Raw genomic sequence first — 55,686 nt, 5'->3', positions numbered from 1 at the left:
GAAAACGCTGTGTGCCGGTATGTCGGCAAGGAACAGCAAGCAAGGTGGACGACCTATTACTCGGACGAGCAGCTTTGCAGCTTTTGGAAACGATACGTATCACCGCATAAATCGATGTTATCGAAACATCCGTTATATTCTCGACTTCTTTACGGGCTTGGTTTTTATCCAACCATGCTTGGGTATGCGGTCGGGTATTATATCGTTCGCCGCTGCCTTGAACATGGCGCCCGTTTTTCCGAGTTAATGAACATGAATTCTGAACAGATGTTGCGGCTTGCTTCGTTAGAAGACGACAAGAAGTCATGATAGTCATCGAGGGCTCATATATGTAAAACATAAGACGGACAAGTCTAAGAGAAAGAAGAGGAGCCCGATGATTCGCCTATTCGTTTACTTAGTTGGTTTTGGGATTTCGGTCGTTGGCGGGGTGGCAATGCTTGCTTATTTAAACATGATGACACCGGAGCAAGGATGGAGCGGATATTTTGCCTATATTCGCACAAAAGTAGAATGCTATTTACTTCCAATAGGGCTTTTGCTAATGCTAGGAAGCTTATACTTTCCTTATCGAGAAGAGTGATGGATAAAAAAGGATTAAATGGAATAAAATTTGCCCCCTCTGCCTATACTGATGGACAAATAAGTTTTGTTTAGAAGCGAGGGGGTATCGTATGCTGTATTTGCATGATGTTTGGGTCAATTGGTTTGAAGGAGAAGAAAATGGATATAACGTATGCCATTTCCATGAATGGCGAAAAGATGATCAAGTGGAACTGCTCGATCAAGTGCCGCTTCTTAAAGTTTCTTCTGCGCTATTTGACTATATAGAAAACAGTTTATCGGAAATTCCGAAGCCGCTTCTTGAGGACGTATACCAAAAAGCATATTTACGGAAAAATCATGAGCGCATCCAGCTTGATTATTGTTTTGTTATTACAGACGGTTGCGGCATTCTCGCTGTTGATACGATTGGCTATAACATCCCGATTCGGAAAAGCCGCCTTATTCCAAGACAGGAGCAATTAGTATACGAAATGACTGCTGGCCACGAAGAAGAACCATATCCGTTGCCAGTCCATGAAAAAACGTACCATATTTTGTCTCCTTCTCCGGAATGGATGTGCGGGCTTACACGAAAGGAGAGACAACTTAAACAACTGCTGTTTATGGCGCTCGATCAACTCCGTTCGACGAAAAACGTCGCAGAGGTGCGCTACTGGTATACGGAATGGGCGCCGCACAAATATCCTGACATTCAAAAAATGACGTTTGAAGAGGCATGGCAACGTTTATACGAGGAGACAAAATACGGCTGGTCTGATAAACATGTGCAGTTATGCGAAAAATTAATTAAAGGGCAGCCGTTTTTTGAAAAGCTGTGGGAAATGGAGCAAGAGCCAAAAGTGAACTAAGCATCGCGGCTGCTTATGCGCAAAGTCAACGATAAGGCAAGCCGCAGAGGTTAACGGTGGAATTCGTGCATGGATAAAAAAGCAAGCCGTTTTTTCGGCTTGCTTTTATTAACGTCTTCTTCCGAGTCCCATTGCTTGTTCCATTTTTTCAAGCATTTCTGTTGCCACTTTATTTGCTTTTTCCGCCCCTTTGTCGAGCACTTCGTCGAGCGTGCTGCTTTCCAATAAATTGTAATATTTTTCTTGAATCGGGGCAAGGGTATCAATAATCACTTGGGCAAGATCGGCTTTGAATACGCCGTACCCTTTTCCAGCATATTCTTGTTCGAGTTCTTCAATCGATTTATTTGCTAAAATCGAGTAAATGTTAAGAAGGTTGGAGATTCCCGGTTTATTTTCTTTGTCATATCGGATGACTCCTTCTGAATCCGTTACGGCGCTTTTAATTTTCTTTTCCACCGTTTTCGCATCATCAAGAAGCGTAATAAACGACTTTTTGTTTGGATCCGATTTGCTCATTTTTTTCGTCGGATCTGTAAGCGACATAATGCGCGCACCGATTTTTGGAATGCGCGGTTCCGGAATCGTAAAAATCTCCCCGTACCGTTTGTTAAATCGTTCTGCCAAATCGCGCGTCAGTTCGATATGTTGTTTTTGGTCTTCCCCGACAGGCACGATATCGGTTTTATATAAAAGAATATCCGCAGCCATTAACGGCGGATAAGTGAGCAGCCCGGCGCTCACCGCTTCTTTTCCTGCCGATTTATCTTTAAATTGAGTCATTCTTTCTAGTTCGCCAATATAAGAAATGCATTGCAACATCCATCCCGCCTGCGCATGGGCAGGAACTTCTGATTGGATAAACAAAGTAGCCTTATTCGGATCGATGCCGACCGCCAAGTAAAGGGCGGCTAAACTGCGAATGTTTTTTTGCAGTTCCTGCGGATCTTGCGGGACGGTAATCGCGTGTTGATCGACGATGCAAAAGTAGCAGTTGTACTCATCTTGCAATTCCACGAATTGCCGCATTGCCCCGATATAGTTGCCAAGCGTAATGACGCCGCTTGGCTGAATGCCTGAAAAGCTCGTTTTCATAACACCACTCCTTTTTTATCCATTTAAAAAGGCCCTACCCCCTTCAACGTTAGGGACGATAGGACCGCGTTGCCACCCTAGTTATTGCACATGATGTGCAATCACTCTGCCCATGCACGTATGCGCATGGCGCCTTGATAACGCAAGGCAGGCGTCCAAAGCCTACTCTCGTTCAGCCGGATGCTCGAAAGCCCATTCCATATTGCTAGCTGCTTGTTCGCACCAACCACAAGCTCTCTGAAAGCATCGCAATATGTACTCCTCTTTCTCATCGCATGTTCCATATGATTGATTGCTTTATATTATAAAGCAAAGCGATAGTTGCTGCAACTTTACCGTATAGCATATCCGACAGCAATCATCAGGAGAACAAGAGTCAAGCCTGAAAACAAGAGCGGATACGTAATGGCAAACTTTTTAGGATGGATAGGTTGTCCAGCGGATGTGCCTTGTAACTCTGCTAGATAACGCTCCGCTTTCGACCTGCTTTTATGCAGCTTCCGAAAACCATATGCAAAACTGTTGAAGAATCCCTGTTCATACACGAATAAAAACCCGCCGATCATAAGAGGCAAAAGCGAAAGCAGGAACGTAACATTGACAAAGGAAAGAAGCGACCATTCTCCCTGAAATAAAACGATAAAAAAACTGATGGTTAAGATGGCGACAGTAAGCAGAAATGTGCGCATGGTGACTACCTTCACTTTATACCTCCCAAGCAGTTAAATGATCCATACACATTTTATCATAAAGTTAACAGAAGTGAATTTTTTGTACGATAAAATTTTTGAATATTGAATAAATTATATTAGAAAAAACAGATTTATTTTGAAAATCTTATAAATATTTACTTTTAATTCTAAATTTATCGAAAAAAATTATATTGTAATCGCTTTCTTTTATGGATTTATGAAAATTTTTTGTTTACATTTAGTAAAAATTTCGTTAAAATTCAAATTAATTATATTGCCTCTAACTATCTCAAACTAAAGGAGTTTTATTTAGAAAAATAAAAAAATTCTTTTCAAGTATATTAATACTATATATAATATATTACACATATAATACATAATAACTTCTTTAGGCAAAATCTTCTGAAAATGCGATATTTCAGAAGATTTATGATAAACTATTATATTTTCTTAAGGGGGGACTTTTTAGTGAAAAAGAAACTATCATTGTTTCTGGTGCTTCTTTTGGCTGTCACCACGTTTCTAGCAGCCTGCGGAGGCAACAACGACACAGCAAAAGACAAGGACGGCTCCGCAAACAAGCCGGACGAAAAGAAAGAGCAAGTGCTGAATTTGCTTGAAACTCAGGAAATTCCAACGCTTGATCCCGCACTTGCGACAGACGAAGTGTCTTTCATTGTGTTAAACAACGTGATGGAAGGTCTTTACCGTTTAGGTAAAGATAACAAACCGCTTCCAGGGGTGGCGGAAAGTTATGAAGTAAGCCAAGATGGCAAAGTCTACACATTCAAACTCCGCAAAGATGCAAAATGGTCGAACGGCGACCCGGTAACGGCGCATGACTTTGTATTTGCGTGGAGAAGAGTATTAGATCCGAAAACAGCTTCCGAATATGCCTACATTATGTATGACATTAAAAACGCAGAAGAAATCAACCAAGGCAAATTGCCAGTCGACCAGCTTGGCGTAAAAGCGCTAGATGATTATACGCTTCAAGTAGAATTGAAAAATCCAGTTCCATATTTCGTAAGCTTAACGGTATTTAGCTCGTTCATGCCGCAAAATGAAAAATTCGTTAAATCGCAAGGCGAGAAATATGGCTTGGAAGCAAACACGACACTTTACAACGGTCCGTTCGTATTAAGCGAATGGAAGCATGAACAAGGCTGGACATATAAGAAAAATCCGAACTATTGGGATAAAGATAATGTGAAGCTGGAAACAATCAATGTCAAAGTCGTAAAAGATACGGCAACAGCTGTAAACCTTTATGAAACGAAAAAAGTTGACCGTGTTGGTCTAAGTGCAGAGTTTGTTGATAAATACAAAAATGATAAAAACTTCCATACATTCCTTGAACCATCTATTTTCTGGCTGCGCATGAACACGAAAAATGAATTGTTGAAAAACGTCAACGCCCGTAAAGCGATTGCCATGGCGGTTGACAAAGAAGCGCTTGTTAACACGCTTTTAAATAACGGTACAGTTCCTGCAAACTACCTAGTTCCTAAAGATTTTGTTCAAGGTCCAAACGGAAAAGATTTCCGTGAAGAAAACGGTGACTTAATAAAAACAGATGTCAAAGAAGCGAAAAAATTATGGGAACAAGCGAAAAAAGAGCTTGGCAAAGACAAATTCACCATTGAATTGTTAAACTACGACGATGATGTTGCGAAGAAAATCGGCGAATACCTTAAAGAACAGCTTGAAAAGAACTTGCCTGGCCTTACTGTGAATATTAAACAACAACCGTTCAAACAAAAGCTTGAGCTAGAAAGCAACATGCAGTATGATTTATCCTTCTCTGGCTGGGGCCCAGACTATCAAGACCCAATGACATTTATCGATCTTTGGGTGACAAACAGCCCGCACAACCAAACTGGCTGGTCTAACCCAGAATACGACAAGCTTGTTAAAGATGCAAAAACAACGTTGCTAAGCGATCTGCAAGCCCGCTGGGATGCAATGTTGAAAGCGGAAAAACTCTTGTTTGAAGAAGTGCCGATCGCGCCGCTTTATCAGCGTGGTAGAGCGTACTTGCAACGCGAGTATGTAAAAGATATTGTTATTCACCCATTTGGCGGAGATTTCAGCTTTAAATGGGCGTATATCGAATAATAGTTCTGCAATAATTGCGGAGGAGAGTATATGTGAAAAAACATATACTCTCCTTTTGCCTGAAAAGGCGAAAAATGTTGAAAAACAGCAAAGATTCAAATTATTATATTAAAAATATTTATTAGAGGGGGTGCTCCAATGGCGCGATATGTGATGAAACGGATTGTGTATATGGTCATTACGTTATTCATTATCGCAACGGTGACGTTCTTTTTGATGAAATTGCTTCCTGGTTCGCCATTGCAAAACCAAGAAAAATTAACACCAGAACAACGGCAAATTATTTTAGAAAAATATGGCTTAAATGATCCTGTTCCGGTTCAATATGTCCGCTATTTAGGTAATTTATTAAAAGGGGATTTAGGCGTTTCGTTCCAGTATGATAACCGCCCTGTAACGGAGTTAATCGGGGAACGAATCGGACCATCGGCGCAGCTTGGTTTTCAGGCGATTGTATTTGGTACTGTTGTTGGACTGTTGCTTGGTATTTTTGCGGCGATTCGCCATAACACGTGGGGAGATTATACGGCAACCGTTATTTCCGTATTAGGAATCTCCATCCCATCATTTGTGCTCGCCGGGTTTTTGCAATACTTTATCGGCGTAAAATTGCAATGGCTGCCAGTCGCGTTTTGGGAAGGATTTGAATACACGATTCTGCCAACGCTTGCGTTGTCGGTTAGCGTTATCGCCAATATCGCCCGCTTTATGCGCACGGAAATGCTGGAAGTATTAAGCTCTGACTATATTTTAACGGCAAGGGCAAAAGGAATTAGTAATGCAGCGGTAATTGTGAGACATGCGATCCGCAACTCGCTCATTCCGATTATTACGATTCTTGGTCCGATGATCGTTAACTTAATGACGGGGACCCTTGTTATCGAGAACATTTTCGCCGTTCCTGGATTAGGGGAGCAATTTGTCCGTTCGATTTCATTAAACGATTACCCTGTGATTATGGGAACAACATTGTTCTACTCTGCATTGCTTATTTTGGCGATTTTTATCGTTGATATACTATACGGTGTCGTCGATCCACGTATTCGTTTAGCGGGAGGGAATAAATGATGGGTAAATTAAACTATGAAAATCTTTCACCAGATCTTTTTCAACCCGCTTCACCGAACGTTAGCGAACATGAAAAAATTGCTCGCCCAAGTTTGACATTTTGGCAAGATGCATGGATTCGTTTACGGAAGAATAAAGCAGCCATAGTCGGATTAATCATGATTATTATTTTAACGCTCACAGCGATTATCGCCCCGGTGACGAGCAAGCATACGTATAAAGAACAAAATTTAAATCATGCGAAACTGCCGCCGAAAGTTCCGGTCTTAGAGCATATTAGCTGGCTTAATTTAGACGGGAAAGATGCAAACGGGGTTGACGTATATAAAGAGCGGGGCATTAAAGAATACTATTGGTTTGGCACAGACGATTTAGGCCGCGATTTATGGACAAGAACGTGGTACGGAACGCGTATTTCTCTTTACATTGGGTTATTGGCCGCGTTAATCGATCTGTTTATCGGGATCGCCTATGGCGGCATTTCCGGTTATTACGGCGGCCGCATCGATAATATTATGCAGCGGATTATTGAAATATTAAATGGTATTCCGAGTTTAATTATCGTCATCTTGTTTATTTTAATTTTTGAACCTGGGATCATTTCAATTACACTGGCAATGGTCATCACTGGCTGGACGACGATGGCGCGGATCGTCCGCGGGCAAGTGTTAAAATTAAAAAATATGGAATATGTACTTGCAGCCCGTACGTTAGGAGCATCCAATTCCCGATTGATTTTTAAGCATTTAATCCCGAACGTCATCGGTCCAATCATTATAACGACAATGTTTACGATTCCAAGCGCGATTTTCACCGAAGCGTTTTTAAGCTTTATCGGTCTTGGCATTCGTCCGCCTGAAGCATCGCTTGGTTCATTAGTTAGCGATGGATATAAATCGATTCAAACATATCCGCATATAATGATCATTCCAGCGATTGTCATCAGCTTATTAATTTTGAGCTTTAACTTAGTGGCAGACGGGTTGCGTGACGCGTTAGATCCGAAAATGCGCAAATAATGGACGGAAGGAGAGAAGAACATGGAGAAAATATTAGAAGTAAAAGATTTACATATCTCCTTCGACATACATGCAGGCGAGGTGCAGGCGGTCCGAGGTGTTAGTTTTGATTTATACAAAGGGGAGACGCTAGCCATTGTTGGCGAGTCCGGCTCGGGAAAATCGGTAACGTCGAAAGCATTGATGCGGCTGTTGCCAACTCCACCAAGCCGAATTAAACAAGGAGAAATTTTATTTGAAGGAAAGGATTTGGCCAAACTTTCTGATAAAGAAATGCAAAATATCCGTGGCGCAAAGATTTCAATGATTTTCCAAGACCCAATGACTTCGTTAAACCCGACGATGACCATTGGCAAACAAGTTATGGAGGCAATTTTAAAACACCAGGAAATTTCCAAGGAAGAAGCGCGTAAGCGGGCAGTTGAACTATTGCAGCTTGTCGGCATCAAAAATGCCGAGATGCGCATGAAACAATATCCGCACCAGTTCTCCGGCGGAATGCGCCAGCGTGTCGTGATTGCGATCGCTCTTGCTTGCAACCCAAAAATTTTAATTGCTGACGAGCCGACGACAGCGTTGGATGTAACAATTCAAGCACAAATTTTAGAACTAATGAAAGATATTCAAAAGAAACTGGGAATGTCGATTATTTTCATTACACACGACCTTGGTGTCGTGGCTAATATGGCTGACCGCGTGGCAGTCATGTACGCGGGAAAAATTGTTGAAATCGGCACAGTCGATGAGATTTTCTATAATCCGAAGCATCCATATACATGGGGATTGCTTGCTTCGATGCCAAGCCTTGATCATAAAGATATGGAGCTATACTCGATTCCGGGTACGCCGCCGGATTTATTGAATCCGCCGAAAGGCGATGCGTTTGCGCCAAGAAACCCATATGCGCTGAAAATTGACTATGAATTAGAACCGCCAATGTTTAAAGTTTCTGATACGCATTATGCAGCGACATGGCTGTTGCACGAAAATGCGCCAAAAGTAGAGCCGCCGCAAATCGTGCGCGACCGTGTGGCTAAATTTGCGCAGATCGTTGCTCGGAAAGGAGGAGGATCTCGTGGCTAGACAAAAGCTCCTCGAAGTAAAAAATTTAAAACAGTATTTTCAAGTTGGTAGAGGGAAAGTAGTCAAAGCGGTCGATGGAATCACTTTTGATATTTATAAAGGAGAAACGTTCGGACTTGTCGGCGAGTCGGGCTGCGGCAAATCGACGACAGGAAGAACCATTATCCGCTTATATGAAGCAACAGAAGGGGAAGTGCTATTTAACGGGGTTAATGTGCATGGCAAAAAATCAAAAAAAGAATTAAAAGAATTAAACCGCAAAATGCAAATGATCTTCCAAGACCCATATGCATCGCTGAATCCGCGCATGACCGTTGCCGATATTATCGCTGAAGGCATCGATATTCACGGTCTGGCGAAAACGAAAGAAGAACGGATGCAGCGCGTATATGAGTTGCTGGAGACAGTCGGCTTAAACCGTGAGCACGCGAACCGCTACCCGCACGAATTTTCCGGCGGCCAGCGTCAGCGGATCGGGATTGCCCGCGCTTTAGCGGTGGAACCGGAGTTTATTATTGCCGATGAGCCGATTTCCGCGCTTGACGTGTCGATTCAGGCGCAAGTGGTGAATTTAATGAAAAAGCTGCAGCGCGAAAAAGGGTTGACGTATTTGTTTATCGCCCATGATTTGTCGATGGTCAAATATATTAGCGACCGCATTGGCGTGATGTATTTCGGCAAAATGGTCGAGCTTGCCGATGCAGAAGAATTGTACCGTAATCCGATTCATCCATACACAAAAGCGTTATTGTCAGCCATTCCGCTTCCTGATCCGGAAACAGAACGGACGCGGAAACGGATTATTTACGACCCGTCGCAGCATCAGTATAAAGAAGGGGAAGAGCTGGAATTCCGCGAAATTACCCCGGGCCATTTCGTATTATGCTCAGAGGCGGAATATAAAACATATCAATCAATGTATAAATAAAACGATCTCCGCTTAAGAGATCGTTTTATTTTTGCCGCCGACGAGGTTCCAGCCGCTCTGTATATGTTTTGATTCATTAACGTGTTCTTTTCGTTTCGAACCGCCGAAAATTTTTTCGCCGATGCCGTTCGCGATGACCCCCATTAATGCAGTAATGCCAACGATCAGTCCGAAAACGATAATATAATCAATAAAGTATTGCGCCATAAACGCTCTCCCCCCATAACAATCGTTCCAATTTTATTGTAGATGATTTTTCTGTTTCTTGGAAGAAACGGTGAAAATTAAATGAAGAAAATCGGCGACTTTTTTGAAAAACTATACCTTTATTTGTGTATTTATTGTATAATGTATTATGTTAGAGTTATTTCAAATTACCATGTTTTGCAGCTAGAGTGTTATGGCTAGTTCGTCCAGTTTGATATAGAAGGCAAGGCGATCCTTGTTGAAAGGGAGTGAGAGTATGGTGAAATTGTATACTTCACCAAGTTGCACGTCATGCCGAAAAGCGAAAGCATGGCTTGAAAAACATAATATTCCTTACGTAGAGCGCAATATTTTCTCCGAACCGTTAACGATTGAGGAGATAAAAGAAATTTTGCGCATGACGGAAACAGGAACTGATGAGATTATTTCAACAAGATCAAAAGTTTTCCAAAAGTTAAACATCAATCTCGAGTCGTTGCCGTTGCAAGATTTATACGAACTCATTCAAAAACATCCTGGCATTTTGCGCAGACCGATTATTATTGATGAAAAACGGCTGCAAGTCGGTTACAATGAAGACGAAATTCGCCGTTTCCTGCCGCGAAAAGTGCGGGCATATCAACTTCGTCAAGCGCAACGTCTCGTTAACGAATAAGGAGAACAGGCTTCTGCATGGTTTTCCATGTAGAAGTTTGTTCTCATTTTTTAGTAGTGTGCAATAACAGTTACGTCCAGCGATGTGCTTTTCGCCGGTTGATCATGAACCCTAATAAGGTAATAAATGATGCCATCATAAACGGGAACGTCGATTTCCACGTAGCGACGTTATTATACAAACGGTATATTTGCTGTTCCTCGATGATCATTTTTCCCGCAGTATAGGCTAACAGAGCCCCGCCAATATAAATGAGGAAAGAATAACGTTCCATCGCGTAAAGAATTAGCTTGCTGCCTAAAATGATGATGGGAACGGAAAAGAGAAATCCGAACACAACGAGAGAAATGTGTCCATGTGCGGCCCCAGCGATCGCAATCACATTGTCCAACCCCATTGCAACATCGGCTATTACCATTGTCTGTACCGCTTTCCAAAGCGATGTTCCCGATGGAATCGATGTAGCCGCTTCTTCTTTTCGGATCAGCAGCTTTAAGGAAATCCAAAGCAACACGCAGCCGCCGGCTAACTGTAAAAAAGGAATTTTCAATAACGTCACAACCGCCGCTGTTAAGAGAATGCGGATGAAAATAGCCAACGTTGTGCCGAGGATAATCGCGATGTTCCGTTTTTGTTCAGGCAGTTTGCGGCTCGCTAAGGCGATGACAACGGCGTTATCTCCGCCAAGAAGGATATCAATGCCGATAATAAGAAGAATCGATGTCACATATTCGCCGACCATGCGTGTCCCTCGTTTCTTTTGTTTTCACCACCATTATAGTAGGGCATGTTTCATTTCATAACCAATTTTTAAAAACGTGTTTTTTTTATTTCCCTTCTTTCGCTTTTTATCATAAAATAAAAGTACAAGACATAATCTTGTATTTAAATAGAATTTTTTGGGGGTAAAAATCCCTTCAACTTCATTCTTTTTTAGGAAGGGAGAGTCCGCGCTATGGAAATAGAGCGAATTAATGAACATACGGTAAAATTTTATATTTCTTATGTTGATATAGAGGAGCGCGGTTTTGACCGGGAAGAAATTTGGTATAACCGCGAGCGCAGCGAAGAATTGTTTTGGGAAATGATGGATGAGGTTCATAGCGAAGGCGATTTTTCGCTTGAGGGGCCTCTTTGGATTCAAGTGCAGGCGTTGGATAAAGGACTAGAAGTGCTTGTCACAAAAGCGCAGCTATCGAAGGATGGAAGCAAGCTGGAACTACCGCTTCCGGACGAAAAATTGCGCGATTTTCCAGTTGATGAAAAAATGGAAGAACTGCTTGACCATCATTTCCATATTGTACGCAATGATGAATCGTTTGCCAATAGCGATAAGGAAATCCTTCAGTTTACGATTTGCTTTAAAGATATTGAAGATTTGATTTCTCTTGCCCATCGCGCTAACTTTACAGGGCTTGTCAACCGCCTTTTCCAATTTGAAGGCCGTTATTACTTGTTCGTTCAATTTAGCGAGGAAGATTATACGGAATATGAAATGGACAACATTTTGAGTTTGCTTTTAGAGTATGGCACGGATTCGCAAGTGACGATTTATCGTTTAGAGGAATATGGAAAAGAAATTATTCGCGACAACGCTTTAGAAACGCTTAAAGAACATTTTCCGATGAAATAAGCGCCGATTTCATCCGCTGAAATCGGCGTTTTCTGCGAATCTGTGGAAAAGTCTAGAGAACTAGAGAATAGGTAAGGTGAACATCATTGCGGAACACATTAAGAGTTATTATTTTTGCCCTAGTTGTAGCGGCTTTTTTATTTTTGACAAACGATTATTGGGAAGGAAAGCTGCTCGGCGCTCTTAGCGTTTTAATTTCTTGTTCCGTTATTTTTATTGCGTTTGTCATTTCCCTTGAAAATCGAAGACCCGCGCATACGCTCACGTGGCTTGTTGTACTCGGCAGCTTTCCGGTGCTTGGATTTTTCTTTTATTTGATGTTTGGGAGAAATTATCGAAAGCAGAGGCTTTTCCAAAAGAAGGCAATGCTCGATGAACAAACATTTTTAAAGTTTCAAACGCAGCGTGAATGGGATGTGGAACAGCTGGCGATTGAAGAACATCAACGACCGCTGCTTCAGCTTGCTCATCGCATCGGAAAAAGCCCTGTTTCTCTTGCGACGGAAACAAAGGTATTGACGAATGGTCAAGAAACGTTTTCCACTATTTTTGCAGAACTAAAAAAAGCGACGCATCATATTCATTTAGAATATTACATTGTTCGCCATGACGAAGTTGGTCAGCAGCTGAAAGCGATTTTAATGGAAAAGGCGAAACAAGGAGTGCATGTCCGCTTTCTTTATGATGCGGTAGGGAGCTGGAAACTATCTAAAACGTATATTCAAGAATTGCGCGATGCCGGAGTGGAAATGATTCCATTTTCTCCAGTCCGTTTGCCATTTTTAAGCAATAAAATCAACTTCCGTAACCATCGGAAAATTATTGTTATTGACGGAACGGTTGGCTTTGTCGGAGGATTGAATATCGGCGATGAATATTTAGGAAAAGATAAATATTTCGGTTTTTGGCGCGATACGCATTTATGGATCCGTGGTGAGGCCGTCCGCACGTTGCAGCTTATTTTTTTGCAAGATTGGTATTATATGACCGGAAAAACGCTATTGACGCCAGAATATTTATCCCCGCAGCTCGTTCATTATGACGGACAAGGGGGAGTTCAGTTAATTGCGGGCGGTCCTGATCAAAAATGGGAAGTCATTAAGCATTTATATTTTGCGATGATTACGTCCGCACAGCGGTCGATCTGGATCGCTTCACCGTATTTCGTGCCTGATGAAGATATTTTAACGGCGCTAAAGGTCGCTGCTTTAAGCGGGATTGATGTTCGTATTTTGGCGCCAAAGCGGCCGGATAAAAAAATCGTCTTTTACGCTTCACGGTCCTATTTTCCGGAGCTGTTAGAAGCCGGTGTGAAAATTTATGAATATTCGAAAGGATTTTTGCATAGCAAAATCATGATCGTCGATGGGGAATTGGCGTCGATCGGCACAGCAAATATGGATATGCGCAGCTTTCATCTTAATTTTGAAGTAAACGCCTTTTTATATCATACGGATAGCACAAAAAAATTGGTTGCGGATTTCCTTGAAGATTTAAAAGACTCCAGTCAAATTGATGATGAAACATTTCGGCGCCGTCCGCTATCCATTCGTGTTGTGGAGTCTGTATCAAGGTTGTTGTCCCCTTTATTATGATATTCGCCCGGAAACTGCGCCGGGCGTTTATCATTTTTAGTGATGGAACATAAAAAAGGAAAACAGGTTGTTTTTGCCGAATTAAATAAAAAAGTGGCAAAGGAGGTGCCCGTTTTGCTTGTCGCGCTGTTGCGAAATGGAAAAGTTGTTTCGCTTGCCGAGGCTTGGACAAAGGAAGAACTAGTTCGATTAAAAAAGAGCGAAGCGTTTTTTTGTCCTGCCTGTAAGCGGGAAGTTGTATTAAAGCTTGGCAATCACCGCATTCCGCATTTTGCACATAAAAAAGATGCCGCATGCCCATACGAGCATGAGCCGGAATCAGCACGCCATTTAACAGGAAAATTAGATTTATTTTCTTGGCTTCAGCGCCAGAACATACAGGCAAAATTGGAGCCGTATTTGTCATCAGTCCGGCAGCGTCCAGACATCCTTGTTGCGCATCGCCGTTTCATATATGCGATAGAATATCAATGCTCTGCCGTCGGTGAACAGTTGTTTCAAAAACGCAACGATTTTTATCGCGCAAAAGGGATTCGCCCGATTTGGATCCTTGGAGCGCACCATCTGCGCTATCGGAACATGCACCATATTACATTGCCCCGCTTTCAATGGATGTTTGCCCACTGTTTCCCACTTGTCCCTCGCCCGCTTCTTTTCTACTATTGTTCGGAAACAAAACGTCTTATTCGCCTCGTTCACTTAGTCCCGTTCTCGATTCGCCACACATTTGCCATTCCCGTTGTGCAGCCGTTGCATTCAGTTTCTTTCACCGATTTGCTGTCCTTTCCGGTTGTTTCGCTACCCGCCTCGTTTTGGCATGATTGGCTTAACTATAAAAAACGATGGCGCCTTACTTTTACGTTATATCCCAATAAGATCACAAGGCTGATTTGTTCCGATTTTTACCGGTGGGGCATTATTCCTTCCCTTTTTCCGACCGAAGCGGGCTGGCCGCTGCCGCACGGCTATTTGTTTGAAACGCCGCCATTTATTTGGCAAACATATGTGTTGATTCCGTTTATACGGTCAGAAAGCAAGCTTGTCTCCATCGATTCCATTTATCGTTTTATTGATGAAAGGATGGATGCAGGACGGCTTGCCGTTCGCCAGCTGCCGCTTGCTATGGGACAACGATATACGCAGGCGGTTTACGAGTATTTGCAATTGCTGACGAAGCTAGGCTATTTTCAGTGGGAAAGCCGCAAACGCCTTCGTTTAGTAAAACAGTTTACTTTTCCAAAGACGATGGATGAAGTCATCCAGCAGGATCAGCAAATGATGGAGCAAATGAAAGAGAGCCCGTTGCTTTCCCATTATATAAACGAATTGGAACTGGGCAAAAATATGTAGGAAAGTGATTTATTTTTCGGAAATATGATTTATGATATAATTTTCCAAAGGAGGTTTGTGAAATGGAAGAAAAGAAAACAAAAAAATCATTGCCGTCACGAAGCGAAATTCCTGTCGAAGAAACGTGGCGTTTAGAAGATATTTTCCCAACGGATGAAGCATGGGAGCAAGAATTTCAAGAAGTGAAAAAAATGATCCCGAAATTATCGGATTATCAAGGGAGATTGGGAGAATCGGCAGATACGCTATACGAAGCGCTGCAATACCAAGATGAGATATCGATGCGTCTCGGCAAGCTATATACATATGCGCATATGCGCTATGACCAAGATACGACAAACGCCTTTTATCAAGGGCTGAACGATCGAGCAACGAGCCTTTACAGCGAAGCGTCCAGCGCGATGGCGTTTATCGTTCCGGAAATTTTGGCGATCGATGAGGCGAAATTGCGTTCGTTTTTAGAAGAGAAAAAAGAATTAAAACTGTATGAACACGCTTTAGACGAAATTAACCGCCAGCGCCCGCATGTGCTGTCCGCCAAAGAAGAAGCGATCCTTGCCCAAGCGGCGGAAGTCATGCAAGCGCCTTCGACTACATTTGGCATGCTGAACAACGCCGATTTAACGTTCCCGACGATTATCGATGAAAATGGAGAAGAAGTCGAAGTGACGCACGGCCGTTTTATTCGCTTTTTGGAAAGCACGGACCGCCGCGTGCGACGCGATGCGTTCAAGGCGGTATATGAGACGTACGAAAAGTATAAAAATACGTTTGCCAGCACGCTCGCCGGTGCGGTGAAAAAAGACAACTTTTTCGCGCGCGTCCGCCGCTATAAATCGGCGCGGGAAGCGGCGTTAAGCAGCAATAACATTCCCGAAAGTGTATACGATAATTTGATTGAAACAATTCATGAGCATTTGCCGCTATTGCATCGCTACGTTCGTTTGCGCAAAAAAGCGCTTGGACTTGACGAACTTCATATGTATGATTTATACACTCCGCTTGTGCAAGATGTAAAAATGGAAGTAACGTATGAAGAAGCGAAAGAATACATGTTAAAAGGGCTCGCTCCGCTCGGTGACGAATATATTCGCATCATCAAAGAAGGCCTTGAAAACCGCTGGGTCGACGTGCGCGAAAACAAGGGAAAACGAAGCGGCGCCTATTCATCAGGAGCATATGGCACCAATCCGTATATTTTGCTGAACTGGCAAGATAACATCAATAATTTGTTTACATTAGTCCATGAATTCGGCCATTCTGTGCATAGCTATTACACACGGAAAACGCAGCCGTATCCGTACGGAGATTATTCCATTTTTGTCGCTGAAGTCGCCTCGACGTGCAATGAAGCGCTATTAAGCGATTATTTATTAAAAACGATTGATGATGAGAAAAAACGGTTATATTTGCTTAACCATTATTTAGAGGGGTTCCGCGGAACGGTCTTCCGCCAAACGATGTTTGCCGAGTTTGAACATATGATCCATATCAAGGCGCAGGAAGGAGAGGCGCTCACAGCTGATTCGTTGACTTCGATGTATTACGAATTAAACAAAAAATATTTTGGGGATGATATTGTTGTCGATAAGGAAATTGGATTAGAATGGGCGCGTATTCCGCATTTTTACTACAATTATTATGTTTATCAATACGCAACAGGCTTCAGCGCGGCGACCGCATTAAGCAGACAAATATTAGAAGAAGGGGAGCCGGCCGTGAAGCGCTATATCGAGTTTTTAAAAGCGGGAAGCTCCGATTATCCAATTGAGGTGTTGAAAAAAGCGGGGGTGGATATGACGAGCGCGGAACCGATCCGCCAGGCTTGCCAAGTATTCGCGGAAAAACTAGAAGAAATGGAACGGATGTTGTCGTAAACGCAAAAGCGAATGTGGCGTTATTGCCACATTCGCTTTTGATAAAATCCTTTAAATTGATTGCGGCTGTTCCAAGTTGCTAAAAAACCAAAGATGGAAAAAAATAAAAGCGGCATCGTAATCAGCGGTGGAATAAGATGCATAAGGCCAAACAAATTTAAGCAAAAGGCAATGAGCACAATGAATCCCCAAATGAACAACGTGATTCGTTTCATTTTTTTCCCCTTTCTGTAGAACCTAATTTTATTATATGAATATCAAAGCGGATTTCTTCCATATTTATGACAATAATGTGAACAAAAGCACAAAGTGGTTGCCAAAACTTGAGACCGTTTGTTAAGATAATAACGTGAATGAAATCACAAAAACTTTATACCCCTTTGTTTGACCGTGAAAAATTTCTCCCATCCCCTTTGTTGTCTTGACAACAAGGAAAAGCCCGGCTTTTTGCCGGGCTTTTCCTTGTTCTTTATTCTTTAGAGATATAGCGCCAAAACGTTCCGTGTTTTACCGGTACCTTTTCCACTTTTTGCTTCAACTGCAGTTTTTTCATTTCTTTTTCCGCCTCGTTTACGGTCATATTATAAACAACTGCGATTTCTTTTGTGGCGACGAATTTAAAATGGCTTAAAAATGACTCGAGCGGGGGAGGAGGGGATGGTTCGGGTTGGAAGCCAAGCATTTCATAAATAAGTTCGACGTAAATCTCGTAAGGATAGCATCCGGAAATTTTAATTCCTTCATCTTCGATGTTCTCGTTAAAAAAGACGAGCGTTGGAATTTCGTTTACATCCATCTCTGACGTAATTTTTAAATCGCATTGAAACGCTTTTGACGCGCTTGGCGACCGCAAATCGCGAACAAATTCATCGACGTCCAGCCCGACGCGCGTTGCACAATCGATCAACACGGAAATATCGGACACATTTTGCTTTTCCAAAAACAATAATTCTTGCAATTGGCGCAAGAAACGAATCCCTGCGCGCTTGCCTTGCAATTCTGCCGCTTTAATAGCGATCGATGGGGCGAATGGGCTAGAAATTGGATTTTCCAGCCATAGGCTCCCATCGCAAGACATTCCCGAACGGCTTGCCGTCCGCTCCCACACTTTAGCGATCGTTTCCGGCTTATGGCGTTTCCGCATATGAAGCGTCGCCAGCTTTCCGCTTAACACGTGCTTCAATGTAAAGAAGCGTCCGTACTCAATCACTAGTTTTTTGATGATTGGTTCAAGCCCCCAGCATTCCGGGCATATTGGATCGATAAACAAATAAATTTCCAACGGCTTTGTCTCGTTGTTGCGCGGCTGGGAAGCGTGCCACCAATCCGGGGCAGCTTTCCCAGCTAATTTGTCATTCAAGGGAATACTCCTTTCTTTCAAAATTGTCAGGGGTGTTGACCATATGATGGGCAGTTAAAACGAGACGGTGATAAAATTGTTCGCGCGCCGGTCCAGACAAACCGATTTCATCCATCGCCGCGCGCATACAGGAGAGCCATGCCTCGGCGCGAGTTGGCGTAATTTCAAAACGCAAATGGCGCGCTCGCAACATCGGATGCCCGTGCTCCTGCGTGTAAAGCGGCGGCCCTCCTAAATATTGCGTTAAAAATTGCTTTTGTTTTCTCGCCGTTTCTGTTAAATCGTCCGGAAAAATCGGGCTTAAATCAGGATGTTTGGCAACGCGTTTATAGAAAGCTTCCACAAGCCGTGCAACCGTCTTTTCTCCACCGATCGCCTCGTAAAGTGTTTGCCATTGTTCAGCCATTGTGAATGCTCCTTTGAGTAAAATGTTTGTGTACGATGATTTTACTGCTATTTTAACAATGAAGCTTATTTATCTCAAACAAAGTGACTCGAACAAAAGGAGCAATTATATGGAGTAATATGTGTTAAGCACTTTTTCCACATATGCCCTTGTTTCGGAAAATGGCGGAATTCCTCCATAGCGATCGACGTTTCCAGGGCCAGCGTTATACGCGGCAAGCGCAAGCGAGACATTGCCGTTATAGCGGTCAAGCAACATTCGCAAATATTTTGTACCGCCTTCGATGTTTTGCGCCGGGTCAAACCGGTCTTGTACCCCTAGCATTTTTGCGGTGCTTGGCATTAACTGCATCAGTCCAGCTGCGCCGGCGCGGCTTTGCGCCTTCGGATTAAAATTAGACTCGTGGCGGATGACGGCGCGGATCAGTTGCGGATCAACATCGTATTTTTCCGCCGCCTGAGCGATCAACGCATCGATGCTTTCATCCGCATTTTTTAAAGAAGGCGCTTTTCCTGCTGCTGGCGGCGCCGGAGCTTTTAGTTTTTTTTGCATTGGTGGCATTGGCTGCTGTTGTTCCAAAAACTCCCCGAGCAGTTGCGCAAATGACCATGTGTTCGTGCTGCTTTGATTCGCGGTGTTCGGGCGGCTCGGCGAGAAAGTTTGCAACGCTTGAAGTTCGAGCAATAGTTTTAGTGTAGAAACGTCCATTATTGTTCCTCCTCTCCGTATTTTTTCGCGTACAAGCGCTGAATTTTATTGGCAGTTGGCCGAATCGGGATATGCAGCGAAGAAAGGAGCTGGAAAAATCGCTGTTTTCCTCTTTCTGCATCTTCTGTTTCATACTCTAATTCGTAATCGTCGGTTTGCAAGTAGTGGCTATGGTCGAGAAATAGTGTGCCGCCTTCGTAAGACCATTGCGCACGGTCGGTTGCCAACGTGCCGAAATGTCGCAGCTGTTCGGGCGGAACGCCGATTTCTCGAAGGATTTGCGCAATAGAGCCTTGGACAACGGCTGTACCGTTTAAGAGAGCGTCCGCTTCTTCTTTTGTCAGCCGTTCATGTGTCTCAAGCAAAGTTCCTTGCGCCGTCGTTTGCTTCAACGTTAATGTATAGATGCCGTTTTTTGCGCGAATTCGCAACGCCGCCCGTTTTTCTTTCAGCAAAAACTGCGGCGTGTCAAAATAATGATTTTCTTGATGCTCAAAAGCATTGTCGGCAATATGAAATGTTTGACGAACTCTGTCAAATTCTTCTTTCGTCAATAAATTTTTAAATTCGATTTCTATTTCTTGATTCATGTTTGCTCCCCTTTTGTGTTCTCTTTAATTTTATTATCGGACGTTTATTGCTGAATATCAATTACTTATTATGCATAGGGTGGTTATGGTAAAATAAAAAAGAACTGCTTAATGTGGAAGGAGATTTGGCATGCGAAAGAAATTAATGGTGGAAAAAATAGAAAAACGAAACGAGCGATTATGGCTGATCAGCGATCATCCTTCATTTTCGTTGGAACATGCAAAACCAAAAAATCATATGCTTGTTGATTCAGATAATATCGCGTTTATTTATATATTGGAAACGGAGGAAGATTTTATTTACGTTGCGATTCCATACGAGCTTTGGCCTGATATGAAACGAGTATTAACGGAAGACATTCCGATCTTTTTGCAAAGCGGAACGGTGGAACTGGAATTGACAAATTTCAAGGAAGAGTTGGCGTATTTAATTGAAAATATTGATGGAAACGCCAATTACGGTGAACAAATGGAACAGGCGGTAAAAGAAATTTTTCTTACATAACATTGGTGGTGGTATCATGGTCAAACATTGGGATTTGTTTTTGGCGCCATACAAACAGGCGGTAGAAGAACTAAAAGTGAAATTGAAAGGAATGCGCGCTCAGTTTGAAATGCTGGGGGTGCATTCGCCGATTGAATTTGTTACCGGAAGAGTAAAGCCGGTGGCAAGCATTCTCGATAAAGCGCAAAAGAAAAATATCCCGCTTGACAAATTGGAAGAACAAATGCAAGATATCGCGGGGCTCCGCATGATGTGCCAATTTGTCGATGATATTAAAACGGTAGTAGAGCTGCTTCGCAAACGGAATGATTTTGAAATTGTCGAAGAACGGGATTACATCACCCAAAAAAAAGAGAGTGGCTATCGCTCTTATCATATGGTGATCCGCTATCCGGTGCAAACGATTTGCGGAGAAAAGAAAATTTTAGCAGAAATTCAAATCCGGACGCTCGCCATGAATTTTTGGGCAACAATTGAACATTCGTTAAACTATAAATATAGCGGCCGCTTTCCCGAAGATATTAAAGTAAGGTTGCAGCGCGCTGCGGAAGCGGCGTACCGTTTGGATGAAGAAATGTCAAAAATCCGCTTCGAAATTCAAGAAGCACAAGCAGCTTTTTCGCGAAAACAGGATGCAAAAGGGGAATAACGATGAAAGAAAAACAAGCGCCGATGAAATTTGCCGTTACGTCCAAAGGAGATGAGACATCGAATATACTTACGCAAAAAATTAAAACATATTTGCTTGATTTTGATTTACAGTATGATGAAGAAGAACCTGATCTTGTTATTTCCGTCGGCGGCGACGGCACACTGCTTTATGCGTTCCATCGCTATTGCCGCCGCTTGGATAAAACGGCGTTTGTCGGTGTTCATACCGGTCATTTAGGATTTTACGCCGACTGGGTACCGGAAGAAATCGAAAAATTAGTCATCGCCATTGCGAAAACACCATACCAAGTCGTGGAATATCCGTTATTGGAAGTGACCATTCGCTACATCAACGGGGAGCGTGAAACGAAATATCTTGCTTTAAATGAATGCACGGTGAAAAGCGTCAGCGGCACGCTTGTGATCGATGTGGAAATTCGCGGCGATCTATTTGAAACGTTCCGCGGCGACGGGTTATGCATCTCTACGCCGACAGGAAGCACGGCTTATAACAAGGCGTTGGGCGGTGCGATATTGCATCCGTCGCTTGAAGCGATCCAAGTTACCGAGATGGCGTCGATTAACAACCGGGTATTCCGCACGATCGGATCACCGCTCGTTCTTCCCGCCCATCATACATGCATATTAAAACCGGTAAACAATGTCGATTTTCAAATTACGATTGACCATTTATCACTACTGCATAAAGATGTGAAATCGATTCAGTGCCGTGTCGCCAATGAGAAAATTCGTTTTGCACGCTTTCGGCCGTTTCCGTTTTGGAAGCGGGTGCGCGATTCATTTATCGCCGATTGACAAACAAGCACATAAAGGCAGGTAGACAATGTTGTCGCAGTTTACGCTCACTTGGATTGTTACAAAACAAGACGAAGGCAAACTTATTCGCGAGTTTTTAAAAGAAAACGGGATTTCAAAAACGGCATTGATCGATATTAAATTTCATGGCGGAGCGATTTATGTCAATGATCAGCCGGTGACGGTCCGCCATCGCCTTGGCGAAGGGGAGACGCTGCGCGTCGTATTTCCTCCGGAACTGCCAAGCGAAGGAATGGCACCGGAAGCGATTCCTTTAGATATCGTGTATGAAGATGAGCATGTCATCGTCGTCAATAAGCCGCCGTTTATGGCGACGATTCCATCGCGCGAGCATCCAGGCGGCACGCTCGCCAACGCGCTGCTATATCATTACGAAAAGCAGCAATTAACATCGACGATTCATGTTGTGACAAGGCTTGACCGCGATACTTCCGGGCTTGTGCTGATCGCCAAGCACCGCCATATTCATCATCTTTTATCCACATTGCAAAAACAAGGCAAAGTGGCAAGGCGGTATGAAGCGATCTGCCACGGACGCGTCAGCAAGGACGAAGGAACGATTGATGCGCCGATCGCCCGGAAAAGCGACAGCATTATTGCGCGGGAAGTTCGCGAAGACGGGCAGCGTGCTGTTACGCACTTTCGCGTGCTGCAACGGTTCCGTGATTATACGCACTTATCCTTGCAGCTTGAGACAGGCCGCACCCACCAAATTCGCGTTCATCTGGCACATATCGGCCATCCGCTTGCCGGGGATGAATTGTATGGTGGGAGCCGGAATGCGATTGACCGCCAGGCGCTGCACAGCAAGGAGCTTTCATTTTTCCATCCATTGAAGAAACAGCAATATACGTTTTCTTGCCCGCTTCCCGATGATATGCAGCGGCTGATCGAGCGGCTTCGTTCGTAGGAGACAGGGATTGGCGCTAGTCAAACGTTCGGAATTTTTCCGGTACATATGGCATGGAAGAAGGGACAGAAACGGTCTCCATTTCCGGATAGCGAAAAGCGGTCAGCGCGCCGCCAAATACGCAGCCGGTGTCAATGTTGATCGTATGATTGATCATTCTTGGCTGTTTTACGGGAGTATGGCCGTATACAATCCATGCTTCTCCATTGTAATGTTTTGCCCAGTCCCGCCTGACGGGCGTTCCGTCCGGATTTGTTTTTCCCGTAATATCGCCGTAAAGCACGAACGTTTGCACTTTTTTGCCGGTTCGCCCAATGTAATCTTGGCGGATGCCGGCATGGGCGATAATAAGGCGGCCATTGTCCAGCTGGGCGTATAGCGGTGCCGTTTCATACAGTTTTATAAATTTTTGGCGAATCATATCCTGCCGGCCCGGCGGCAATGCGCGATACTCTGCCACTGTTGTTTCAAGGCCATGCGTAATTTGCACGTTTCTTCCTAAAAAAAAGCGGTACAGTTTATTGCAATGATTGCCGGGAACGTAATAAGCGGACTGGCGCTCGACAAGGGAACAGACAACTTCCACTGTTTGCAATGATTGTGGGCCGCGGTCGGTTAAATCGCCGACAAAGCCGAGTTTCCTTCCGTCTGGATGAACGGGGATTGCCCTGTCCCATTCATATCCAAGCTGTTTAGTTAGTTTTACAAACTCCGCGTAGCATCCGTGAATATCGCCGATGATGTCGATTTTCATCATTTTTGTTCTCCTTTCGCATTTTCCGGGAATCTTCACTCCTTCTGCATTAAAACAACATGAGGAGACAGTGAGCCCCCCTCATCCGACAGTGAAGAAGTTTGCGGAAATGGCAATGATTATTATAAAATAAAAAGCCGCTGATCATGCGGCTTTTTATTCGTCCGAAGAAAACATAAATTTTTTCGTGCGCGAATGCACGTTAAGCACAAGGCCGATCGCCAGCATGTACGTGGCAAGCGAACTTCCTCCGTAACTAATAAATGGAAGAGGAAGACCAGTGATTGGCAACAGGCCGATCGTCATGCCGATGTTTTGAAACACTTGGAACGTAATCATGCCGATGACGCCGGCGCACAAATAGCTTCCGTATAAATCGTTGCTCTCCAAGGCGATATGCACCATGCGATATACGAGTAAGAAAAAGAGGGAAATGACGATGCTGGCGCCGATAAAGCCAAATTGTTCGGAGATGACGCCGAAAATAAAGTCGGTGTGCGCCTCCGGAAGATATACTTGCAAATTGCCAAAGCCTTTCCCATACAATTCTCCGGAACCGATGGCAAGCAGAGAGCGGATGAGCTGGAACCCTTGTTCATTGGAATACTCATAAGGAGCAAGCCATCCATAAAAACGATTTAACTGATAGTCTTCTAAAATATATTTGTGGAAAAAGTTAGGGAATTGAAAAAAAATAAATACGAGAATAGCGAGAATCATCAATACGGAAAACACAATCCCAAAAATAATGCGCCAGCGGATGCCCGAAACAAGCACAAGCGAACCGGTAATGGCGACAAACACCATCGACATTCCTAAATCAGGCTGCTTCGCAAGCAAAATAAGCGGCGGCAGCACGGTTAGCGCGATTTTGCCAAGCAGCCTGAAATCATCTTTCATCGTTGGTTCCGGATATTTTTCACGATGGTTAACGATAATGCGGCTAAGGACGATAATCATAAAAATTTTCATCAGTTCTGATGGCTGAAAATTCCCACCTGGGAGTTTGTACCAGCTAGTTGCCCCTTTATTTGTCACCGTGCCCGGGACGTTCAACTCCAGACCGAGAAGCAGCAGCATGCCAAATCCATATAAATACCACGCGATTTGAAAAAACCGGTCATAATCGATAATCATCGTTAACGCGATCACGACAGCTCCGATCGCGTACCATTGCAGTTGCTTATAGGCAAAATTGACATGTTGCAATTTTTCCGGCAGCGTCGCCTCGGCGCTATGAATTGCGATCGCGCTGACAATTGCCATTAAAAACAAAATAAACAATAAATTATAATCAAGTTTTGATTGCGATAGCCGATCTTGTCCCATATTTGACCCTCTCCGTCATAATAAAAGCGTGCCATATACCATATTAACGAATTACGACATTTTTGCAAAGAGGTTTGATTCATTTACTTTCTGTAAGACTTATCATATAATAAAATTAACACTAGGTACTAATAACAAATATTAATTTTATCGATATGGGAGGATGACAAATGAATTTATCGCTAAAAGGACGTACATATGTCGTGATGGGTGTGGCGAATAAGCGCAGCATCGCTTGGGGAATTGCGAGATCTTTGCATGCGGCGGGGGCGCGCCTTGTTTTTACATACGCCGGCGAGCGTTTTGAAAAAGAGGTTCGTTCCCTTGTTGATACGTTGGAAGATGAACGCTCTCTGCTTTTGCCATGCGATGTGACGAAAGATGAGGAAATTATCCAATGTTTCCAACAAATTAAGGAGCAAGTCGGCGTCATTCATGGGATTGCCCACTGCATTGCGTTTGCGAACAGAGAAGATTTAAGCGGGGAATATATGAAAGTAAGCCGTGAAGGATTTTTGCTCGCCCATAACATCAGTGCTTATTCATTAACCGCGGTCGCTAGGGAAGCGAAAGAACTGATGACTGAAGGCGGAAGCATCGTAACATTAACTTATCTTGGCGGTGAGCGCGTCGTACAAAATTATAACATTATGGGAGTGGCAAAAGCGTCGTTGGATGCCAGCGTCAAATATTTAGCAAACGATTTAGGAAAATACGGCATCCGCGTCAACGCGATTTCGGCCGGGCCGATTCGCACGCTGTCAGCAAAAGGAATTAGCGATTTTAACTCGATTTTAAAACAAATTGAAGAACGCGCTCCGCTTCGTCGCACAACGACGCAAGAAGAAGTCGGCGATACGGCGCTGTTTTTATTTAGCGACTTATCTCGCGGCATTACGGGCGAAATTATCCATGTCGATTCTGGATATCATATTTTAGGATATTAATAAAAAGTTAACGTTGCGGCACGCTCGTCCTGTAGCAAAAAGCGCTTTTAAAATATGGTTCTTACGTTCTTTTAGTGAAAAAGGCAAAATAATTGAGATTAGAAGCCCAAAACTTCTTATTTTTGGGCCGATTTTCTCAATTAGTCACTACTTATCATCGAGATTGCGTAAGAACCAAACAATAATGAATAAGCTGTTCCTTACTGATGGAAGGAGCAGCTTGTTTTTTTGACAAACTTCTGGGCAATTCTTGTGATAAACGGCATACATATAATAAAGCAACAGATGAAAGAGGAGGTGATGATCGATGGAACGGCGTGACATGGTAGAAAATGAGCCGCTTCTTTATATCGTGCAGCCAAAGCTGGACCGTGTGGTTGCTTACATGCAACGAACGTTTCAAAGCAGAGCGGCCGTCGGGCAAAGAACGAGGAGCGAAGAACTTGCCGAAAAAAATCTTGATCAACAGCAGGAAAAGCAGTTTCAACAGATGTCGCTAGAAGAACAGCTGTCATTTTTGGCCAATCTCCCAGCGCATCTTTCCAATATCAAATGCAAGCTCATCAGTACGAACGGAGAAAGAGAAGGAATCATTCGCCAATATGATGGAATGGAAATAGTCATGGATACCGCTTTCGGGGAGGCTGTAATCCCTAGAAAGGAGGTTGTTTCCCTTGCATTGATCGGGCTTTTGGAGGAGGGAGAAGAAGAACGACGTGACCGCTACTGAGCTTTTTCTTTTTATTTTAAGTACGTTTCGCCTAACGAGATTAGTCATGTACGATTCGATTACCGCATTTTTGCGAAAGCCGTTTCACGAAATTGTCGAAGAAACGCTGCCGGATGGAACGGTCCAATCTTTTTTGCGCGTAAAGGGAAACGGGTTACGCCGCTGGATCGGGGAGCTGCTCAGCTGCTATTGGTGCACGGGGGTTTGGTGTGCTGCTGTTCTTTATATCGGCAATATGCTCTATCCCATTATTTTTTATCCGCTTCTTGTGATATTGGCAATTGCTGGGGGAGCTTCTTTTATGGAGTGGGCAATGGAAAAATTTGATTCATAACACTGGGAGACTGATGATGGATGCAGGAAATACGAAAAGTAGCCGCAACGAACGAAAATGTTTGTCGAGCTTGCGTGTTTTTCGTTCCGCTTTTACTTGAGAAAAGCTTTCGGCAGCTGCTATATAAACGTGACAAAAAAGAAGAAACACATTCTGTCCGCGCCACATAAACTAATAGTACATCAAATAGCATGGAGGTTAAAGATGATGAAAAAACCGATTCGATCGCTTCAGCCCATTAAAGTAACGAGGGCGCTTTCTCCCAAAACGGCTCCCGTGAAGCGGGCGGGGGGATGCGGCTGCGGCAGAACGATAAAAAGAAATAATGGGTGAACTGTGAAAAATGCCTATACTTCCATCCGTCTAGTTGCATAGTCTAACAATGCAACTAGGCGACAGGAAGGGAGGAATGGGCGTGTCCAATCGTAAAAAGCCTCGTGTTATTCATGTCGATAAACTAATTGTTCATGCGGACGATGTGGTGATTATCCCAAAAAGGCGCGTTCGCGATTCGTGGCTGTTTCCGCACCGCACAGACGCAGAAATAGTTGAGGACGCTCATGGCGAAGCACCGCGTGATGATGACGAAAAAGAAAGAAAACCTTTTTCTTGGATTTAATGAAATGGCGGGGGAATATAAGTGGAACGTTTTAAAAACTACGGTCTTTGGCTTGCTGTCGGTTCTTTTGCCTTCTTGACATTGCAAACATTTGGCGTTGATATCGATTTAGGGAAGTACGAGCGACTGTACGAAGCATTTTTAAGCATTCTTGTCATGGCCGGGATTATTAATAACCCATCGATTGGCCGCGGTTACTCTGACAAAATAAATCGTAAAGAAAAATAAGCATAAGCAAAAGACTGTCCGTTTCAATGGACAGTCTTTTTTTTTGTAAAAAATGACAATTATATTTTTCCGAAAAAAATCCATTCTAACAATTGTAATCGATATTACCACAAGGGGGAATAAGGATGACTGTCGCAACTCAAGTAAAACAAGCATTAGCAGGCTTAAAAGCAGCTCAGGCAAGCTTTGAAACGTTCGCGCTGCAAACGGAAAACCAAGCAGCGAAACAACTTTATCAACAAGCAGCGCAACAAACGCAAGCGATCGTTGATTTAGTAAACTCTCGCGCGCAAGAAATTGAAAACGAAGAACCGCAATATAAACAGCAATAAAAGCAAAAGAAGTTCTTTAGAAATCAGGAGACAGCGATACGAGAACAAAGTTTTGCAAAACGATGATGGGGAAGGTTGGTGTATGCCAACCTTTTTCCAACGAAAATACATATATGGATGGGTTGATGAACATGAGAAAATGGTTGTTTGCAACAATCGTTATTTGCATATGGATGGGCGGCTGCGCGAAAGAACAGGGAGTGAAGCAACAGTCGCTGCAAGGATCCGGCTTTATGAAAACAAATACAAATGGGGAGATACAACGGAATAATATCAATCAGCAAACAGCAGAGCGAGCGGTTGCGCGCATTAAGGAAAGAGACGATATAAAAGACGCCGTTGCCGTGAACACAAGCGAAAAACTGCTTGTTGCATATCAAATCAAGCATATGCATCGCTTTTACCGCAAACAAATCGAAAAAGAAATTGACCAACAATTAATACGCTTATTTCCCAATTATCAAATTGTTTCATCAAGCGATTTAAAAATATTTTGGAAGACAGAAGAATTGCGTGGAAAATTGGGAAAGAAAAACTGGAATGAGCAGAAAGTCGATGAGCAAATTGAAAAGATCAGACAATTAAGCAAAGAGCGCACATAAGGGGTGGCATGATGGCAAACGAGAAACGGAAAAAACTTACTCCCACACAACAAGAATATCATTTATTCGAGAAAGAACGGGAAACGAAACGTCCTGTCGTGAAAAACTGTATTCGCGCATTTTTTGTCGGTGGGGTCATTTGTACGATTGGACAAGCGATATCGTATTTTTACATGTACTTTTTTGATTTTACGGAACAAACGGTGGGCAATCCTACCGTAGCGACGATGATATTTCTTTCGATGATTTTCACCGGGCTTGGGGTGTATGACCGGATTGCGCAATTTGCCGGGGCGGGAAGCGCCGTTCCTGTTACAGGCTTTGGAAATGCGGTGATTTCAGCAGCGATTGAGCATCGGACGGAAGGATTTGTGCTTGGGGTTGGCTCGAACATGTTCAAGCTGGCAGGATCGGTTATTTTATTCGGCACGTTTGCCGCCTTTGTCGTTGCACTAATAAAAACGATCGCAACGCAGTGGGGTGGTTTATAATGCTGAAAGGGCATCGGACATGGGTGTTTGAAAACAAACCGACGATTTTGTCAACAGCGACTGTCGGAGGGCCGTTCGAAGCAAACGGCCGCATCGCCGATGATTTTGATTTGCTTCATGAGGATTTGTGGCTCGGTGAGCAGTCGTATGAAAAGGCGCACAAGGTGCTGCTCGAAGAAGCGATGTTCAAAGCGATGGAAAAAGTCGGTCTAGGAAAAGAAAAAGTGCAGTTGATCATTGCGGGCGATTTAATTAATCAAATGACGCCGACAAACTTTGCGGCACGAACGATCGGCGCTCCGTATTTAGGGGTGTTTGGCGCCTGCTCCACTTCGATGGAAGGATTGGCATTAAGCGCTTTTATTGTGAATTACGGCGGGGCAGACTATATATTGACTGGGGCGGCGAGCCATAACGCGGCGGTGGAGAAGCAATTCCGCTATCCAACGGAATACGGGGGGCAAAAGCCGCCAACCGCCCAATGGACAGTAACGGGGGCGGGAGTGGCCCTCATCAGCTCTTATGGTGATGGACCGCACATCACGTCGGCAACGATCGGCCGGGTTGTCGATATGGGATTGAGCGACCCGTTCAACATGGGAGGAGCGATGGCGCCGGCAGCAGTCGATACGATCGAAGCGCATTTGCGCGATATGCAAATTGACGCTTCTTATTATGACTTAATCGTCACCGGCGATTTAGGAAAGATCGGACGGGAAATATCGCTCGATTTACTGCGCCAGCATGGAATGAATATAGAGGAAGAGCGCTATCAAGACTGTGGGTTGATCATTTACCGGGAAGGCCAGCCCGTATTATCCGGCGCAAGCGGCGCTGGCTGTTCCGCCATTGTCGTATACGGGCATTTGCTAAACCGAATGAAGCGGGGGGAGTTAAAAAGAATTCTCGCTGTCGCGACTGGTGCCCTTTTATCGCCGCTGTCGTTCCAGCAAAATGAAACGATTCCTTGCATTGCTCACGCGGTGGCGATTGAGTATGGAGGTGATCGATGATGATCGCGATGTTTTTTTGGGCGTTTGTTGTCGGTGGACTAATTTGCGTTATTGGACAAATTTTGCTGGATGTATTTAAATTGACGCCAGCACATACGTTAACATTGCTCGTTGTCGCCGGCGCGATTTTAGATGGTTTCGGTTTGTACGAGCCGCTCATTGATTTTGCCGGCGCCGGTGCTACCATTCCGATTACAAGCTTTGGAAATTCGCTCGTTCACGGAGCGCTTCAGGAAGCGGAAAAACACGGCATTGTCGGAGTGCTGACAGGAATGTTTGAAGTCACAAGTGCAGGCATTTCGGCGGCAATCGTATTCGGCTTTATCGGCGCACTATTATTCCGGCCAAAAGGATAAAGGAGGAAAAAAGCGATGACCGTTGTTTCACAAGTAAAGCAAAGCTTAGCGAGCTTAAAAAGCATTCATGCCGGACTGCAAGAGCTCGCTCTCATTTCGCAAGACGAACAGGCGCAGCGGACATTTCATGAGGCGATGATGATGACAGAAGAAATTATCGCCGATATCAAAAAGCGCATCGGCAAGCTGGAATGGGAGGAGCCACAATATCACGGAAAGTAAGGAGCATGATCGATGCCTGTATGGTTAGAAGTAGCAATTCGTTCGATTTCCATCATCATTGGCTTGTTTATCATTACGCGAATACTAGGGAAAAAACCGCTATCGAAGCTCTCATTTTTTGAGTATATTGTCGGCATTACTGTCGGCGATATCGCTGGAACAATGTCAATGGATTTGAGCATTAGTCTGGAGGAAGGAATTACAAGTATTTTAATTTGGTCATTGTTCCCGGTACTCACTTCTCGCATTTCACTTCGAAATAAAAAATTTCGTGATTTTGTGGAGGGAAATTCTACCCTTTTCATTAAAAATGGGAAAATATTAGAAGAAAATCTAAAACGGGAAAAATATACAGTTGACGAATTACTCGAACAACTTCGCAAAAAAGACGTGTTTCGCGTAGCAGATGTGGAATTTGCGGTACTCGAGCCGAACGGCGATTTAAACGTGCTGCTGAAACGGGAAAAACAGCCGTTAACCGTCGGAGATGTGTTTCCAAATCCACCGTCAGAGAAAGAACCGCAAACTGTCATTATGGATGGCATGATTTTGGATGAACCGCTTGCGACGATGGGACTAAACCGCGGCTGGCTCAAGCAGCAGCTAGACAAACAAGGGGTAGCGGTCGAAAACGTATTTTTGGCGCAAGTCGATTCTTATGGACAGTTGACGATCGACTTGTATGACGATAAAATCCAAATTCCTGAGCCGCAAGAGAAGAAGCTATTGTTAGCCGCGATCAAAAAAGTACAAGCGGATTTTGAATTATTCGCTCTGCAAACAGAAGCAAAAGAAGCAAAAGCGCTATATGAAGCAAACGCGAAAAAAATGCAAGCATTATTGCAAAAAGTGGCGCCGTTTTTAAAAAACTAAAGGAGGAGTATAACAGTGGAACAAAAACGAATTCGGACGACAGACGAAGAAATTACGATCGAATTGAGAAAAAGCGGCCATCAACGAAGAGCGAATACAACGGATGAAGAAATAGCGATCGAATTTATGCACGGCGGAAACAATGACGTGCGCCAGCCAAAAGATGATGAAGCGATAGGGCATGAATGATGGATCGATGTTTTTCATATGGTGGACGTTGCAAGTTTTGATGAAAAAAGCCGCTTTCTAGCGGCTTTTTTGCTTGAAAAAGCTTATGCGGTTAATGACTGCAAAAATTGTTTTACTTCTTCTGGCGTTTTCGCATTGGCGCTATGAAGATGGGCAATTTTTTCTCCGTTTTGGAAGACGAGCAAGCTTGGGATGCCCATCACTTGGTATTTTTCAGCGAGATCTGGAAAATTGTCGCGGTTCATTTCGAACCAGTCGTATTGTGAATATTCGTTAACGATGTCGTCGATAAACATGTTCATTCTTGCGCAATCTGGGCACCATGTCGTATAAAATTTTACAATTACTGGTTTTTGGCTGGAAATGACCTCTTGAAATTGTTCAGCTGTTTGTAGCTCTTTCAACGGAAATTCCTCCTTGAACGAAGTAGTGTCGCTTATACTTTATCACATTTTGCAGGAAAAAAAGAATTCATATGCCTTGGCACGTTATTTGCTAAATTGCATACATAAAATGGTAAGAAGGGAGGCGGATACGGTGAGCCGGGAGCTAGAAAAAGCGCTGGAAACGTGGGCGAATTCGAAAAAAGAGGGGCATGAACAGTTTATAAAGTTGTTTGAACAGTGGGGAAACAATTTCGATAAACAAATACGGGAAATCGAAAAGTTAAATAACCAATTTTTAAAAGACGTCCAAGGAAACTTAGATGATATAAACAAATGGTTTGCGAAGAAGGAAAAAGAATTTTCGAAGCTGTTTCAATTATTTGGGTAACATATTCCACATATGCCTATACCAGCTACGAATGCAATGAATAAGATAAAGTAACAAAGCGTAAGGAGGTGCACCATTATGGGCTTTGGGTGTTGCGGTTATGGCTATGGAGGTTATGGCGGCTACGGCTATGGCAGTAGCTTTGTGTTGATTGTCGTGTTGTTTATTTTATTAATTATTGTCGGTGCTGCGTTTGTAGGCTAACGTCGTTGACAGGTACGAGCTGTTCTATTCAACGGGCGGCTCGTACTTTTTTCTTTCGGCGCATGCACTTTTTGTTTTTCCTTATCATACGATATAAGGGGAGAAGGAGGATTTGGTGAAAATGGATAATCAGTTTTTCAAAAACATTGAAAAGAAAACGGGAGTTAATATGAAAGACATATTTGAATTAGCAAATTCTTTGCAAAATGCCAATTTTAAAGATGAAAAAACGGTGCGCCATGTGATTCATCGCGTCGCGCAAATCGCCAATCGGAGAGTGCCAAAAGAGCTGGAAGATCAAATCGTCAAAACGATCGTTCAAAGCGGCAAACAGCTCGACTTCAATACGATCGCTGATATGTTGGGCAAAAAGTAAGCAAAAGGGAGCTTTCGAAAAAAAATCGGAGCTCCCTTTTTATTCGCTTCCATCGACGGTGAAAGGAATATGGAATTTGCATGATTGACGATGTGCGTTGCTTTTTTAGGTACAACCGTGCCGTATCAAAGCGTTGCAACAATCGTGCATCGACAGTTGTCACTGCTGGATTCAGTCCCAAAAATGGTATAAAGAGAAACTGAGGCAAAAAGCAGTTTTATTTTCCGATGGCCCGAGTTTACCAGACGGAGAGGGGATTTTACACAATGACGAGGATGAGACTGTCGGCTGCGCGGCGAAAGCATAAAGTAAGCGGGCGGCTTATGATGGAGGGGGATATGTCATACCGGAAATCATGCAAGTGAGGAATTTGACGCAATCATTGGGATTAACAGCGCACGGCAATCATCACGGTCAGCGCAAGAGGTGCAGGAAAATGTGACGAAGGACCGTACCGTCGTTCGATACGGTCTTAAAGAAGCGATTTTACCATCGTTACATGAGGAATTCCAGCATCCATAAACACGTCGGAAACAGTGTCATATCCAAGTTTCTGATAAAACGGCTCCGCATGTGTTTGTGCATTCAGTTTTACTTTTCGGATGCCTTGTTCTTTCGCGAACATCTCGATCGTTTCCATCAGCTGCTTTCCTGCACCGCGGTCGCGATATTGCGGCAAAATGCAAATTCGTTCGATTTTGCCAACACCGTCATCGATCGTGCGGAACCTGCCGGCGCCGACCGGTTTTTCCCCGTCGTACAAAACGAAATGTGTAGCGTCTTGCTCAAATTTGTCGATTTCTTCTTCTTCCGGAACATGCTGCTCCTCGATAAACACAGTTCGCCGGACATGCAATGCATCTTTATATAGAGGGGTATCGCTTTTTCTTCCGATTGCTACGTTCATGTTACTTCTGTTCCTTTCCTCCTAGATGAAATGTTTCATATACCGTCCATGAGCCGTTTTCCAATTGATAAAGAAGATGGAAGCGGTCAACGGTTTCCTCGAAATGAACGTGTTGCATCCGTAGCTGCCCATACACATCGGCATATTCAGCGTTTGGCAAATCGCGGCCGATGGTGATATGAGGGACGAATACATATTCCGGATTGCCGGTAAAGATCCCGCTGTGAAGCCGTTCATGGAGGCGCTGCAACGTTTCATTTGGCTCCACTTTTAAATAAATGACATTGCTTGCTGGGTAAAACGAGCTGAACTTTGTCACCTTTAACGGGATGACGTCTGTTTCCGCGGCGATTTTGTGCAATTCTTTCACCATTTCTTGAATTTGCTTGTCATCGGCTTCAAAAGGTTTTTTTAATGTTAAATGCGGCGGAATGAGGGCGTAATGGCTATCATAGCGCTTTCTATATGAGTTAGCAAAATCTTGTATTCGCTTTGAAGGAAATAAAGCAATGCCATATTTCATAAAAAAATCCCTCCTTATGATCATTGGTACTTCATTATAACAAAATTCCGAAAAGTGTTGTAGTGTGCTTACAAAGCAAGGATGCGCTCAACCGCGAGCGGGACATCAGGCTGCCAATACGTCCATGCATGGCCGCCAGCAAATTCGTTGTATTCGTACAAAAAACCTTTTTGTAAAAACACTTCTTTCGCCTTCCGATTTGGCGTGATAAAGTCGCGCACGTTTCCATCCGTCGTTTTGACCGCCGTTTCGTTTTTGCCGACCGAATGGTAAATTTGCAATAATGATGGGTCGGAAAACTGTCGAATTTTTTCGATGATTCCTTCGTCTATATATGGCGACTGCATCGCGATTTTTCCAAATGTATGCGGATACAATAATCCTGCCATTAGCGATACGGTGCCGCCGAGGGAATCGCCGATGAGCGCGCGTCCTTTTCCGATTTGGTACGTAGGGAACGTTTGATCGAGAAATGGCACGAGCTCATGTGCCAAAAAACGCAAATAGCGGCTGTTTTTCTTTCCATTCGGATGATATTTCTCATAGCGGTCTTTGACATCATGATACGGAATGCCAACGACAATAGTGTGATCAATTTTTCCGCTTTCCATCAGCTGTTCGATGACGCTTTTCATTTTTCCGTACATAAAATAATCTTTTCCATCTTGTGCGATCAAAAGAGAATATTGATGAAACGGAGAAAACGTGCTGGGCAAATAGGCAAGCAGCGTGATTTCCTCGTTCAGTTCATTGCTATAAATCGTATAATCGCGCATTGCCCCTTTTTGTGCTGCCATGATGCATCCTCCATAAAAACAAATTCTTTCTGTTATTGTAGCATATTTTGTTAAACCATGTTAACAAACGCAGCGCGCTAGTATCCGTTTTTGAAAAAATAAACGGTTTTTTGTGAAGAAAATGTAACAAAAATGAGCGGAACGAAAAAAATGCTTGAAAACTTAAAGCAAATAAGGTACATTTTTTAATAATTAGAAAATTGAATAACGAAGATGCATTCTTATCAAGAGAAGTGGAGGGAACTGGCCCTATGAAACTTCAGCAACCAGCCAATCCATTGGCCAGGTGCTAAATCCAGCGAATTGAATCTTTCAATTCGGCAGATAAGAAGAAGCGCTGATGGACGTATGAAAAAGTCTTCTTCTTAGAAGGCTTTTTTTATTTTACGAAAGAAGGAGAGAGAGAAAGATGGAGAAAATCGAAACACTGTTGGCGCAAATCGGGAACCGCAGTGACACGGTGACAGGAACGGTCAACCCGCCCGTCTACTTTTCGACTGCGTACCGGCATGAAGGGATTGGCCAGTCTACAGGATTTGACTACATCCGTACTGGCAATCCGACGCGGAAAATCGTGGAGGAAGCGATCGCGAAGCTGGAAGGCGGCGATCAAGGCTACGCGTTCAGTTCGGGAATGGCCGCGATTCAGACGGTTCTGGCGCTATTTGAAAGCGGGGATGAGTTTCTCGTTTCCGCCGATTTGTATGGGGGGACATATCGTTTATTTGAACGGGGCTGGCGGAAATACGGCTTGTCTTTTCAATATGTAGATTTTCGCGATATACGGTCGGCTGAAAATTTGATTACTGAAAAAACGAAAGCGATTTTTTTAGAGACGCCGACGAACCCGTTAATGCAGGAAGCGGATATCGCGGAAGTGGCGAAGCTCGCGAAAAAACATGGGCTGATTCTCATTGTTGACAACACGTTTTACACGCCAGTTCTGCAGCGCCCGATCGAGCAAGGGGCTGATATCGTTATTCATAGCGCGACAAAATATTTAGGAGGCCACAACGATGTGCTGGCAGGCCTTGTCGTTGCGAAAGGGGAGGAACTTTGTCAGCAGCTCGCGGAATATCACAACGCCATTGGCGCCGTGCTTTCGCCGTTTGATTCATGGCTGCTTATTCGCGGCATGAAGACGTTGGCGCTCCGCATGCGCCAGCACGAAGAAAACGCGAAACGCATCAGCGAATTTTTGGCGGCGCACGAAGATATTACCGACGTCTTATACCCGGGAAGAGGAGGCATGTTATCGTTCCGCTTGCGCGATGAAAAATGGGTGAACCGCTTTTTGCAAAGTTTGCGCATCATCACGTTTGCCGAAAGTTTAGGCGGAGTCGAAAGCTTTATTACGTATCCGGCGACGCAAACGCATGCGGACATTCCGGAAGAAATCCGCATCGCCAACGGCATCTGTAACCGGCTGCTTCGCTTCTCTGTCGGCATCGAGCATGTTGAAGATTTAATCGCCGACTTGTCGCAAGCGCTGAAAAAAATGAAGGAGGTGTAAAGCGATGGAACAACGCTTATCTTTTCAAACAAAACTCCTCCATAACAAATGGAAAATGGATCCGCAAACGGGGGCGGTCAGCGTGCCGATTCAGCACGCTTCCACGTTCCATCAATTCGATTTTGACACATTCGGCAAGTACGATTATAGCCGTTCGGGCAATCCGACGCGCGAAGCGTTGGAAGAGACGATCGCGGCGCTGGAAGGCGGGGTGCGCGGCTTCGCCTTCTCATCTGGAATGGCGGCGATTTCCACCGCTTTTCTCCTTTTGTCCAAAGGCGATCATGTGCTCGTGACGGAAGACGTTTACGGCGGCACATACCGCATGATTACCGAAGTATTGAGCCGCTTTGGCATTGAATATACGTTTGTCGATATGACCGATTTGCGTAAAGTTGAAGCCAATATCCGCCCGAACACAAAAGTCATTTATGTCGAGACGCCATCGAATCCGCTTTTAAAAGTGACGGATATTCGCGGCATCGTGAAGCTAGCAAAAGCCAACGGCTGTTTAACGTTTTTGGATAATACGTTTATGACTCCTGCGCTACAGCGCCCGCTTGATCTTGGCGTCGATGTCGTTCTCCATAGCGCGACGAAATTTTTGGCGGGACATAGCGACGTCGTTGCCGGCCTTGCCGTTGTCAAAGATGAAGAACTTGCCAAACAGCTGTACAAATTGCAAAACGCCTTTGGGGCGGTGCTCGGCGTGCAAGACGCATGGCTCGTGCTGCGGGGGTTAAAGACGTTGCACGTCCGCCTCAAGCAGTCATCGGAATCGGCGCTTGCTATCGCCAACTATTTAGCCGGCCATCCGAAAGTGGAGGAAGTATATTACCCGGGGCTTGCGCATCACCCGGGCCATTCGATTCAGCGCGATCAAGCATCAGGATTTGGCGCGGTGTTATCGTTCCGCCTTGCCGATGAAGAAGCGGTCCGGACGTTTGTGAAACATGTCCGCATTCCTGTATTTGCCGTCAGCTTAGGTGCGGTCGAATCGATTTTATCGTATCCTGCCAAAATGTCGCATGCGGCAATGCCAAAGGAAGAACGGGAGCGGCGCGGCATCACGGACGGCTTGTTGCGCCTCAGCGTCGGGCTTGAAGCCACTGACGATTTAATCGCCGATTTCGAGCAAGCCTTATCCCATGTCAAAGAAACACCCGCGTTTTCTGCCCGTTAAAATAAAAAAGGTATGCGTGAAGGAGATCTCGCGCATACCTTTTCGTTTATGTCGCCAACCGGAATGTTTGCTCAAGGACAAATGATTGTGAAAAATTCCATTACTAGCGCAGTGAGTAAGATGTTGGGAAAATAAAATCGCTTTTTACCGTTTTGTTTTTACACCATTTTGCGGACTTGATCGAATGTTTCCGCTGCTATGCAATCGCAGCAGAGAATGCGGATGACCGAAGGAACAAAACCAGGCATATGGCATATGCGGCGCTGCGTCAGCACGCGGCAAGCGGCGGTTGGCGATTTCCCTTGCCATATGCTATGCATAAGCGTATAACGATTGGCACCATTGCCAGAGAAATTTTTTTTTAAAAAAGTATTTGACAAAGATAAGGCTCATCCATATAATAAAAGATGTGTTCAACAGCATACGATTCCGTAGCTCAGCTGGGAGAGCGCCACCTTGACAGGGTGGAGGTCGCTGGTTCGAGCCCAGTCGGAATCACTAATATAGTTGTATCAAGGGTTCGCTCAACATTCACAACATTAAAAAATGTTGTGGTCGTAGCGAAACTTGCTACAATACGGGTAAACCACTTCACAGAAAATGTGAGGTGGTTTTTTTGTTGCTTAAATTTGCGATTCAAGATTTTTTAGACGATAGGAAATTTAAGAACGTTACTCCTAAAACTATCGAAAGCTACAAAAACATTTTGAAACAATTCCTAGATTTTTGTAATGAAAATGAAATATTAAATGTTCAAGACGTTACCCCGAACACGATCAAGAAATATTTGCTTCATTGTCAAAACAAAGGAAACAAATCAACCACTACAAATACAAAACTACAGCGAATCAGAGCATTTTTCAATTACATGATTGAAATTGAAGTAATTGATAAAAATCCAGCGAAGAAAATTCAACGTGCAAAAGAAGATATTAAAATTGATGTTTTTTCTGACTATCACATAAAGCAAATGCTGAATTATTACAGGAGAATTAAACAAAGAGAAAAAGCGTTCTATGCTTATCGTGATTATGCAATAATTGTAACCTTACTTGGTACAGGTTTAAGATTATCTGAATTATGTTCTTTAAAATGGACAGATGTTGATTTTATCAATCAAACCATTACGGTTTTTGGTAAAAGTCGTAAACGTGAAACAATTCCAATTACCGAAAAGTTAGTTAAAGAATTATCATCCTACAAATTGTATTGTGAACAATATTTCGGTGCTGAAAATTTAAGTGAGTATGTTTTTACGAACAGATACAATAAGAAACTTACACCGAACGCAGTACAGAATGTTTTTAAACGGCTGGCGAAAATTATGAATTTCAAAGATGTACGTCTATCAGCCCATACGTTTCGTCATACATTTTGCCATAAATTGGCAATGTCAGGAATGTCAGCATTTGCCATTCAGAAGCTCATGCGCCACCAAAATATTAACGTCACAATGCGTTACGTTGCAATGTGGGGTAATGATTTAAAGGAACAGAACGAGAAATTTAATCCTTTAAACAATTTAGATATTTAAGGAGCATTCCTGTTAGAAGTTTTCTCGGGGACTTGAATAAAAAAAGCCCTCTTGGTATGATTCGGGGGTGTCAATCTGTGAATTGACCCCTAATTTGAATACCAAGGAGGACTATACATGCATTCTATCTCAAACAAGAAGATTAATCAAGTCACCGAACAAACGCTGGTTGTGGGGATGGATATCGCAAAGAAAAAACATTATGCCTGCTTTGTGGATGAGCGAGGGAGGGTGTTAAAAAAGCCGTTTCCTGTTCTGCAATCGAAAGAAGGATTGGAATGGTTGTACCAGTGCATTGTGGAAGCCATGAAGGAATTTGGAAAAACCGAGGTGATCGTTGGCATCGAGCCAACGGGGCATTATTGGCTCAATCTCGCTTACTTTCTAGACGAGAAGGGAATTCCTCTCGTCATGACAAATCCGATGCACGTGAAGCGATCCAAAGAGTTGGATGACAACCTTCCAACCAAGCATGATGCGAAAGATGCGCTCGTCATTGCCCGATTAGTGAAAGACGGCCGATTCAGCTATCCGCGTATTCTGAAAGGGATGGAGGCGGAGCTGCGGGTGGGAGCGACATTTCGCTCCAAATTGGTGGAAGAACAGGGAGCGATTCGAAATCAAATGATTCGCTGGCTTGATCGATATTTTCCGGAGTTTTCCCAAGTCTTCCCGTCATTTGGGAAAATGGCGCTCGCGGTGCTGGAATATACGCCATTTCCGAGTGATCTAGCAGGAAAAGAGCTAGAAGAGGTTCTCACCCTTTATCGGCAAAGCGAGGGGTTACAATCGCCGCAAAGGCCGAAAGCGAAGAAGCTCATAGAACTGGCCCAACACTCCATTGGCGTAACGGAAGGACAACAGATGGCCCGTATCGAAATTGCCACGCTTGTCCGCCGATATCGCCAGCTGGAAAAAGAGATCGAGGCACTGACAGAGCAGCTGATCGAACTCGTTCAGACCTCCGTCGAATACGAATGGCTGAAGACCGTTCCGGGCTTAGGCGATGCGACCATCGTAGAACTGTTATCAGAGATCGGGAGTTTCTCCCATTATCAGGATCCGCGGCAGCTTATCAAATTAGCGGGCCTGACGCTGCGGGAACATTCCTCCGGCCAACACAAAGGGCAAAAACGGATCTCCAAGCGTGGAAGAAGGCGATTGCGCGCCCTTCTGTTTCGGGTGATGATGCCAATGATCCGTCACAACGAAGCGTTTCGGCAGCTGCACGAATATTACACGACACGTCCTGATAATCCGTTGCGGAAGAAGCAATCCATTGTAGTGTTATGCGGAAAATTACTGAAGGTACTGCATGCGGTGTGTACGAAACGACAGGCGTTTGATGTGAAGAGAATGATTCAGGACATCTTTGGCCTCGAAACGGCTGCTTGATGCCTATAGTTTCGATTCCCTAGACAACAAGGATGACACGGAGAAGCTGGCGCGATATCATCCATTCGACCTTGAGTCCCTAAAGGAGCATAGCCGGCCTCTGCCTGATGACTAGACCGAACGAAGGAATGTAGGCACAAGGATGCCCAGAGACATGGGAGGGTTCGTCATCATCAGCGATGCAGAGATCCAAGGTGCATCCCATACGCTTCCCTCCACTACAACCAAATTTAACCAGTAGTGGCCGCGAAGCGCACCCTGGTTCTGTAAGATATCCACAAAACTGAAAAAGGATGTAAGGGATTTTGTCGAAAAATATTTTTTTGACACCCCTGAGAGGCCGAAAAGCCTTGATATATCAACATTTCTAGAGGGAGGTGAATAAAATTGGTTAGCTTTTGGAATTTAATCGTCAACGAAAATATAAAAATATTTAAGCGAAGTTTATTTTGGATAATGCAACTAGTACTTTTAGTTGCTATTATTATTGCATTCGTTTTTGTTAACTATACCAACGCAAATCACAACTACTTGAATTGGAAGAAGGATCTTATAGCACAAAACAAAATAGATAGTGTTAAACTAAGTAATAATAAGATACCAGAATTGTTAAAGTCCCAAATTGTTCGGGAAATCAAATTGAATAACTACCATCTAAAGCATAATATACCTCCACTTTACGAGAATACAACTTTTGGATTTGTACATTATACTATTAGTATATCATCCTTAATCACTCTTTTTACTATCATTTATGCTTCAAGCATAGTTTCACAGGAATACGCTTGGGGAACACTAAAAAGTTTATTAATAAGACCTTTTCACAGATGGGAATTATTGTTATCTAAGTTTCTGACCATTCTTATAATCTTAGCTATATTTCTTCTTTCTTTGTTCGTCTTTTCCTTTTTAATAGGATGGATAGGATTTGGATTTAATAATGGTTCCTCACATTATGTATATTTAAAGGGAAGTACCATCCGTGAGATGTCAGTATGGAAACATTTTTTAGAGTTTTATGTATCAAAATTCATTGATATAGCAATTATATCCTCATTTGCCTTTATGATGTCAACACTTTTCAAACATAATGCTTTGGCTATTGGGGTAAGTTTATTTATTGAGCTTTCTGGTTCAGTTATTACTAATGTTCTAAGTGTTTTTAATCATTCTTTTGTTAAATATATTTTCTTTGAAAATACTAATCTTTACAAATTCATAGAAGGACCTACGCCAAGTACATCCCTTAGTTTTTCTATTATAATATTACTTGTGTATTTTATTATTTTTATGGGAGTATCTTTATTGGTATTCGAAGGTAGAGATGTTACTTAGTGTTAAAGCCGATGATAAAATGGCTCTTATCTTCTGTTGAAGAATGATTCCACCATTATTCTTTAAGACCGTATGAGGCATACTGTACAAGCTGTAACTTTAAAAAATTAATAGAAGATTACAGAGAATGTCCAGATGTGGGGCGTTGTTTTTATTCCATGAAAATTCTTTAGACGGAGAAATATGTTTGTGGTATAGGTGGGCGAATCAAAAGGAGAGAGGTATATTAATAGATATGTCATATTTTACTTAATATTAATTATGTAAGGTAAGGGTGAACACTACTACCAGTTTTGATGTCTGCGATTACTATTCAACGCATGTTGTAAATACTGATGTTTTTTGTTCCATTTTTATTTACTTAGGTATATGAATAAACGATAGTACACTCATTCAACGTTAGCTTCATCATCCTGTTATAACTGAACTACTCATATTCGTTATAACAGACCACATACCCACTTTCATGCTAACACATTTGCTAACGTAATTATTTTTTTAAGTTAAATTTAATGAACGGAGTTAATTTAATGAACGGAGTTAATTTTCAACAGCTAAAAAAACTTGATAAATCAAACGTCTTTGTATCTAATTTACTCAATAAAATTAGATTATTTTTGGAAAACTCGATTGACAGGGTGGAGGTCGCTGGTTCGAGCCCAGTCGGAATCACTAAAGTGAGAAGCTTGAAATCCTTGCGTATCAAGGGTTTCAAGCTTTTCGTTTTTTATAGCAGGCACTCAAAATAGCGTCCAAATTACGGTTGGTGCCATTTTGGTGCCGAAGCATTTTTAGTTTGATTTTGATAACAGGACATCGATTTGATTAGCCGCTTCCTCTTGCATATTAGGTAATACATGAGAATAAATGTCTAGTGTTGTTTTAATATTACTGTGGCCTAGACGTTCGGATATTACCTTTGCGTGTACACCCTGTGCAAGGAGCATCGTAGCGTGAGTGTGGCGCAGGTCATGGAAGCGAATCTTTGGAACCCCCGCTTCTTTTATCAACCTTTCGAAAGTTCTTTTCAAATTCTCAGGATTTACAGGTGTACCTTTTGATGTACAGATGACAAGATCATAATCCACATAGTCAGGTCCAAGTTGTAGCTTCTCTCTAGCTACTCTAGCCTTATGTTTCCTCAAAACAGCAATGGTTTCATTAGAGAGTTTAATACTACGGACGCTTGAATCTGTTTTAGCACCGCTCAAAAATTTCTTTCCATCTTTACTTAGTGTTTGACGAACATATAATATGCCTTTATCAAAGTCAATGTCTTTCCAGCGCAATCCCAATATTTCGTCCCGCCGCATTCCAGTCGTGATCGCTAAATGAAAAGCGGGATATAGTCGGTCTTGGCTAGCTACCTTAAAGAAAGCTTTAATTTCATCTATATCCCATACGGTCATCTCTTTCTTTTTATCCTTTGGTAACTGGATCTTTTTTGCGGGGTTAGAAGGTAACAGCTCCATGTTCACAGCATAATCAAGCGAGCCTTTTATGATCGTTGAACTCGCGAATCCTTCTTCTTTCAAGTCATTCACATAATTTTGCAGTAACATTGGGGTTAGCTGTGACAGTTGAACATGTCCTAATACTGGAATGATCGATTGTTCATGTAGTTTTCATAAACTTGCGCTGTTTGGATGTTAATACTGTTTTTTTTTCACTTTAAACCATTCGCAAAGATGGTCCTTAAAATAAATGCTAGAAGGCTCGAAATACGTTCCTTTAAATACCTCTGCCTCAATCAGAGCAAGTGCTTTTTCAGCATTTTTCTTCGTCTTAAACCCTCGCTGTTTTTTACGCTTTCTCTTACCAGTGAGCGGATCAACTCCTAATTCTGTTAGTGGCAATTAAGAATTGTAGTGTTTGGCAATTAAGGATATGCATAATTTATTGCATATTCACCGCTTTACATGGAGTGGCGGGTATGATAGGCTTATATGCCTTGCAAAGTCCTGTGGCTTGCCCCCTTTGCCAGAAAGCATGCCCGCAGAGGCTCCATGTCAAGCGACAACAGGTATGAAATTTTATACAGATCATTGAATATTCTTATTTGCCATTTCATGCATTTTTTAATTGTCAAAAACAGTCTAATCCTCCTCTTGATCCGAATCGAGAGTAAAATCGTGGCCGAAAGTAAGAGACAAATGTCAGCGCTCCACGTTAGGACATTTTTCTTCAAAATATCGTGACCTCTATCAGTGTACAAAGATCACGACCAAACAAAGGAAAACCTTTGTGGCTCTAGGGCTGGAGCCTCCTCTGAAGATCCTAGACATTCATCCTCGCTCCTAGATACACGCCAGAAGTATGCCCAATTGCCTCTCAGCCCTTCTGTATCAAGGGCTGGGAGGCGATTTGTTTGCCTAGTCACTGTCGAACTCGGGTTCAGGGTAGAGCCAAGAAATAAAAAAGGTAAGCAAACATATTATACATGACTAATATGGCTTACCTTTATTTTTTTAGCATTTTTTAATTTTAGGTCTTGATAACCGTTGGAAGTTGTAATTGCTAATAATTTTATATATTTTGTTTCTACATCAATTTGCTTATCCATGCCAATACCGATAATATGAGAATAATAGTGATTATTTTGATGAAAAGACCCTTTAGGTCTATTTTTTTATTTTTTATTTGGAAAAACAAAATAAACAAAGAAATAATTAAAAGCAAAATATAAATAATTTCACTCATGAGATTTCCTCCCTATAATAAACAATGTCAGCTTTTCCATCATTTAATACAATTTTCTTGTTCACAAGATACATTAATTCATCAGTGTGACTAATAAACAAACAAATTTTGTCATGAAGTAAATCCAGTAAAATGTTTTGAAAAGCCTCTTTTGCGTTTTGATCCATATTCGATGTAGCTTCATCAAATATCAAGACATCAACATCCTTCATAAATATTCTTGCAAAAGCGATTTGCTGAATTTGTCCTTTGGACAAGTTTTTCCCATTATCAATAATTTTTTTATTTAAATCCAAACCATCCAAAAAGCCATATTCAAGAAGTCTATCTAATCTTCTTTGAAATTCTTCCTCAGACAACACCCGATTTCCAATCCGAATATTTTCCTTTACACTTCCTTCGAATAGATAGATATTTTGCGGAACAATCCCAATTTTGGATCTTAAACTATTTATATCTAACTCTCTCAGTTCATAATCATTAATGGTGATATTCCCAGAATAATTTTTATAAAAACCCAATAAAAGTTTGGCTATAGTAGTTTTACCAGATCCATTTTTTCCGATAAATGCTATCCGATCTCCAGAATATAGATCAAAACAGATATTATTAAGAATACTTTCATTTGATGTATCGTATTTAAATGATACATTTTCAAATTTTACAAACTTGATGCAATCTATTTTTTTACCTGTGCTTTCCTCTATGTTCTCTGTGTTATTAGAGGATAACATGCTGTTAATTCTTGAAATAGCAGCAATAGCAGGTTGTATACTTAACTTAAAACTCTGTAACATAATCAACGGAGAGTATATCATGCCAACATATTGGGTCATGGACACATAATCTCCTATAGTCAGCTTTTTATTGGTTATGAAAAAACCAATTATACCTATAATGAGCGTCTGAACCACCAAAACCATCACGTTTAGCATTTGGGAACTTTTACTGGCAGTTTTGCTTTGATGAATTGTCTTCAATGCTAATTGGTTGACTTCTTTTGTAATAGACTGATTCATGTGTTCTTCCTCGTTTAGTTCTTTTAATGCAATTATCCCCTCTAATGCAGAATGTATTTTGTTATTCGTATTTGCAGTAGCTTCAAGCATTTCTCTAGAGTATCTGTTTAAGGATGTGATAGAAGTGTTAGAAATAATATAAACCACTGGAATGAACGATACACATGCAACGAATATTTCAATGCTTTTGGACAATATGTACATTAAAGCGCCTATCATTGATATTGTGCTGGAAAGAAAGTTAAAAACAGTTGGAGTAAATATCGATGATAAAGAATTCACTTCGTTCAATCTTGATAAGATATAAGCTGTTGATTGTTTATCAAAAAATGATACAGGCATTTTTAATATCTTCTGAATGATTTCGTTCTTGAGGTTGGCTATAATCTTAGCAGATGTTGCAGATATTAAATAATCACTAAAATGATTTAAAACACCTCTTCCAATATATACCCCTATTAGAATAGATGAGTAAACAGCAATGTTAAAAACATTGTTTTTCATAATTCCTTCATCAAAAACCATTTGTGATAATATAGGAATGATGTTGCTAAGGAAAGAGATGAATAGGGTGAGCAATACTAGAATAACAACATTTTTTAAGCTTTTTTTTAAATAGAACTTTAATATTTTCAATTTCCTTCCTCACCTCCATAACCAAGAGGTTACATCGTTAAAAATTTTTCATTCGATATTTTCTTTAAAAGAAAATGGAGCGTGATTACAAGGAAAAGCAATATACCAATAATGGTTCCAATAATCTTGTATTGATGTATATTCGTAAAGGTTAATACATAAAACATCGCTCCAAACATAGAAGTAACTTTTAATATGACAATATTATCAACCAGAAACATGACGACGCATAACACTATTCCAAAGAGCAAGTTAATAAACGGCAATAATAATAAAGACAGCAAGTATTGAGAAGGGATCTGAATCCCCAAGTACAACTGATATCCATAGAATAGAAACGAATACATGCTGCTAAGGATTGTTGCGATAAAAACAGAAAAAAGTACCTTGACAATTAATATCTTCTGTATAGAAAAAATTTGCAACATTTTCTCATATACTCGATTTTGTTTATCTGTTTTAATGGATTCAAAAAGTATTTGTAACAGAAAAATAATCGATGTCGTTCCTAAAATGAGATTAAATTTAATACGAATAGGGATAGAATTTAATCCATAGATGAAGTACAACACTAGAACAAATTCAATTGCTATTAGAAGCAACATCTTTTGCATTTTCTTCTTCAGAAAAAGATATTCTTTCCACAATAGAGCCTTCATTCCGTCAACCTTCTTTCTTATTCAAACGTAAGTAAATATCTTCAAGTATTGCTTCATTTTCTAAAACATCACGTATTTCTATATTCAAATGGATTAATTTTAATAAAACATCGTTCAATTTATAAATTTGTTTATCTAAAATCACTTCATGATCTTTCACCAGAACATTTGGAAATTCTTCTTTAATTAGAATTGATTGTTGTTGATTGATTTTTGAGATGGTTCGTATTCTGACAAGAGAGGATTGAAAATCAGATTTTAATTTATTCAGTTCCTCTTTCACTTTTATCGTTCCATCAACAATCATAACAATTCGATTACACATATGTTCAATGTCATCAAAATTATGAGATGTAATGACAATGCAACTTTCCTTAGAATATTTCTGTATAAATTTCTTTATTAAAGATCGATTTTCTACATCCAAATTTACTGTAGGTTCATCCAAAATAAGAAGTTTGGGGGAATGAATAATAGAGCAAGCAAAAGCAAGTTTTTGTTTCATTCCAGAAGAAAGCAAAGACACCTTTTTGTCTGCCATCTTATCCATGTTTAGCCTATCTATCAGTTCCTCCACTACATGGATAGGGGATTGATAAGTTTGAGACCAAAATATGAGATTTTCTCTCACTGTAAACTCTTCTATAATCCCTTTGGTAGAAGGCAAATACCCAATTTCGTGATTGGATATGTTTCTATTGATTTTCCCAGATGTTGGAGTATACAATCCCAAGATTATTCTTAATAAAGTGGTTTTCCCAGAACCAATTCCCCCAATAATGCCCACACGATCCCCTTGGTGTAACGACAAGTTGATATCTTTTAGTATGTAATTTTTATTATCAAATGATTTAGCAATATTGTGCAGTTCAATATAATTCAATTGTTTCCCTCCTACATTCTACTTCTTGGCTTTTAATTATCCTTATTATAAACCCGTATAAGAACAAAGAGATTTTTGGGTTAAACTGTTAGAAAAAGCAACCTCTGCGGCTCTGCAATCCATACACATTCGTTTAAATTCGCAAGTACCACAAGGTTCAATATTTTCCAATGAAAGCTTCCAATATTTCAGGACTTCTTCTTTTCTGTCAAACAAATCAAGCAGACTGTTATGTTCTTTAAGATCCATCAGCACTTCCGATTCTAATCTTGGACACGGAACCACTTTTTTATCGGAAGTGATTGCTAAGCTGCCTGTTAAACAAGGATGATATATTCCAAGATAAGAAAAGCTGTTAATGTCGCACCCAAATGTTGGTAATTCTTCATGATATAAAATGGATTCTTCTTTTCCGTTTATAACTATGCTAGGAATGATATTGGCTATTCCTAATTCACTTAGTTGTTGTTTTAAACAATTTAATTTTTTTACATTATTCCTGCTTGTTACTACATTGAATATGATCTGATTGACATGTTCTTTGAAGTAATGAGAAATCTCTTCTATCGTTTTCAAATCGATACTATCTGTTGTATAATCAAATAAAATGATTGGAACGATATTAAATTGGATTAAAAAGTCGGCTCTTTCTTCATTTAACATTTCCCCATTGGTAAGCAAATATAATTTTTGATTGGAAAGTTTTAATATAGAACTGAACTGAAGAATTTCTTTGGTAACACCCCAATTGGTTAAAGGATCTCCTCCATGAAAATAAATATTTGAAAATCCTAAAGAAATAATGTCTCTTACGAGGTTGTAATAGAAACCTAAATCTCTGTTGCTTAAAACATAGTTATTGGCAACCTTCTTACATGCAAAGCACCCATTAATTTTCGGACTATAACAATGACTGCAGTTTTTGGGACAACTGCAGGGAAGCTCTATGAAACAATTTAATAAAGGAATATTTTCGTCTAATTGCAAGGCTTTCAAACTTCCCTTTCTATATGGCTCTCTTGGAACAAAAGTGTCACCGTATTCTCCAATTTTTTTCTCTGTTAATAAATTTAAAAGGTTTTCTACATTCTTAGCTCCATGCGTTTCTTTTAGTTTAGATATTCTCTCTCCCCTAGATATTCCTCTTAAAATTAGGCTTTCTTTTGACTGCAGATGATATATAGTGTTATTTTTAAAATCGTATAAGGTAGTGCCCAATTTTCCATTTATAGGCACACAATGTGGGTATAAATTAAAATATTCTTTCACCTTTTTCTTCTCCTTTCTATGTAATTCATGTATTATCTTTCTAAGATGTTGCCCAAATTGACGTTTTTCTCCATAAGGGTATAGGCAAGTTCAAATATTCTTTGCTTTTCTTCAATTAATTTTTGACAAGGCTTCATCTGTTTTCTGTTAAATTCTCCTTGAGCTGTTAGAAGGACTCGATAGCATGTTGGGCAAAATCTTTGTATAGGGCAATTAATACAGCCTGGACCGACGTGTTTGTTATATCTGTCAAGAGTTTCTGTTATTTTTTCAAAATCTATCCATTTTTTTGTGGTTCCTATAGGCATTTTATCATTTACCTTTTCGCAACTATGCAATATTCCTTTAGTGTCTACGGCAATTTTTGTGCCTGGCACACATGTACCTGTAAAAGGCAAAAAAGAAGGTCTTAACTCTTGTATGGATACGTTTAGAGGTCTATTTATTACTTCATATAACGGAAGAGCAAAAAGCAATCTTAGCACTGGATCGAGTTTTTCTCCATTCATGACTTTTTTGATAAATATTTGTTTTAATTCTTCCAATTGTTTCTTAAAGTTGTTTTTCTGATCATCTGAATATTGGTCGTACCAATCTGTACATACATCGGATACCTGCAAAAGCATAGTCAATTTGTTTTTTACTAGTTCATTCGTGGAGTAAAATTCTCGAAGTTTATGCAAATCCGTTCCTACATCATAAACCCCTATTATCTGGCAGTTCGTTCTATAGTAATCGGGATATTTAGTTTTTATATAGCGTATTTTTTCCATAACGTCATCAAACGTACCTTTGTTGTTGGCATAAACTCTCATTCTATCATTTTCTTCCTTATACCCATTTAAACTAATAGATAGAAGAAAATTGTTGTGTACCAAAAATTCTATTTTTTCTTCATCTAATAAGGTAGCATTGGTTGTCATATTAAAATAAATTTTCCCGTTGTATATTTGCTTAGAGTAAGTAACAATTTCTTTGATCAGTGCATAATTTAATAAAGGTTCCCCACCGTAAAAACCAATTATAGGTATCAAAAACGGCTTCTTTTTCTTTATGTTAGAAATACTAGATAAATACTTAAATACAGCTTCTTTAGCGATGGAAGAGTCCATTTTAAAGTAATTATGTGTCCTGCTGTTTTCATAGTTTCCTGAGTACACGCAGTATTTGCATCTTAGATTGCAATTTTCGGTTACAATCAGTATTAATTGTCTAAATCCGTTTTCATGAATAAATTTTTCTATTTCTTCTCTGTTCGCTGCTTTAAACTCATAACGTTGCTTACCAAACACTACTCTCTTATTAGGAACCTTATCTACAACACTTACATTCCCTGTCGTATCATCATAAAAATAAGAATTATTCATTGTGCTAAAGTAAAAACCTCTTTTTTCCAAAATACTCATCCTTTCATAAATATTTGGGGAAAAGTCATCCTATCATTAAGGATGACTTTTCCAATATTCACCGCCTTAATCCACTTGCCTATCTCAACTAAGAAGATTTTTTATGAATCATATCCACTAGCATATCCTGATGTTGTTCCTACTGCATCCATAATTGGGCTAGTAGTGTCAATTGCGCAAACCCCTAGGCAAGGTGCAGCACATTTGAGAGTGCACATCCAAACGCCATCAGGTTTTACTTCTTTCATTTTATCACCCCTCCCTTAAATTTTCGTAAATTCCTATCCTTTGTTAAAAGGATAGGATTTACAAGTATATATTAACAAGTTATTGTTAAATTTGGAATAAAGAATACTCTTATTTAACAAAATTTTCAAAAATTATATATTTTTGTATATTTTCAAGCTTTATATAGTGAATACAGTTTTTAATTCGTTGGGAAATGTATCTGATTTTCAAGATAGTAGACTTTTTATATGAATTGTGCATAAAATTTGTGGGTGTTACATCAGATATCCTTTTTATTAAGCGAAAGGGCTAGATAATGCCACCAGACTTAGGTTGCGGCAATTAGGAGGTAAGACATGAACTCCATTTGGATGATCTTCATCGCAGATCACGACAGAGGTTTTCCGAATTTCTTTCCTATCGCTGCTTATTCATCACAAGAAAAAGCAATCAATAAGTTGGAATCGCTACCAAAAAATCATAATTATCAGTTGTTCGAGATTCCAATCGATGATTTTTTTGGGGTGATTACTAACAATAGGGGAATATGTAGTGAAATGGGCAATCTTTATCATGAATATTTCCACTATCTTGATGGTGATAGTTAAAAATATCCATATACAAAACTATTCAGAATTAATAAATAGGAGGAAATCATATGGAGAAAATCTATTTTGAAGTTCATGACGTAGATGATAAGGGAAATAAAATTACAATCACATGTGAAGGTGTAGATGATCAACAGGTTAGCACATTTGGTGGTTTAGATTTGCATGTGAAATCCATGTAATACACCTTCTAAAAAATTACTTTTTCTTAAACATGGAAAGAATTTTAGTTTCTGTTGGATGTTTAGGTCTCACTCTACCTTTATTTCTTTTACAAAAGATGGTATTATGTCAAGAAAATGGACACGTTAAACAGAGAGAAATAGCTGAACTTAGGCAGCTACTTTTCTCTGGTTAGCGTAGTAAGCAGCCTCAAATTCACATGGCGATACATATTCAAGAGCGGAATGACTCCTTTTTCGGTTGTAGAAGCATTCGATGTACTCAAAAATGGCTTGTTTCGCTTCTTTTCGCGTACGGAATCGATTGGGATAGATACATTCTTTCTTGATTAAGCTATGAAACGACTCCATACAAGCGTTGTCGTAACAGTTCCCACGTCTCGACATACTGACTTGGAAATGATGCTCTTGTAACAGTTGTTGATAACCATTCGACGCATACTGGCTTCCACGATCCGAGTGGTGAATCACTCTTCCTGTTGGTTTCTCGTTGTTTAACGCTCGTTGTAAGGCTTTGATGACTAACTCTTTGGTCATTCGTGTATCGATATACCATCCTACAATCTTGCGTGTATATAAATCCATGATGCTCGCTAAATACAACCATCCTTCATCAGTAGGAATGTACGTGATATCGGCCATCCATACTTCATTTGGAGCCGTTGCTTGGAAATTCTGTTCCAACAGATTCGCATACACGTTGTAAGGGTGATTACTATTGGTCGTTGCCTTGTATTTACGCACCGTAATTGATCTCAATCCTTCTTCGCTCATATGATACGAGCGACTGTCTTTTGAGACACACGAATTCCTTGTTTGCGTAGTTCTTGCGTAATTTTCGGACTTCCGTAAATCTTGCGTGACTTGAGATACTCGTTCCGAATCTGTTGGGTCAGTTGTTCTTTTTTCTCTTTTTGGTTGCTTTTTGGGCGTTTCAGCCATGCATAATATCCACTTTTAGAAACACCGAGAACTTGGCACATCTTCACAACAAGAAATTCATTTCGATGTTGAAAAATGAACGCGTAAATTACTTCTGGTTTCTGGTGAAGATGCCTAACGCCTTTTTAAAAATCGCTAATTCCTCTTCCAGCTCTTGATTGCGACGGCGTAGCTCGATGATTTCTTGATTTTGTGGCTTGATGTTTCCTGAACCTACAAAGCTTGTGCCATTGCTTTCTTTGTATTCTTTGACCCAACGGTGAAGAGTGTTGTATGCCAATCCTAATTCTTTTGCCACTTGGGCGATGGACTTGTCCCCCTCCAAGCATAACTCAACGGCTTGAATCTTGTATTCTTGATCAAATGTTCTCTTTTTCATGATTAGACACCTCGAACCGATTGTAATTAAGTTTATTATAATCTCTCTGTTCTCTGTGTCCACTTTTTAGACTAACATCAATTATGAAAAGATACAAATTATACAAGTAGATGCCCATTCTGATTTAGGAATTAACCGTTGGGATATTATTGAACATGGTAGCTTTATGAAAAATCTTATACAGGAAGAAAAAATACATCATATCTATCAATTAGGCATTAGAGGTCCACAAGATAAATGGGATATGAAGAGTGATAAACTAACAATCTTATTTGGAAAATCATTTAAAAATATCCCTATAGATCCAACCCTTCCTACCTATATTACGTTTGATGTTGATGTATTTGACCCAAGTATTGTTCCAAGCGTAGGTTATCCTGTACCAAACGGATGGCTCTATAAAGATTTTTTAGTTTTTATTAAATTATTTGTAAATAATACCAATGTTATTGGTCTCGATATTGTGGAATATAATAAAATGTATGATTGGGGAAATAGGATAGGAGCTTCAACAGTTACCCATGCCATATTAGATCTTTTAGTAGGAGTGATGGATAAAAAATGAAAGAGATTAAGAATATAATAAACACGTACTATATCATTAATATTTTATATGGTATGGGTATAGCTGTGTTTAGTGCAACAATATATTTATATATGCAATCACTGCATTACAGTTATGCAGAAATTAACACTTTTTTATCAATTTTTTGGATCGTTAGTTTTTTAACTGAAACTCCTTCTGGTATCATTGCTGATACGTTTGGTAGGAAGAACGCCATGATTGGTAGTTGTGTGATTAGAAGCATCGGTTTACTTTTTCTATTTCTAGACTGGGGGAATATTGCATTTTTAATTTTAGGAGCCATCTTTACTGCAATAGGGGAATCATTAAAATCAAGTACGTTAGATTCTTGGATGATAGACAGTATTTCAGACATAGATGAAAAGTTTACTTTTGACAAAATCTTTTCAATGAATAGTATGGCTGGCACGACAGTTAACTTAGTGAGTGGATATTTTGGAGCGCAAGTCTTGGGCAATATGGATTTGAGTTATCCTATTTTAGCGGGGATTATATTGTTAATGAGTTCTATGGTTATTGTGATATTTAAAATGAAAGAGCCTAAAAGGAATTTAGAAGAAAAATCCCACTCAACAAGCATTGGTCGAAGTTTTAACATGTTGAAAGAAACAACAAAAGAAGGGATTTGTTTTTTAAGAAATGATAAAACATTTTTTCTAATCTGCCTATCCTTTTTACCTTTATCATTCATTGTTAGTGGACCAGGTAATCAATGGCAACTCTTTTTTCAAAATGGAACAAAAGATGTCAAAACAGGATATATATGGATTGGTCTGAACCTCTGTAGTATTTTAGGTGCTTATTTATCGAGAAAAATATCATCCCTTTCTGAGAACAAAATTTATATTCTTATAGGAAGTACCGTACTCAATACCCTTTCTATTATTGTTTGTGTTTTAACAGATAATTATCTACTTGCTTTACTGTTATTTTTGTTACATGTCGTCATTACTGCTTCGGAAGAAGTGATTCGATATACGTTTTTAAATCAAAATATCAAAAATGAGAACAGGTCTTCCTTGCTCTCGTTTTTTAACACTTTAGAAGCTGGAACAACGATTTTAGCCTTATTGCTAAACGGATTCTTTTCGGATTCTTATGGGATCGGAAACGCTTGGTTAATCATGTCGATTATTTCACTAGTCATTTCTATACCCGTTTATTTAATTGTGAATTCTACAATTAAAAAACATAAACTAGATAAATCAAATAAAGTTATGAAGACAATCTAATAAAAAAGAAATCAAATCTTAAATAAATTCCACTCTTTTTCGATGAAATCATCAGCCTATGTACAACAAAAACGCCAACATCGAAATTCTTGATCTTTCGTAAAAAAATAAAAGAGCTCAAAAATTTATTAAGACCTTAATTATAAAAAGCTTTAAAAAATAAATGGGAACACATATTAGTTATGTATAATACGTGTTCTCTTTTTTATAAAATTGAAGCTAACCTAAACATAAAAGGTCAAGTCCAAATTATTGTGTAAATTCCCCTTTGATAGACAACATGGACCTGATGGCTTGACGTATGGTAGGTAAGTCCGGCAAGTCTCCCTGCCGGTCGTCTTCCCGGACCAATGATCATGTTGTCAAGGAACAGGTGTGTCAAGGAGCTTTCGCGGCAACTCCTCGCTTCCGAGGTATTCCACGTTCTCCTTGACACAGCGAAGGGGTTATCCCACTCTCTTGATCGCCGGAGCCTCCTGATTCACCGATCGGACTCCTTGCTCTTTCATTTTCCGCCACCGCCAATATTCGGACATATCCAAGTATTTGCGCCCTGACATCCATTTTTCGTCGATTTCGATCAACACGGCGCCAACGAGGCGATACACCGATTCCCGGTTCGGAAAGATGCGGATGACCCGTTCTCTGCGGCGGATTTCCTCGTTCAGCCGTTCCACTCCGTTGGTCGTGCGCAG

The 55,686-nt window shown here is 41.3% G+C and carries 69 protein-coding genes, 1 tRNA gene, 3 pseudogenes, 1 riboswitch and 1 other annotated feature (1 of these 75 only partly in view); of the genes and pseudogenes, 46 read left to right on the top strand and 27 right to left on the bottom strand.

What is annotated here, in order from left to right:
• The 3 genes from BM278_RS05035 to BM278_RS05025 form a co-directional block, all read left to right on the top strand.
• Nucleotides 1-309: the end of a DUF2268 domain-containing putative Zn-dependent protease gene (locus BM278_RS05035; RefSeq protein ID WP_090948273.1), read on the top strand. Its footprint begins 489 nt before the window's first position; the window shows 309 of its 798 coding nt (coding positions 490-798); the start codon falls outside the window, past its left edge; its stop codon occupies nt 307-309.
• A 67-nt stretch (nt 310-376) separates the two neighbouring features.
• Nucleotides 377-583, top strand: coding sequence for a YuzI family membrane protein (locus BM278_RS05030; protein WP_090948272.1), 207 nt, complete (start codon nt 377-379; stop codon nt 581-583).
• A 91-nt stretch (nt 584-674) separates the two neighbouring features.
• Nucleotides 675-1,415, top strand: coding sequence for a YjbA family protein (locus tag BM278_RS05025; RefSeq protein ID WP_090948270.1), 741 nt, complete (start codon nt 675-677; stop codon nt 1,413-1,415).
• 108 nt (nt 1,416-1,523) lie between these two features.
• On the opposite strand, the gene trpS is transcribed toward BM278_RS05025, so the two are convergent.
• Nucleotides 1,524-2,510: a tryptophan--tRNA ligase gene (trpS, locus tag BM278_RS05020; protein WP_090948269.1), complete on the bottom strand. Its 987-nt coding sequence runs from the start codon at nt 2,508-2,510 to the stop codon at nt 1,524-1,526.
• A gap of 48 nt (nt 2,511-2,558) precedes the next feature.
• Nucleotides 2,559-2,791 (bottom strand) — a binding site (T-box leader).
• Between the two features lie 51 nt (nt 2,792-2,842).
• Nucleotides 2,843-3,214: a DUF3899 domain-containing protein gene (locus tag BM278_RS05015; protein ID WP_090948267.1), complete on the bottom strand. Its 372-nt coding sequence runs from the start codon at nt 3,212-3,214 to the stop codon at nt 2,843-2,845.
• 456 nt (nt 3,215-3,670) lie between these two features.
• On the opposite strand from BM278_RS05015, the gene BM278_RS05010 reads away from it, so the two are divergent.
• The 5 genes from BM278_RS05010 to BM278_RS04990 all read left to right on the top strand — a co-directional run bounded on the left by BM278_RS05010 (nt 3,671) and on the right by BM278_RS04990 (nt 9,418).
• Entirely contained in the window at nt 3,671-5,320 is a 1,650-nt protein-coding gene (locus tag BM278_RS05010) for a peptide ABC transporter substrate-binding protein (protein ID WP_090948265.1), read from the top strand.
• 138 nt (nt 5,321-5,458) lie between these two features.
• On the top strand, nt 5,459-6,388 hold the full coding sequence (gene opp3b / locus BM278_RS05005; RefSeq protein ID WP_090948263.1) for an oligopeptide ABC transporter permease: 930 nt from the start codon (nt 5,459-5,461) through the stop codon (nt 6,386-6,388).
• Nucleotides 6,385-7,407 (top strand): oligopeptide ABC transporter permease, encoded by a 1,023-nt coding sequence (opp3C, locus tag BM278_RS05000; RefSeq protein ID WP_090948262.1) that lies wholly within the window; start codon nt 6,385-6,387, stop codon nt 7,405-7,407. The genes opp3b and opp3C overlap by 4 nt, the downstream gene beginning before the upstream one ends.
• A gap of 21 nt (nt 7,408-7,428) precedes the next feature.
• Nucleotides 7,429-8,490, top strand: a complete 1,062-nt coding sequence (locus BM278_RS04995; protein ID WP_090948261.1) for an ABC transporter ATP-binding protein — start codon at nt 7,429-7,431, stop codon at nt 8,488-8,490.
• Nucleotides 8,483-9,418, top strand: coding sequence for an ABC transporter ATP-binding protein (locus BM278_RS04990; RefSeq protein ID WP_090948259.1), 936 nt, complete (start codon nt 8,483-8,485; stop codon nt 9,416-9,418). The genes BM278_RS04995 and BM278_RS04990 overlap by 8 nt, the downstream gene beginning before the upstream one ends.
• 12 nt (nt 9,419-9,430) lie before the next feature.
• On the opposite strand, the gene BM278_RS04985 is transcribed toward BM278_RS04990, so the two are convergent.
• Nucleotides 9,431-9,625: a hypothetical protein gene (locus BM278_RS04985; RefSeq protein ID WP_090948258.1), complete on the bottom strand. Its 195-nt coding sequence runs from the start codon at nt 9,623-9,625 to the stop codon at nt 9,431-9,433.
• Nucleotides 9,626-9,881: 256 nt separating this feature from the next.
• Here BM278_RS04985 and spxA point away from each other — a divergent pair, with 256 nt between their 5' ends.
• Nucleotides 9,882-10,280, top strand: a complete 399-nt coding sequence (spxA, locus tag BM278_RS04980) for a transcriptional regulator SpxA (RefSeq protein WP_003252337.1) — start codon at nt 9,882-9,884, stop codon at nt 10,278-10,280.
• 70 nt (nt 10,281-10,350) lie between these two features.
• On the opposite strand, the gene BM278_RS04975 is transcribed toward spxA, so the two are convergent.
• Nucleotides 10,351-11,022: a TerC family protein gene (locus BM278_RS04975; protein WP_090948255.1), complete on the bottom strand. Its 672-nt coding sequence runs from the start codon at nt 11,020-11,022 to the stop codon at nt 10,351-10,353.
• Between the two features lie 213 nt (nt 11,023-11,235).
• Between BM278_RS04975 and mecA the strand changes: the two genes are divergently transcribed.
• The 4 genes from mecA to pepF all read left to right on the top strand — a co-directional run bounded on the left by mecA (nt 11,236) and on the right by pepF (nt 16,735).
• Complete coding sequence (mecA, locus tag BM278_RS04970; protein ID WP_090948254.1) at nt 11,236-11,913, top strand: adaptor protein MecA; 678 nt, start codon at nt 11,236-11,238, stop codon at nt 11,911-11,913.
• 86 nt (nt 11,914-11,999) lie between these two features.
• Nucleotides 12,000-13,508, top strand: a complete 1,509-nt coding sequence (gene cls / locus BM278_RS04965) for a cardiolipin synthase (protein WP_090948253.1) — start codon at nt 12,000-12,002, stop codon at nt 13,506-13,508.
• A gap of 105 nt (nt 13,509-13,613) precedes the next feature.
• Complete coding sequence (locus BM278_RS04960) at nt 13,614-14,858, top strand: competence protein CoiA (RefSeq protein ID WP_244151098.1); 1,245 nt, start codon at nt 13,614-13,616, stop codon at nt 14,856-14,858.
• A gap of 62 nt (nt 14,859-14,920) precedes the next feature.
• A complete protein-coding gene (gene pepF, locus BM278_RS04955; RefSeq protein ID WP_090948251.1) occupies nt 14,921-16,735 on the top strand; it encodes an oligoendopeptidase F in 1,815 nt (604 codons plus the stop codon).
• Between the two features lie 20 nt (nt 16,736-16,755).
• Here pepF and BM278_RS04950 read toward each other — a convergent pair whose 3' ends face one another.
• The 5 genes from BM278_RS04950 to BM278_RS04930 all read right to left on the bottom strand — a co-directional run bounded on the left by BM278_RS04950 (nt 16,756) and on the right by BM278_RS04930 (nt 19,799).
• Complete coding sequence (locus tag BM278_RS04950) at nt 16,756-16,950, bottom strand: hypothetical protein (RefSeq protein ID WP_090948249.1); 195 nt, start codon at nt 16,948-16,950, stop codon at nt 16,756-16,758.
• Between the two features lie 254 nt (nt 16,951-17,204).
• Nucleotides 17,205-18,095: a ClpXP adapter protein SpxH gene (gene spxH, locus BM278_RS04945; protein ID WP_090948248.1), complete on the bottom strand. Its 891-nt coding sequence runs from the start codon at nt 18,093-18,095 to the stop codon at nt 17,205-17,207.
• Nucleotides 18,088-18,501, bottom strand: coding sequence for a globin domain-containing protein (locus tag BM278_RS04940; protein ID WP_090948247.1), 414 nt, complete (start codon nt 18,499-18,501; stop codon nt 18,088-18,090). The genes spxH and BM278_RS04940 overlap by 8 nt, the downstream gene beginning before the upstream one ends.
• Nucleotides 18,502-18,606: 105 nt before the next feature.
• A complete protein-coding gene (locus BM278_RS04935; RefSeq protein WP_090948245.1) occupies nt 18,607-19,209 on the bottom strand; it encodes a lytic transglycosylase domain-containing protein in 603 nt (200 codons plus the stop codon).
• Complete coding sequence (locus BM278_RS04930; RefSeq protein ID WP_090948244.1) at nt 19,209-19,799, bottom strand: CYTH domain-containing protein; 591 nt, start codon at nt 19,797-19,799, stop codon at nt 19,209-19,211. The genes BM278_RS04935 and BM278_RS04930 overlap by 1 nt, the downstream gene beginning before the upstream one ends.
• 130 nt (nt 19,800-19,929) lie before the next feature.
• Here BM278_RS04930 and BM278_RS04925 point away from each other — a divergent pair, with 130 nt between their 5' ends.
• From BM278_RS04925 to BM278_RS04910, 4 genes are read left to right on the top strand one after another with little or no spacing between them, the layout of a single operon-like run.
• Nucleotides 19,930-20,304 carry a UPF0738 family protein gene (locus BM278_RS04925; protein WP_090948243.1) on the top strand — a complete coding sequence of 125 codons (375 nt, stop codon included), beginning with the start codon at nt 19,930-19,932 and terminating at the stop codon, nt 20,302-20,304.
• Nucleotides 20,305-20,320: 16 nt separating this feature from the next.
• Entirely contained in the window at nt 20,321-20,953 is a 633-nt protein-coding gene (gene yjbM, locus BM278_RS04920; protein ID WP_013401439.1) for a GTP diphosphokinase, read from the top strand.
• A gap of 23 nt (nt 20,954-20,976) precedes the next feature.
• Nucleotides 20,977-21,771 carry an NAD kinase gene (locus BM278_RS04915; protein ID WP_003252306.1) on the top strand — a complete coding sequence of 265 codons (795 nt, stop codon included), beginning with the start codon at nt 20,977-20,979 and terminating at the stop codon, nt 21,769-21,771.
• A gap of 28 nt (nt 21,772-21,799) precedes the next feature.
• The gene (locus BM278_RS04910) at nt 21,800-22,702 is read left to right on the top strand and encodes an RluA family pseudouridine synthase (protein WP_090948240.1); all 903 of its coding nucleotides are present in this window, start codon (nt 21,800-21,802) and stop codon (nt 22,700-22,702) included.
• A gap of 16 nt (nt 22,703-22,718) precedes the next feature.
• Here the strand turns inward: BM278_RS04910 and prpE are convergent, their stop codons facing one another.
• Together prpE and BM278_RS04900 are read right to left on the bottom strand one after the other, a co-directional pair.
• Nucleotides 22,719-23,456 (bottom strand): bis(5'-nucleosyl)-tetraphosphatase PrpE, encoded by a 738-nt coding sequence (gene prpE, locus BM278_RS04905; RefSeq protein ID WP_090948338.1) that lies wholly within the window; start codon nt 23,454-23,456, stop codon nt 22,719-22,721.
• A 156-nt stretch (nt 23,457-23,612) separates the two neighbouring features.
• A complete protein-coding gene (locus BM278_RS04900) occupies nt 23,613-24,785 on the bottom strand; it encodes an FtsW/RodA/SpoVE family cell cycle protein (RefSeq protein WP_090948239.1) in 1,173 nt (390 codons plus the stop codon).
• 170 nt (nt 24,786-24,955) lie between these two features.
• On the opposite strand from BM278_RS04900, the gene fabI reads away from it, so the two are divergent.
• The 15 genes from fabI (at nt 24,956) to BM278_RS18635 (ending at nt 31,721) form a co-directional block, all read left to right on the top strand.
• Nucleotides 24,956-25,732 (top strand): enoyl-ACP reductase FabI, encoded by a 777-nt coding sequence (gene fabI, locus BM278_RS04895; RefSeq protein ID WP_090948238.1) that lies wholly within the window; start codon nt 24,956-24,958, stop codon nt 25,730-25,732.
• 307 nt (nt 25,733-26,039) lie between these two features.
• Nucleotides 26,040-26,462, top strand: coding sequence for a CotO family spore coat protein (locus BM278_RS04890; RefSeq protein ID WP_090948236.1), 423 nt, complete (start codon nt 26,040-26,042; stop codon nt 26,460-26,462).
• Nucleotides 26,449-26,796 carry a DUF1360 domain-containing protein gene (locus BM278_RS04885; protein ID WP_090948234.1) on the top strand — a complete coding sequence of 116 codons (348 nt, stop codon included), beginning with the start codon at nt 26,449-26,451 and terminating at the stop codon, nt 26,794-26,796. Before BM278_RS04890 ends, BM278_RS04885 begins: the two co-directional genes overlap by 14 nt.
• 20 nt (nt 26,797-26,816) lie before the next feature.
• The gene (locus BM278_RS18640) at nt 26,817-26,966 is read left to right on the top strand and encodes a hypothetical protein (RefSeq protein ID WP_167359578.1); all 150 of its coding nucleotides are present in this window, start codon (nt 26,817-26,819) and stop codon (nt 26,964-26,966) included.
• A gap of 37 nt (nt 26,967-27,003) precedes the next feature.
• Entirely contained in the window at nt 27,004-27,129 is a 126-nt protein-coding gene (locus tag BM278_RS19450) for a hypothetical protein (protein ID WP_279625744.1), read from the top strand.
• Nucleotides 27,130-27,205: 76 nt separating this feature from the next.
• Nucleotides 27,206-27,415: a hypothetical protein gene (locus BM278_RS04880; RefSeq protein WP_090948232.1), complete on the top strand. Its 210-nt coding sequence runs from the start codon at nt 27,206-27,208 to the stop codon at nt 27,413-27,415.
• Nucleotides 27,416-27,436: 21 nt separating this feature from the next.
• Complete coding sequence (locus BM278_RS04875; RefSeq protein WP_090948231.1) at nt 27,437-27,643, top strand: holin; 207 nt, start codon at nt 27,437-27,439, stop codon at nt 27,641-27,643.
• A 125-nt stretch (nt 27,644-27,768) separates the two neighbouring features.
• Entirely contained in the window at nt 27,769-27,975 is a 207-nt protein-coding gene (locus BM278_RS04870; RefSeq protein ID WP_090948230.1) for a DUF1657 domain-containing protein, read from the top strand.
• Between the two features lie 125 nt (nt 27,976-28,100).
• The gene (locus tag BM278_RS04865) at nt 28,101-28,577 is read left to right on the top strand and encodes a YhcN/YlaJ family sporulation lipoprotein (protein WP_090948337.1); all 477 of its coding nucleotides are present in this window, start codon (nt 28,101-28,103) and stop codon (nt 28,575-28,577) included.
• Nucleotides 28,578-28,588: 11 nt separating this feature from the next.
• Entirely contained in the window at nt 28,589-29,068 is a 480-nt protein-coding gene (gene spoVAC / locus BM278_RS04860) for a stage V sporulation protein AC (protein ID WP_090948228.1), read from the top strand.
• A complete protein-coding gene (gene spoVAD, locus BM278_RS04855; protein WP_090948226.1) occupies nt 29,068-30,081 on the top strand; it encodes a stage V sporulation protein AD in 1,014 nt (337 codons plus the stop codon). The genes spoVAC and spoVAD overlap by 1 nt, the downstream gene beginning before the upstream one ends.
• A complete protein-coding gene (gene spoVAE, locus BM278_RS04850; RefSeq protein ID WP_064552434.1) occupies nt 30,081-30,437 on the top strand; it encodes a stage V sporulation protein AE in 357 nt (118 codons plus the stop codon). Before spoVAD ends, spoVAE begins: the two co-directional genes overlap by 1 nt.
• A 15-nt stretch (nt 30,438-30,452) precedes the next feature.
• On the top strand, nt 30,453-30,659 hold the full coding sequence (locus tag BM278_RS04845; protein ID WP_090948224.1) for a DUF1657 domain-containing protein: 207 nt from the start codon (nt 30,453-30,455) through the stop codon (nt 30,657-30,659).
• A gap of 12 nt (nt 30,660-30,671) precedes the next feature.
• A complete protein-coding gene (locus BM278_RS04840; RefSeq protein ID WP_090948223.1) occupies nt 30,672-31,532 on the top strand; it encodes a DUF421 domain-containing protein in 861 nt (286 codons plus the stop codon).
• Between the two features lie 15 nt (nt 31,533-31,547).
• Nucleotides 31,548-31,721 carry a hypothetical protein gene (locus BM278_RS18635; protein WP_167359577.1) on the top strand — a complete coding sequence of 58 codons (174 nt, stop codon included), beginning with the start codon at nt 31,548-31,550 and terminating at the stop codon, nt 31,719-31,721.
• Nucleotides 31,722-31,804: 83 nt separating this feature from the next.
• Here BM278_RS18635 and BM278_RS04835 read toward each other — a convergent pair whose 3' ends face one another.
• Nucleotides 31,805-32,125 (bottom strand): thioredoxin family protein, encoded by a 321-nt coding sequence (locus BM278_RS04835; protein WP_090948222.1) that lies wholly within the window; start codon nt 32,123-32,125, stop codon nt 31,805-31,807.
• Nucleotides 32,126-32,258: 133 nt separating this feature from the next.
• Here BM278_RS04835 and BM278_RS04830 point away from each other — a divergent pair, with 133 nt between their 5' ends.
• The 3 genes and pseudogenes from BM278_RS04830 (at nt 32,259) to spoVIF (ending at nt 33,075) form a co-directional block, all read left to right on the top strand.
• The gene (locus BM278_RS04830) at nt 32,259-32,495 is read left to right on the top strand and encodes a hypothetical protein (RefSeq protein ID WP_090948221.1); all 237 of its coding nucleotides are present in this window, start codon (nt 32,259-32,261) and stop codon (nt 32,493-32,495) included.
• A gap of 123 nt (nt 32,496-32,618) precedes the next feature.
• Nucleotides 32,619-32,699, top strand: a pseudogene (locus BM278_RS19170) (YjcZ family sporulation protein); the annotation flags it as partial.
• A 121-nt stretch (nt 32,700-32,820) separates the two neighbouring features.
• Nucleotides 32,821-33,075, top strand: coding sequence for a sporulation-specific transcription regulator SpoVIF (gene spoVIF, locus BM278_RS04820; protein ID WP_090948219.1), 255 nt, complete (start codon nt 32,821-32,823; stop codon nt 33,073-33,075).
• Nucleotides 33,076-33,547: 472 nt separating this feature from the next.
• Here spoVIF and BM278_RS04815 read toward each other — a convergent pair whose 3' ends face one another.
• The 3 genes from BM278_RS04815 to BM278_RS04805 form a co-directional block, all read right to left on the bottom strand.
• Nucleotides 33,548-33,982, bottom strand: coding sequence for a GNAT family N-acetyltransferase (locus tag BM278_RS04815; RefSeq protein ID WP_090948218.1), 435 nt, complete (start codon nt 33,980-33,982; stop codon nt 33,548-33,550).
• Between the two features lies 1 nt (nt 33,983).
• Nucleotides 33,984-34,505, bottom strand: coding sequence for a YjcG family protein (locus BM278_RS04810; RefSeq protein WP_090948216.1), 522 nt, complete (start codon nt 34,503-34,505; stop codon nt 33,984-33,986).
• A gap of 68 nt (nt 34,506-34,573) precedes the next feature.
• Complete coding sequence (locus BM278_RS04805; RefSeq protein WP_090948215.1) at nt 34,574-35,302, bottom strand: alpha/beta hydrolase; 729 nt, start codon at nt 35,300-35,302, stop codon at nt 34,574-34,576.
• A gap of 218 nt (nt 35,303-35,520) precedes the next feature.
• Nucleotides 35,521-35,633, top strand: a riboswitch (SAM riboswitch).
• A 78-nt stretch (nt 35,634-35,711) separates the two neighbouring features.
• Here BM278_RS04805 and BM278_RS04800 point away from each other — a divergent pair.
• On the top strand, nt 35,712-36,815 hold the full coding sequence (locus tag BM278_RS04800) for a methionine biosynthesis PLP-dependent protein (protein ID WP_090948214.1): 1,104 nt from the start codon (nt 35,712-35,714) through the stop codon (nt 36,813-36,815).
• 4 nt (nt 36,816-36,819) lie between these two features.
• Complete coding sequence (metC, locus tag BM278_RS04795; RefSeq protein ID WP_090948212.1) at nt 36,820-37,998, top strand: cystathionine beta-lyase; 1,179 nt, start codon at nt 36,820-36,822, stop codon at nt 37,996-37,998.
• Between the two features lie 158 nt (nt 37,999-38,156).
• On the opposite strand, the gene BM278_RS04790 is transcribed toward metC, so the two are convergent.
• Entirely contained in the window at nt 38,157-38,378 is a 222-nt protein-coding gene (locus BM278_RS04790; protein WP_090948211.1) for a hypothetical protein, read from the bottom strand.
• Between the two features lie 45 nt (nt 38,379-38,423).
• Here BM278_RS04790 and BM278_RS04785 point away from each other — a divergent pair.
• The 4 genes from BM278_RS04785 (at nt 38,424) to BM278_RS04770 (ending at nt 42,262) form a co-directional block, all read left to right on the top strand.
• Nucleotides 38,424-38,496: transfer RNA gene (locus BM278_RS04785), tRNA-Val, on the top strand.
• 118 nt (nt 38,497-38,614) lie between these two features.
• Nucleotides 38,615-39,532 carry a tyrosine-type recombinase/integrase gene (locus BM278_RS04780; protein ID WP_208601747.1) on the top strand — a complete coding sequence of 306 codons (918 nt, stop codon included), beginning with the start codon at nt 38,615-38,617 and terminating at the stop codon, nt 39,530-39,532.
• A gap of 117 nt (nt 39,533-39,649) precedes the next feature.
• A complete protein-coding gene (locus BM278_RS04775) occupies nt 39,650-40,927 on the top strand; it encodes an IS110 family RNA-guided transposase (RefSeq protein ID WP_090948209.1) in 1,278 nt (425 codons plus the stop codon).
• A 387-nt stretch (nt 40,928-41,314) separates the two neighbouring features.
• Nucleotides 41,315-42,262: an ABC transporter permease gene (locus BM278_RS04770; protein WP_167359576.1), complete on the top strand. Its 948-nt coding sequence runs from the start codon at nt 41,315-41,317 to the stop codon at nt 42,260-42,262.
• Between the two features lie 791 nt (nt 42,263-43,053).
• On the opposite strand, the gene BM278_RS04760 is transcribed toward BM278_RS04770, so the two are convergent.
• Nucleotides 43,054-43,797: a tyrosine-type recombinase/integrase gene (locus BM278_RS04760; protein WP_279625743.1), complete on the bottom strand. Its 744-nt coding sequence runs from the start codon at nt 43,795-43,797 to the stop codon at nt 43,054-43,056.
• A gap of 114 nt (nt 43,798-43,911) precedes the next feature.
• Complete coding sequence (locus BM278_RS18270) at nt 43,912-44,118, bottom strand: Arm DNA-binding domain-containing protein (RefSeq protein WP_143093418.1); 207 nt, start codon at nt 44,116-44,118, stop codon at nt 43,912-43,914.
• Nucleotides 44,119-44,389: 271 nt separating this feature from the next.
• Here BM278_RS18270 and BM278_RS19620 point away from each other — a divergent pair.
• Nucleotides 44,390-44,563 (top strand): annotated as a pseudogene (locus BM278_RS19620) (IS1634 family transposase); the annotation flags it as partial.
• 395 nt (nt 44,564-44,958) lie between these two features.
• On the opposite strand, the gene BM278_RS04755 reads toward BM278_RS19620, so the two are convergent.
• From BM278_RS04755 to BM278_RS18630, 5 genes are all read right to left on the bottom strand, one after another.
• On the bottom strand, nt 44,959-46,617 hold the full coding sequence (locus BM278_RS04755; protein WP_090948204.1) for an ABC transporter ATP-binding protein: 1,659 nt from the start codon (nt 46,615-46,617) through the stop codon (nt 44,959-44,961).
• Nucleotides 46,618-47,280: 663 nt separating this feature from the next.
• Nucleotides 47,281-48,159, bottom strand: coding sequence for an ABC transporter ATP-binding protein (locus BM278_RS04745; RefSeq protein ID WP_090948201.1), 879 nt, complete (start codon nt 48,157-48,159; stop codon nt 47,281-47,283).
• A gap of 45 nt (nt 48,160-48,204) precedes the next feature.
• Nucleotides 48,205-49,428 carry a radical SAM protein gene (locus BM278_RS04740; protein ID WP_060475561.1) on the bottom strand — a complete coding sequence of 408 codons (1,224 nt, stop codon included), beginning with the start codon at nt 49,426-49,428 and terminating at the stop codon, nt 48,205-48,207.
• Between the two features lie 32 nt (nt 49,429-49,460).
• Nucleotides 49,461-50,834 (bottom strand): radical SAM protein, encoded by a 1,374-nt coding sequence (locus tag BM278_RS04735; protein WP_090948200.1) that lies wholly within the window; start codon nt 50,832-50,834, stop codon nt 49,461-49,463.
• 101 nt (nt 50,835-50,935) lie between these two features.
• A complete protein-coding gene (locus tag BM278_RS18630) occupies nt 50,936-51,082 on the bottom strand; it encodes a huazacin family RiPP peptide (protein ID WP_157778186.1) in 147 nt (48 codons plus the stop codon).
• A gap of 336 nt (nt 51,083-51,418) precedes the next feature.
• Between BM278_RS18630 and BM278_RS04730 the strand changes: the two genes are divergently transcribed.
• Complete coding sequence (locus BM278_RS04730; protein ID WP_064552361.1) at nt 51,419-51,670, top strand: hypothetical protein; 252 nt, start codon at nt 51,419-51,421, stop codon at nt 51,668-51,670.
• 50 nt (nt 51,671-51,720) lie between these two features.
• Nucleotides 51,721-51,852 carry a hypothetical protein gene (locus BM278_RS19445; protein ID WP_279625742.1) on the top strand — a complete coding sequence of 44 codons (132 nt, stop codon included), beginning with the start codon at nt 51,721-51,723 and terminating at the stop codon, nt 51,850-51,852.
• Nucleotides 51,853-52,002: 150 nt separating this feature from the next.
• Here the strand turns inward: BM278_RS19445 and BM278_RS19165 are convergent.
• The 3 genes and pseudogenes from BM278_RS19165 to BM278_RS19155 all read right to left on the bottom strand — a co-directional run.
• Nucleotides 52,003-52,692, bottom strand: a pseudogene (locus BM278_RS19165) (IS3 family transposase); the annotation flags it as partial.
• Nucleotides 52,623-52,835 carry an IS3 family transposase gene (locus tag BM278_RS19160; RefSeq protein WP_244151095.1) on the bottom strand — a complete coding sequence of 71 codons (213 nt, stop codon included), beginning with the start codon at nt 52,833-52,835 and terminating at the stop codon, nt 52,623-52,625. The gene BM278_RS19160 and the pseudogene BM278_RS19165, both read right to left, overlap by 70 nt.
• Before the next feature lie 47 nt (nt 52,836-52,882).
• Complete coding sequence (locus tag BM278_RS19155; RefSeq protein ID WP_244151092.1) at nt 52,883-53,173, bottom strand: transposase; 291 nt, start codon at nt 53,171-53,173, stop codon at nt 52,883-52,885.
• 76 nt (nt 53,174-53,249) lie between these two features.
• Here BM278_RS19155 and BM278_RS04720 point away from each other — a divergent pair, with 76 nt between their 5' ends.
• Both BM278_RS04720 and BM278_RS04715 read left to right on the top strand, forming a co-directional pair.
• A complete protein-coding gene (locus tag BM278_RS04720; protein ID WP_090948198.1) occupies nt 53,250-53,738 on the top strand; it encodes an arginase family protein in 489 nt (162 codons plus the stop codon).
• Nucleotides 53,735-54,991, top strand: a complete 1,257-nt coding sequence (locus BM278_RS04715; protein WP_090948197.1) for an MFS transporter — start codon at nt 53,735-53,737, stop codon at nt 54,989-54,991. The genes BM278_RS04720 and BM278_RS04715 overlap by 4 nt, the downstream gene beginning before the upstream one ends.
• Before the next feature lie 446 nt (nt 54,992-55,437).
• Here BM278_RS04715 and BM278_RS04710 read toward each other — a convergent pair.
• On the bottom strand, nt 55,438-55,686 hold a 249-nt coding region (locus tag BM278_RS04710; protein WP_208601746.1), incomplete at its 5' end, for a transposase.

It is taken from the genome of Parageobacillus thermantarcticus, from assembly GCF_900111865.1.
In the GTDB taxonomy this organism is placed as follows: Bacteria; Bacillota; Bacilli; order Bacillales; family Anoxybacillaceae; genus Parageobacillus; species Parageobacillus thermantarcticus.
This window is presented reverse-complemented; position numbering and strand designations above follow the sequence as displayed.

Excerpts from the sequence above, each read along its gene's own strand:
- BM278_RS04865 (WP_090948337.1), top strand. The coding sequence starts at position 28,101 with ATGAACATGAGAAAATGGTTGTTTGCAACAATCGTTATTTGCATATGG.
- metC (WP_090948212.1), top strand. The coding sequence starts at position 36,820 with ATGGAACAACGCTTATCTTTTCAAACAAAACTCCTCCATAACAAATGG.
- BM278_RS04890 (WP_090948236.1), top strand. The coding sequence starts at position 26,040 with ATGGAACGGCGTGACATGGTAGAAAATGAGCCGCTTCTTTATATCGTG.
- BM278_RS04775 (WP_090948209.1), top strand. The coding sequence starts at position 39,650 with ATGCATTCTATCTCAAACAAGAAGATTAATCAAGTCACCGAACAAACG.
- prpE (WP_090948338.1), bottom strand. The coding sequence starts at position 23,456 with ATGAAAATCGACATCATCGGCGATATTCACGGATGCTACGCGGAGTTT.
- BM278_RS04870 (WP_090948230.1), top strand. The coding sequence starts at position 27,769 with ATGACTGTCGCAACTCAAGTAAAACAAGCATTAGCAGGCTTAAAAGCA.
- spoVIF (WP_090948219.1), top strand. The coding sequence starts at position 32,821 with ATGGATAATCAGTTTTTCAAAAACATTGAAAAGAAAACGGGAGTTAAT.
- BM278_RS04985 (WP_090948258.1), bottom strand. The coding sequence starts at position 9,625 with ATGGCGCAATACTTTATTGATTATATTATCGTTTTCGGACTGATCGTT.
- BM278_RS04800 (WP_090948214.1), top strand. The coding sequence starts at position 35,712 with ATGGAGAAAATCGAAACACTGTTGGCGCAAATCGGGAACCGCAGTGAC.
- BM278_RS05030 (WP_090948272.1), top strand. The coding sequence starts at position 377 with ATGATTCGCCTATTCGTTTACTTAGTTGGTTTTGGGATTTCGGTCGTT.
- BM278_RS04915 (WP_003252306.1), top strand. The coding sequence starts at position 20,977 with ATGAAATTTGCCGTTACGTCCAAAGGAGATGAGACATCGAATATACTT.
- BM278_RS04930 (WP_090948244.1), bottom strand. The coding sequence starts at position 19,799 with ATGAATCAAGAAATAGAAATCGAATTTAAAAATTTATTGACGAAAGAA.
- spxA (WP_003252337.1), top strand. The coding sequence starts at position 9,882 with ATGGTGAAATTGTATACTTCACCAAGTTGCACGTCATGCCGAAAAGCG.
- opp3b (WP_090948263.1), top strand. The coding sequence starts at position 5,459 with ATGGCGCGATATGTGATGAAACGGATTGTGTATATGGTCATTACGTTA.
- BM278_RS04935 (WP_090948245.1), bottom strand. The coding sequence starts at position 19,209 with ATGGACGTTTCTACACTAAAACTATTGCTCGAACTTCAAGCGTTGCAA.
- trpS (WP_090948269.1), bottom strand. The coding sequence starts at position 2,510 with ATGAAAACGAGCTTTTCAGGCATTCAGCCAAGCGGCGTCATTACGCTT.
- BM278_RS04940 (WP_090948247.1), bottom strand. The coding sequence starts at position 18,501 with ATGGCTGAACAATGGCAAACACTTTACGAGGCGATCGGTGGAGAAAAG.
- BM278_RS04730 (WP_064552361.1), top strand. The coding sequence starts at position 51,419 with ATGAACTCCATTTGGATGATCTTCATCGCAGATCACGACAGAGGTTTT.
- BM278_RS04950 (WP_090948249.1), bottom strand. The coding sequence starts at position 16,950 with ATGAAACGAATCACGTTGTTCATTTGGGGATTCATTGTGCTCATTGCC.
- BM278_RS04975 (WP_090948255.1), bottom strand. The coding sequence starts at position 11,022 with ATGGTCGGCGAATATGTGACATCGATTCTTCTTATTATCGGCATTGAT.
- pepF (WP_090948251.1), top strand. The coding sequence starts at position 14,921 with ATGGAAGAAAAGAAAACAAAAAAATCATTGCCGTCACGAAGCGAAATT.
- BM278_RS19450 (WP_279625744.1), top strand. The coding sequence starts at position 27,004 with ATGAAAAAACCGATTCGATCGCTTCAGCCCATTAAAGTAACGAGGGCG.
- BM278_RS04910 (WP_090948240.1), top strand. The coding sequence starts at position 21,800 with ATGTTGTCGCAGTTTACGCTCACTTGGATTGTTACAAAACAAGACGAA.
- BM278_RS04900 (WP_090948239.1), bottom strand. The coding sequence starts at position 24,785 with ATGGGACAAGATCGGCTATCGCAATCAAAACTTGATTATAATTTATTG.
- yjbM (WP_013401439.1), top strand. The coding sequence starts at position 20,321 with ATGGTCAAACATTGGGATTTGTTTTTGGCGCCATACAAACAGGCGGTA.
- BM278_RS04815 (WP_090948218.1), bottom strand. The coding sequence starts at position 33,982 with ATGAACGTAGCAATCGGAAGAAAAAGCGATACCCCTCTATATAAAGAT.
- BM278_RS04805 (WP_090948215.1), bottom strand. The coding sequence starts at position 35,302 with ATGGCAGCACAAAAAGGGGCAATGCGCGATTATACGATTTATAGCAAT.
- opp3C (WP_090948262.1), top strand. The coding sequence starts at position 6,385 with ATGATGGGTAAATTAAACTATGAAAATCTTTCACCAGATCTTTTTCAA.
- BM278_RS05025 (WP_090948270.1), top strand. The coding sequence starts at position 675 with ATGCTGTATTTGCATGATGTTTGGGTCAATTGGTTTGAAGGAGAAGAA.
- BM278_RS04735 (WP_090948200.1), bottom strand. The coding sequence starts at position 50,834 with ATGAGTATTTTGGAAAAAAGAGGTTTTTACTTTAGCACAATGAATAAT.
- spoVAD (WP_090948226.1), top strand. The coding sequence starts at position 29,068 with ATGCTGAAAGGGCATCGGACATGGGTGTTTGAAAACAAACCGACGATT.
- BM278_RS19155 (WP_244151092.1), bottom strand. The coding sequence starts at position 53,173 with ATGAAAAAGAGAACATTTGATCAAGAATACAAGATTCAAGCCGTTGAG.
- BM278_RS04715 (WP_090948197.1), top strand. The coding sequence starts at position 53,735 with ATGAAAGAGATTAAGAATATAATAAACACGTACTATATCATTAATATT.
- BM278_RS19445 (WP_279625742.1), top strand. The coding sequence starts at position 51,721 with ATGGAGAAAATCTATTTTGAAGTTCATGACGTAGATGATAAGGGAAAT.
- spoVAC (WP_090948228.1), top strand. The coding sequence starts at position 28,589 with ATGGCAAACGAGAAACGGAAAAAACTTACTCCCACACAACAAGAATAT.
- BM278_RS04995 (WP_090948261.1), top strand. The coding sequence starts at position 7,429 with ATGGAGAAAATATTAGAAGTAAAAGATTTACATATCTCCTTCGACATA.
- BM278_RS04845 (WP_090948224.1), top strand. The coding sequence starts at position 30,453 with ATGACCGTTGTTTCACAAGTAAAGCAAAGCTTAGCGAGCTTAAAAAGC.
- mecA (WP_090948254.1), top strand. The coding sequence starts at position 11,236 with ATGGAAATAGAGCGAATTAATGAACATACGGTAAAATTTTATATTTCT.
- spoVAE (WP_064552434.1), top strand. The coding sequence starts at position 30,081 with ATGATCGCGATGTTTTTTTGGGCGTTTGTTGTCGGTGGACTAATTTGC.
- BM278_RS04810 (WP_090948216.1), bottom strand. The coding sequence starts at position 34,505 with ATGAAATATGGCATTGCTTTATTTCCTTCAAAGCGAATACAAGATTTT.
- fabI (WP_090948238.1), top strand. The coding sequence starts at position 24,956 with ATGAATTTATCGCTAAAAGGACGTACATATGTCGTGATGGGTGTGGCG.
- BM278_RS18630 (WP_157778186.1), bottom strand. The coding sequence starts at position 51,082 with ATGAAAGAAGTAAAACCTGATGGCGTTTGGATGTGCACTCTCAAATGT.
- BM278_RS04840 (WP_090948223.1), top strand. The coding sequence starts at position 30,672 with ATGCCTGTATGGTTAGAAGTAGCAATTCGTTCGATTTCCATCATCATT.
- BM278_RS18640 (WP_167359578.1), top strand. The coding sequence starts at position 26,817 with ATGCAGGAAATACGAAAAGTAGCCGCAACGAACGAAAATGTTTGTCGA.
- BM278_RS19160 (WP_244151095.1), bottom strand. The coding sequence starts at position 52,835 with ATGTGCCAAGTTCTCGGTGTTTCTAAAAGTGGATATTATGCATGGCTG.
- BM278_RS04880 (WP_090948232.1), top strand. The coding sequence starts at position 27,206 with ATGGGCGTGTCCAATCGTAAAAAGCCTCGTGTTATTCATGTCGATAAA.
- BM278_RS04925 (WP_090948243.1), top strand. The coding sequence starts at position 19,930 with ATGCGAAAGAAATTAATGGTGGAAAAAATAGAAAAACGAAACGAGCGA.